General features: G+C 72.8%; 43 protein-coding genes (1 of these 43 running past the window's edge). 16 read left to right on the plus strand and 27 right to left on the minus strand.

The window, feature by feature from the left end; genetic code table 11:
- Nucleotides 1–71: 71 nt before the first annotated feature.
- The 6 genes from sucD to ACIBG6_RS20940 form a co-directional block, all read right to left on the minus strand.
- On the minus strand, nt 72–956 hold the full coding sequence (gene sucD, locus ACIBG6_RS20915) for a succinate--CoA ligase subunit alpha (RefSeq protein WP_056552175.1): 885 nt from the start codon (nt 954–956) through the stop codon (nt 72–74).
- Between the two features lie 19 nt (nt 957–975).
- Nucleotides 976–2154, minus strand: coding sequence for an ADP-forming succinate--CoA ligase subunit beta (sucC, locus tag ACIBG6_RS20920; RefSeq protein ID WP_399224088.1), 1179 nt, complete (start codon nt 2152–2154; stop codon nt 976–978).
- A gap of 515 nt (nt 2155–2669) precedes the next feature.
- Nucleotides 2670–3851, minus strand: a complete 1182-nt coding sequence (locus ACIBG6_RS20925) for a VWA domain-containing protein (RefSeq protein WP_399224089.1) — start codon at nt 3849–3851, stop codon at nt 2670–2672.
- Nucleotides 3848–6214 (minus strand): DUF5682 family protein, encoded by a 2367-nt coding sequence (locus ACIBG6_RS20930; RefSeq protein WP_399224090.1) that lies wholly within the window; start codon nt 6212–6214, stop codon nt 3848–3850. The genes ACIBG6_RS20925 and ACIBG6_RS20930 overlap by 4 nt, the downstream gene beginning before the upstream one ends.
- Complete coding sequence (locus ACIBG6_RS20935) at nt 6211–7392, minus strand: AAA family ATPase (RefSeq protein WP_399224091.1); 1182 nt, start codon at nt 7390–7392, stop codon at nt 6211–6213. Before ACIBG6_RS20935 ends, ACIBG6_RS20930 begins: the two co-directional genes overlap by 4 nt.
- A gap of 156 nt (nt 7393–7548) precedes the next feature.
- Nucleotides 7549–7962 carry a hypothetical protein gene (locus ACIBG6_RS20940; protein ID WP_399224092.1) on the minus strand — a complete coding sequence of 138 codons (414 nt, stop codon included), beginning with the start codon at nt 7960–7962 and terminating at the stop codon, nt 7549–7551.
- A 128-nt stretch (nt 7963–8090) separates the two neighbouring features.
- On the opposite strand from ACIBG6_RS20940, the gene ACIBG6_RS20945 reads away from it, so the two are divergent.
- Both ACIBG6_RS20945 and ACIBG6_RS20950 read left to right on the plus strand, forming a co-directional pair.
- Nucleotides 8091–9437, plus strand: coding sequence for an SWIM zinc finger family protein (locus ACIBG6_RS20945; protein WP_399224093.1), 1347 nt, complete (start codon nt 8091–8093; stop codon nt 9435–9437).
- A 580-nt stretch (nt 9438–10017) separates the two neighbouring features.
- Entirely contained in the window at nt 10018–11556 is a 1539-nt protein-coding gene (locus ACIBG6_RS20950) for a DUF5691 domain-containing protein (RefSeq protein ID WP_399224514.1), read from the plus strand.
- An 88-nt stretch (nt 11557–11644) separates the two neighbouring features.
- Here the strand turns inward: ACIBG6_RS20950 and ACIBG6_RS20955 are convergent, their stop codons facing one another.
- Nucleotides 11645–12052 carry a cobalamin B12-binding domain-containing protein gene (locus tag ACIBG6_RS20955; RefSeq protein ID WP_399224094.1) on the minus strand — a complete coding sequence of 136 codons (408 nt, stop codon included), beginning with the start codon at nt 12050–12052 and terminating at the stop codon, nt 11645–11647.
- 301 nt (nt 12053–12353) lie between these two features.
- Here ACIBG6_RS20955 and ACIBG6_RS20960 point away from each other — a divergent pair, with 301 nt between their 5' ends.
- Both ACIBG6_RS20960 and ACIBG6_RS20965 read left to right on the plus strand, forming a co-directional pair.
- On the plus strand, nt 12354–13181 hold the full coding sequence (locus ACIBG6_RS20960; RefSeq protein WP_399224095.1) for an esterase/lipase family protein: 828 nt from the start codon (nt 12354–12356) through the stop codon (nt 13179–13181).
- 229 nt (nt 13182–13410) lie between these two features.
- Nucleotides 13411–15021, plus strand: a complete 1611-nt coding sequence (locus ACIBG6_RS20965) for a peptidoglycan DD-metalloendopeptidase family protein (RefSeq protein ID WP_399224096.1) — start codon at nt 13411–13413, stop codon at nt 15019–15021.
- Between the two features lie 63 nt (nt 15022–15084).
- On the opposite strand, the gene pcrA is transcribed toward ACIBG6_RS20965, so the two are convergent.
- Together pcrA and ACIBG6_RS20975 are read right to left on the minus strand one after the other, a co-directional pair.
- Nucleotides 15085–17529, minus strand: a complete 2445-nt coding sequence (gene pcrA, locus ACIBG6_RS20970) for a DNA helicase PcrA (protein WP_399224097.1) — start codon at nt 17527–17529, stop codon at nt 15085–15087.
- Nucleotides 17530–17608: 79 nt separating this feature from the next.
- Complete coding sequence (locus tag ACIBG6_RS20975) at nt 17609–17962, minus strand: hypothetical protein (protein ID WP_399224098.1); 354 nt, start codon at nt 17960–17962, stop codon at nt 17609–17611.
- 345 nt (nt 17963–18307) lie between these two features.
- Between ACIBG6_RS20975 and ACIBG6_RS20980 the strand changes: the two genes are divergently transcribed.
- The gene (locus tag ACIBG6_RS20980) at nt 18308–19447 is read left to right on the plus strand and encodes an NlpC/P60 family protein (RefSeq protein ID WP_399224099.1); all 1140 of its coding nucleotides are present in this window, start codon (nt 18308–18310) and stop codon (nt 19445–19447) included.
- 43 nt (nt 19448–19490) lie between these two features.
- Here ACIBG6_RS20980 and ACIBG6_RS20985 read toward each other — a convergent pair whose 3' ends face one another.
- Nucleotides 19491–20213, minus strand: a complete 723-nt coding sequence (locus tag ACIBG6_RS20985) for a LuxR C-terminal-related transcriptional regulator (RefSeq protein WP_399224100.1) — start codon at nt 20211–20213, stop codon at nt 19491–19493.
- Complete coding sequence (locus ACIBG6_RS20990; RefSeq protein ID WP_399224101.1) at nt 20210–21475, minus strand: PspC domain-containing protein; 1266 nt, start codon at nt 21473–21475, stop codon at nt 20210–20212. Before ACIBG6_RS20990 ends, ACIBG6_RS20985 begins: the two co-directional genes overlap by 4 nt.
- Nucleotides 21476–21631: 156 nt before the next feature.
- Here ACIBG6_RS20990 and ACIBG6_RS20995 point away from each other — a divergent pair, with 156 nt between their 5' ends.
- Nucleotides 21632–22972 (plus strand): PspC domain-containing protein, encoded by a 1341-nt coding sequence (locus ACIBG6_RS20995; protein WP_399224102.1) that lies wholly within the window; start codon nt 21632–21634, stop codon nt 22970–22972.
- Between the two features lie 156 nt (nt 22973–23128).
- Here the strand turns inward: ACIBG6_RS20995 and ACIBG6_RS21000 are convergent, their stop codons facing one another.
- The 4 genes from ACIBG6_RS21000 to guaA form a co-directional block, all read right to left on the minus strand.
- Nucleotides 23129–23734: a DoxX family protein gene (locus tag ACIBG6_RS21000; protein ID WP_399224103.1), complete on the minus strand. Its 606-nt coding sequence runs from the start codon at nt 23732–23734 to the stop codon at nt 23129–23131.
- Between the two features lie 91 nt (nt 23735–23825).
- Nucleotides 23826–25058 carry a hypothetical protein gene (locus tag ACIBG6_RS21005; RefSeq protein WP_399224104.1) on the minus strand — a complete coding sequence of 411 codons (1233 nt, stop codon included), beginning with the start codon at nt 25056–25058 and terminating at the stop codon, nt 23826–23828.
- Nucleotides 25059–25255: 197 nt separating this feature from the next.
- Nucleotides 25256–26044 carry a class II aldolase/adducin family protein gene (locus ACIBG6_RS21010; RefSeq protein WP_399224105.1) on the minus strand — a complete coding sequence of 263 codons (789 nt, stop codon included), beginning with the start codon at nt 26042–26044 and terminating at the stop codon, nt 25256–25258.
- Between the two features lie 111 nt (nt 26045–26155).
- The gene (gene guaA, locus ACIBG6_RS21015) at nt 26156–27757 is read right to left on the minus strand and encodes a glutamine-hydrolyzing GMP synthase (protein WP_329621651.1); all 1602 of its coding nucleotides are present in this window, start codon (nt 27755–27757) and stop codon (nt 26156–26158) included.
- Nucleotides 27758–28085: 328 nt separating this feature from the next.
- Between guaA and ACIBG6_RS21020 the strand changes: the two genes are divergently transcribed.
- Nucleotides 28086–28379, plus strand: coding sequence for a chorismate mutase (locus tag ACIBG6_RS21020; RefSeq protein WP_317598495.1), 294 nt, complete (start codon nt 28086–28088; stop codon nt 28377–28379).
- Between the two features lie 588 nt (nt 28380–28967).
- Here the strand turns inward: ACIBG6_RS21020 and ACIBG6_RS21025 are convergent.
- The 6 genes from ACIBG6_RS21025 to ACIBG6_RS21050 all read right to left on the minus strand — a co-directional run bounded on the left by ACIBG6_RS21025 (nt 28968) and on the right by ACIBG6_RS21050 (nt 42212).
- Nucleotides 28968–30797, minus strand: a complete 1830-nt coding sequence (locus ACIBG6_RS21025; RefSeq protein WP_399224106.1) for a GMC family oxidoreductase N-terminal domain-containing protein — start codon at nt 30795–30797, stop codon at nt 28968–28970.
- A 38-nt stretch (nt 30798–30835) separates the two neighbouring features.
- A complete protein-coding gene (locus ACIBG6_RS21030) occupies nt 30836–32500 on the minus strand; it encodes a succinic semialdehyde dehydrogenase (RefSeq protein WP_399224107.1) in 1665 nt (554 codons plus the stop codon).
- A 179-nt stretch (nt 32501–32679) separates the two neighbouring features.
- Nucleotides 32680–34443, minus strand: a complete 1764-nt coding sequence (locus ACIBG6_RS21035) for a serine/threonine-protein kinase (RefSeq protein WP_399224108.1) — start codon at nt 34441–34443, stop codon at nt 32680–32682.
- A gap of 192 nt (nt 34444–34635) precedes the next feature.
- Complete coding sequence (locus ACIBG6_RS21040; protein ID WP_399224109.1) at nt 34636–37719, minus strand: protein kinase; 3084 nt, start codon at nt 37717–37719, stop codon at nt 34636–34638.
- A 148-nt stretch (nt 37720–37867) separates the two neighbouring features.
- The gene (locus ACIBG6_RS21045) at nt 37868–40300 is read right to left on the minus strand and encodes a serine/threonine-protein kinase (RefSeq protein ID WP_399224110.1); all 2433 of its coding nucleotides are present in this window, start codon (nt 40298–40300) and stop codon (nt 37868–37870) included.
- 205 nt (nt 40301–40505) lie between these two features.
- Entirely contained in the window at nt 40506–42212 is a 1707-nt protein-coding gene (locus ACIBG6_RS21050; protein WP_399224111.1) for a glycerol-3-phosphate dehydrogenase/oxidase, read from the minus strand.
- A 234-nt stretch (nt 42213–42446) separates the two neighbouring features.
- Here ACIBG6_RS21050 and ACIBG6_RS21055 point away from each other — a divergent pair, with 234 nt between their 5' ends.
- Together ACIBG6_RS21055 and ACIBG6_RS21060 are read left to right on the plus strand one after the other, a co-directional pair.
- Complete coding sequence (locus ACIBG6_RS21055) at nt 42447–43688, plus strand: nucleotide sugar dehydrogenase (RefSeq protein WP_329621658.1); 1242 nt, start codon at nt 42447–42449, stop codon at nt 43686–43688.
- Between the two features lie 109 nt (nt 43689–43797).
- On the plus strand, nt 43798–44295 hold the full coding sequence (locus ACIBG6_RS21060; protein ID WP_399224112.1) for a hypothetical protein: 498 nt from the start codon (nt 43798–43800) through the stop codon (nt 44293–44295).
- A 69-nt stretch (nt 44296–44364) separates the two neighbouring features.
- On the opposite strand, the gene ACIBG6_RS21065 is transcribed toward ACIBG6_RS21060, so the two are convergent.
- From ACIBG6_RS21065 to ACIBG6_RS21080, 4 genes are all read right to left on the minus strand, one after another.
- On the minus strand, nt 44365–45489 hold the full coding sequence (locus tag ACIBG6_RS21065; protein WP_317598487.1) for a GuaB3 family IMP dehydrogenase-related protein: 1125 nt from the start codon (nt 45487–45489) through the stop codon (nt 44365–44367).
- 106 nt (nt 45490–45595) lie between these two features.
- Nucleotides 45596–47098 carry an IMP dehydrogenase gene (guaB, locus tag ACIBG6_RS21070; protein ID WP_399224113.1) on the minus strand — a complete coding sequence of 501 codons (1503 nt, stop codon included), beginning with the start codon at nt 47096–47098 and terminating at the stop codon, nt 45596–45598.
- A 179-nt stretch (nt 47099–47277) separates the two neighbouring features.
- The gene (locus ACIBG6_RS21075) at nt 47278–47880 is read right to left on the minus strand and encodes a sigma-70 family RNA polymerase sigma factor (protein ID WP_399224114.1); all 603 of its coding nucleotides are present in this window, start codon (nt 47878–47880) and stop codon (nt 47278–47280) included.
- 243 nt (nt 47881–48123) lie between these two features.
- Complete coding sequence (locus ACIBG6_RS21080) at nt 48124–48735, minus strand: response regulator transcription factor (protein ID WP_003948568.1); 612 nt, start codon at nt 48733–48735, stop codon at nt 48124–48126.
- 433 nt (nt 48736–49168) lie between these two features.
- On the opposite strand from ACIBG6_RS21080, the gene ACIBG6_RS21085 reads away from it, so the two are divergent.
- On the plus strand, nt 49169–49549 hold the full coding sequence (locus ACIBG6_RS21085) for a WhiB family transcriptional regulator (RefSeq protein WP_399224115.1): 381 nt from the start codon (nt 49169–49171) through the stop codon (nt 49547–49549).
- An 80-nt stretch (nt 49550–49629) separates the two neighbouring features.
- Here ACIBG6_RS21085 and ACIBG6_RS21090 read toward each other — a convergent pair whose 3' ends face one another.
- Nucleotides 49630–50523, minus strand: a complete 894-nt coding sequence (locus tag ACIBG6_RS21090) for a LysR family transcriptional regulator (protein ID WP_317598484.1) — start codon at nt 50521–50523, stop codon at nt 49630–49632.
- A 91-nt stretch (nt 50524–50614) separates the two neighbouring features.
- Between ACIBG6_RS21090 and ACIBG6_RS21095 the strand changes: the two genes are divergently transcribed.
- Both ACIBG6_RS21095 and ACIBG6_RS21100 read left to right on the plus strand, forming a co-directional pair.
- Nucleotides 50615–51301, plus strand: coding sequence for an MOSC domain-containing protein (locus ACIBG6_RS21095; protein WP_399224116.1), 687 nt, complete (start codon nt 50615–50617; stop codon nt 51299–51301).
- A gap of 28 nt (nt 51302–51329) precedes the next feature.
- Nucleotides 51330–52103, plus strand: a complete 774-nt coding sequence (locus tag ACIBG6_RS21100; RefSeq protein WP_399224117.1) for an SDR family NAD(P)-dependent oxidoreductase — start codon at nt 51330–51332, stop codon at nt 52101–52103.
- Here ACIBG6_RS21100 and ACIBG6_RS21105 read toward each other — a convergent pair.
- On the minus strand, nt 52096–53907 hold the full coding sequence (locus tag ACIBG6_RS21105; protein ID WP_399224118.1) for a DUF2264 domain-containing protein: 1812 nt from the start codon (nt 53905–53907) through the stop codon (nt 52096–52098). The two genes, ACIBG6_RS21100 and ACIBG6_RS21105, sit on opposite strands and share 8 nt — an antisense overlap.
- 175 nt (nt 53908–54082) lie before the next feature.
- Here ACIBG6_RS21105 and ACIBG6_RS21110 point away from each other — a divergent pair, with 175 nt between their 5' ends.
- From ACIBG6_RS21110 to ACIBG6_RS21125, 4 genes are all read left to right on the plus strand, one after another.
- Nucleotides 54083–55198 (plus strand): substrate-binding domain-containing protein, encoded by a 1116-nt coding sequence (locus tag ACIBG6_RS21110; RefSeq protein ID WP_399224119.1) that lies wholly within the window; start codon nt 54083–54085, stop codon nt 55196–55198.
- 102 nt (nt 55199–55300) lie between these two features.
- Nucleotides 55301–56617: an ABC transporter substrate-binding protein gene (locus ACIBG6_RS21115; RefSeq protein WP_399224120.1), complete on the plus strand. Its 1317-nt coding sequence runs from the start codon at nt 55301–55303 to the stop codon at nt 56615–56617.
- 4 nt (nt 56618–56621) lie between these two features.
- A complete protein-coding gene (locus tag ACIBG6_RS21120) occupies nt 56622–57533 on the plus strand; it encodes a carbohydrate ABC transporter permease (protein WP_399224121.1) in 912 nt (303 codons plus the stop codon).
- Nucleotides 57530–57671 carry the beginning of a carbohydrate ABC transporter permease gene (locus ACIBG6_RS21125; protein ID WP_399224122.1) on the plus strand. Its footprint extends 722 nt past the window's final position, so the window shows 142 of its 864 coding nt (coding positions 1–142); it begins with the start codon at nt 57530–57532; its stop codon lies off the right edge, out of view. Before ACIBG6_RS21120 ends, ACIBG6_RS21125 begins: the two co-directional genes overlap by 4 nt.

Below are 57671 nucleotides of genomic sequence, written 5' to 3' on the forward strand. Positions count from 1 at the left end.
CCGGTTTCCCGGGAGGGGCGGGGCCCACTCGCGTACTGCTACTGCTACTGCTGGTGCTCCTGCGGCTGGTGTCAGCCCGCGAGGATGGCGCGCGCCAGCTTGGCCGTCTCGGTCGGCGTCTTGCCGACCTTGACGCCCGCGGCCTCAAGGGCCTCCTTCTTCGCCTGGGCGGTGCCGGAGGAGCCGGAGACGATGGCGCCGGCGTGGCCCATGGTCTTGCCCTCGGGCGCGGTGAAGCCCGCGACGTAGCCGACGACCGGCTTGGTGACGTTGGCCTTGATGAAGTCGGCCGCACGCTCCTCGGCGTCGCCGCCGATCTCACCGATCATGACGATCAGGTCGGTGTCGGGGTCCGCCTCGAACGCCGCGAGGGCGTCGATGTGCGTGGTGCCGATGACCGGGTCGCCACCGATGCCGACGGCGGACGAGAAGCCGATGTCACGGAGCTCGTACATCATCTGGTACGTCAGCGTGCCGGACTTCGAGACGAGGCCGATGCGGCCCGGCTTCGTGATGTCGCCCGGGATGATGCCGGCGTTCGACTGGCCCGGGGTGATGAGACCGGGGCAGTTCGGGCCGATGATGCGGGTCTTGTTGCCCTTCGACTGCGCGTACGCCCAGAAGGCGGCGGAGTCGTGGACGGCGATGCCCTCGGTGATGACGACGGCCAGCGGGATCTCGGCGTCGATCGCCTCGACCACGGCGGCCTTCGCGAAGGCCGGCGGGACGAAGAGGACGGAGACGTTGGCGCCGGTCTCCTTCATCGCCTCGGCGACGGAGCCGAAGACCGGGACCTCGGTGCCGTCGAAGTCGACGGTCGTGCCGGCCTTGCGCGGGTTCACGCCACCGACGATGTTGGTGCCGTCACCCAGCATGAGCTTGGTGTGCTTCATGCCCGTGGCACCGGTCATGCCCTGGACGATGACCTTGCTGTCCTTGGTCAGGAAGATAGCCATGGTGTTCTGACCTCGTCCCTTACTTCGCAGCCGCGAGCTCGGCGGCCTTGTCGGCCGCGCCGTCCATGGTGTCCACGCGCTGCACGAGCGGGTGGTTCGCGTCCGACAGGATCTTGCGACCCAGCTCCGCGTTGTTGCCGTCGAGGCGCACGACGAGCGGCTTGGTGACCTCTTCGCCCTTGGAGGCGAGGAGCTCCAGGGCCTGGACGATGCCGTTGGCGACCTCGTCACAGGCGGTGATGCCACCGAAGACGTTGACGAACACGGACTTGACGTCCGGGTCGCCCAGGATGATCTCCAGGCCGTTCGCCATGACCTCGGCGGAGGCGCCGCCACCGATGTCGAGGAAGTTGGCCGGCTTCACGCCGCCGTGGTTCTCACCGGCGTACGCGACGACGTCCAGGGTCGACATGACCAGACCGGCACCGTTACCGATGATGCCGACCTCGCCCTCGAGCTTGACGTAGTTGAGGCCCTTGGCCTTGGCGGCAGCCTCGAGCGGGTTGGCTGCGGCCTTGTCCTCGAGCGCCTCGTGGCCGGGCTGACGGAAGTCGGCGTTCTCGTCGAGAGACACCTTGCCGTCCAGGGCCAGAATGCGGCCGTCCTTGGTCTTCACCAGCGGGTTGACCTCGACGAGGAGCGCGTCCTCGGCGACGAAGGTGTCCCACAGGGTCACCATGGCCTCGGCGACACCCTCGGCCACGTCGGCCGGGAACTTCGCCTGGGCCACGATCTCGCGGGCCTTGACGATGTCCACGCCCTCGACGGCGTTGACCGGGACCTTCGCGAGGGCCTCGGGGGTCTTCTCCGCGACCTCCTCGATGTCCATGCCGCCCTGCACCGAGGCCATGGCCAGGAAGGTGCGGTTGGTGCGGTCGAGGAGGTACGAGACGTAGTACTCCGCCTCGATCTCCGGGGACAGCTCGGCGATCATCACCTTGTGGACCGTGTGGCCCTTGATGTCCATCCCGAGGATGTCCGTCGCGCGGGCGACGGCCTCGTCCGGGTCGCCGGCCAGCTTGACGCCGCCGGCCTTGCCGCGGCCACCGACCTTCACCTGGGCCTTGACGACGGACTTGCCGCCGAGGCGCTCGGTCGCGGCGCGCGCGGCCTCAGGCGTGTCGATGACTTCACCGGCCAGCACCGGTACTCCGTGCTTGGCGAAGAGATCCCTCGCCTGGTACTCGAACAGGTCCACGCGCGTCCGTCCCTTTTCTGATGATCGCGGTTCGTTGTCTGCGTGGGCGTGCCGCGAAGGGCAACGTGACTGCGCTGTCACAAGGGAGGCGTACACGGTGACCGTGGACGCGGCATGTCCGTCTCGCAGGTTATCCCCGAGGGACGTAGGTCCCTAAATCGCAGGTCACAACGGAGCGGTGATACGGGTCACAGAATGTAGGGGGGCAGGGGCGGTCCGTAGGGGTTGCGGAGCGGAGGCATGTGCCCCTCGCGGCAGGCGGGGACTGGGCTCCGGGCCCCTCACGGCGCGCCGGAGCGTGAAGTGAGGGGGTCTCGGAGCCTGGTGTGATATGAGCCTCAGTCACCCCCGGAGCACCCGTGCGAGTGGTCCCGGGGCTGCGGATTCCGCACCTGCCGGACGGCTCGGCGGCACTGCGTCCGGACGACTCTGCGGCGCTCGTCCGGACAGCTGGGCGGCGCTGCGTCCGGACAGCTCGGCGGAGCTCCGTCCGGACAGCTCGGCCGCGCTCCGGCTCAGGCGGTCGGTATCGGCAGCGGGCGCTTCTCCAGCGCGGCGGCCATGATCTCCGGGAACAGGTCGGGGGTGCAGGCGAAGGCCGGGACGCCGAGCGCGGCGAGCCCCGCCGCGTGGTCGCGGTCGTACGCGGGGGCGCCCTCGTCGGAGAGGGCCAGCAGCGCCACGAACTGGACGCCCGAGGCCTTCATCGCCGCGACCCGCTTCAGCATCTCGTCGCGGATGCCCCCCTCGTACAGATCGCTGATGAAGACGACGACCGTGTCGGCGGGGCGGCCGATCCTCGCCTGGCAGTAGGCGAGGGCGCGGTTGATGTCGGTGCCGCCGCCGAGCCGGGTGCCGAAGAGGACGTCGACGGGGTCGTCGAGCCGGTCGGTCAGGTCGACGACGGCCGTGTCGAAGACGACGAGCCGGGTGGCGATCGACCGCATGGAGGCCAGCACCGCTCCGAAGACCGAGGCGTAGACGACGGAGGCGGCCATCGAGCCGGACTGGTCGATGCAGAGCACCACCTCCTTCCGCACCGCCTGGGACGCGCGCCCGTGGCCGATCAGCCGGTCCGGGACGACGGTGCGGTACTCGGGCAGGTAGTTCTTGAGGTTGGCGCGGATCGTGCGGTCCCAGTCGATGTCCCGGTGCCGGGGGCGGCTGATCCGGGCCGAGCGGTCGAGGGCGCCGGTGAGCGTGGCGCGGGTGCGGGTGGCGAGGCGCTTCTCCAGGTCGTCGACGACTTTCCGCACGACGGCCCGCGCGGTCTCCCTGGTGGTCTCCGGCATGGCCTTGTTCAGGGAGAGCAGGGTGCCGACGAGATGCACGTCGGCCTCGACGGCCTCCAGCATCTCCGGCTCCAGGAGGAGCGTGGAGAGGCCGAGGCGGTCGATCGCGTCGCGCTGCATGACCTGGACGACGGAGCTGGGGAAGTACGTCCGGATGTCGCCGAGCCAGCGGGCGACGGAGGGCGCGGAGGCGCCGAGGCCGCCCGAGCGGTCCCCGCCCTTGCCGTCGGCCCGGGCCTCGCGGCCGTAGAGCTCGGCGAGGGCGCGGTCCATGGCGGCGTCGGTGCCGGTGAGCGTGCGGCCGGTGCCCTCGGCGTCCCCGCCGCCGAGGACCAGCCGCCAGCGGCGCAGCCGCTCGTCGTCCGCCGTGCCGTCGGTGCCGCCGCTCATGGCGTGGCCTCTCATGTCGTGGCCTCCGTACCGAGGATGAGGTGGAGGAGGGGCAGGACGCCGTCCGCCCGTTCCCGGTCGAGGTCGGCGGCGAAGCCGGGTACGCCGCCGGGCGTCGCGCGGCCCGGCCCGTCGGGGCGCGGGCCGCGCGCGACGAGCTCGCCGAGGGTGCGGCGGACGCCCGGCTCGTATCCGGAGAAGGTGCGGCGCAGCAGCGGCAGGACGTCGGTGAAGGCCGTCTCCGGTACGGAGGTGAGCCAGGTGTCGATCAGGCCGAGCAGCCGCTCGTCGTGGACGAGGAGCAGCCCGCCGCCGGAGGCCCCGCCGGCGAAGCCCTCGATCCAGGCGGCGGCGTCCTGCGGCGGGGCGCCGGGCGAGAGGGCGCGGCTCATGAGCGGGGCGGCCTCGTCCTCGGCGATCCGTCCCTCGTCGAGGAGGAGCCGGGCGGCCCGGCCGCGCAGGATGCCGGGCACGCGGTCGCGTCCGGCCAGCCGGTGCAGGACGCCCGCCCAGCGGTCGGCGGGACGTGCGGTGTCCGGCAGCAGGCCGAGTGCCTGGTGGACGTCGTCGATCCGGTCGCGCATGGCGGTGGCCGCGTCGGCGTCGAGTCCGGCGCAGGCGGGCGGCAGGCCGACGCAGATCCGCTCGGCGAGCCCGGCGGCGACCTCGGCGAGAGCGGCCGTGTCGGTGCCCCGGACGTCGCCGTAGCGCAGGGAGCGGGCCAGGGCCGGGAGGGCCTGGGCGAGGTGGGTGACGTCGGTGTCGAGCGCGGCCCGGTCGGCGAGGGCCCGCATCACGACGGGCAGGGCGTCGGCGAGGCCGGCGAGGAGGCACTGCTCGGCGAGGGCGGTGATGTCGGCGAGGGCGGTCGCGGCCAGGGCCCGGGACTCCGCCTTGGCGGTGGCGGCGGCCTCGACGGTGGTGCCCCAGACTCCGGCCTCGGCCACCTGGACGTGCAGCTCGGGCTCCCAGCCCAGCCGCCAGGTCTCGCGGAAGGTGCCGGTGCCGGCCCGTCCGGCGGCCGGGGTGCCCCAGCCGACGCCGAGCAGCCGCAGCCGGTGCAGGAGTCGGCTGCGGGCGCCGTCCGTGTCCTTGCGGAGGTCGAGGTCGAGCTCGCGCTCCTGCGCCTCCGGCTTGAGCCGCAGGGAGCGCTGGAGGCGGCTCAGGTCGCGCTGGAGGGGTACGGCGGGGGCGCCGGCCGGGACCTCGCCGAGGACGTCGCCGACGACGAGGCGGTCGCGGACGAGGTCGAGCGGCACGTCGGAGCCCTCGCACAGGACGGCGCGGACGGCGTCCGTCGTCTCGTCGAGGCCGGGGGCGGGCCGGCCGCGCAGGGCGGCGAGGGTGTCGGCGAGGCGGACGGCCTCGATGACGTGGGCGGTGGAGACGAGGTGGTCCTCCGCCCTGAGGAGCCCGGCGACCTTGGTCATCCAGCGCTCGACGGGCCGGTCGGGGGCGGTGAAGAGGTGGCCGTACCAGCCGGGCGCCTCGATGCCCGCGCCGTAGCCGGAGCGCCGGGCGAGCCTGCGGTGGGTCCAGGGGACCCAGGTGAGCTCGGTCTTCACCTTGGGCAGGCCCTTGAGGAGGGCGCGGTCGGCGGCGACGGTGGTCTTCCGGGTGAGGGCCGGGACGTGCCAGGCGCCGCAGACGACGGCGACCTGGTCGCCGAAGTCCTTGCGGGCGGCGCGCAGCTGGAGCCGCATGTACGCCTCGCGGACCAGGTCGCGGGGGTGGCCCCCGTGTCCGTACGCCTCGCGCAGGGCGCCCATGGCCTCGGCGAGGGCCTCGAACGGGGCGAGGGGGTCGTCCTCGCCGCGCAGTTCGACGACGTCCTCCCACCACTGCTCGGCGTCGTCGTGCCCGGCGGTCCTGGCGAGCTCGGCGAGGGGGTCGATACGGAGCCCGCCGCCGTCGGCCGGGGCGCCGCCGGCCTCCCCGCCGCCGTCGGCCCCTTCTCCGTCGGACCAGGTGGGGTCTGCGGTGGCGAGGGTGTGGGCGGCGGGCAGGTCGACGAACCGGACGGCGGCGCCCCGGTCGAGGGCCCAGCGGATCGCGACCCACTCGGGCGAGAACTCGGCCATCGGCCAGAACGCGGCCCGCCCGGGGTCGTCCACGGCGTGGGCGAGCAGGGCGACGGGGGGCCGCATGGACTCGTCCCCGGCGAGGGCGACGAGGGCATCGGCCTCGGCGGGTCCTTCGACGAGCACGACGGCGGGCTTCTCCGCGTCCAGCGCGGCCCGCACGGCGCGGGCCGAGCCGGGCCCGTGGTGCCGGACCCCGAGCAGCAGGGGCCGGCCGCGCCTCCCGCCGCCCCCGGCCTGGACCCCGCTCCGGCCGGGGACGGGGGCCGGTGCCGGTGCCGTGGCGGCGGGTGTCATGCGCTCACCTCGCGGCAGGCGCGGTAGAAGTCCTTCCAGCCGTCTCTCTCCCTGACCACCGTCTCCAGGTACTCCTGCCAGACGACCCGGTCGGCCGCCGGGTCGCGGACGACCGCGCCGAGGATGCCGGCGGCGATGTCCCCGGGGCGCAGGACGCCGTCGCCGAAGTGGGCGGCGAGCGCGAGGCCGCCCGTGACGACGGAGATGGCCTCGGCCGTGGAGAGCGTCCCCGAGGGGGACTTGACCTTCGTCCGCCCGTCGGTGGTGACTCCGTCCCGCAGCTCGCGGAAGACGGTGACGACGCGGCGGATCTCGGCCGCCCCGGCCGGCACGTCCGGCAGTGCGAGGGAGCGTCCGATCTGCTCGACGCGCCGGGCGACGATGTCGACCTCGGCCTCGGGTGTCGCGGGCAGCGGCAGCACGACGGTGTTGAAGCGGCGGCGCAGCGCGCTGGACAGTTCGTTGACGCCCCGGTCGCGGTCGTTGGCCGTGGCGATGAGGTTGAAGCCGGGGACGGCCTGCACCTCCTCGCCGAGCTCCGGGACCGGCAGGGTCTTCTCGGACAGGATCGTGATGAGGCTGTCCTGCACGTCGGCGGGGATGCGGGTGAGCTCCTCGACCCGGGCGGTCATGCCCCGAGCCATCGCCCGCATCACGGGGCTCGGCACGAGTGCGTCGCGGCTGGGGCCGTGGGCGAGGAGCCGCGCGTAGTTCCAGCCGTACCGGACGGCTTCCTCGGGCGTGCCCGCGGTGCCCTGGACGAGGAGTGTGGAGTCGCCGCTGACGGCGGCGGCCAGATGCTCGGAGACCCAGGTCTTGGCGGTGCCGGGCACGCCGAGCAGCAGGAGCGCCCGGTCGGTGGCCAGCGTGGTGACGGCGACCTCGACGATGCGGCGCGGTCCGACGTACTTGGGCGTGATCACCGTCCCGTCGGGGAGCGTGCCGCCGAGGAGATAGGTGGCGACGGCCCAGGGCGAGAGGCGCCAGCGGGCGGGCCGCGGCCGGTCGTCGGCGGCGGCGAGTGCGGTGAGTTCGTCGGCGAAGGCGTGCTCGGCGTGCGGCCTCAGGGCCTCGGTGGTGGCCTGGGCGGTGGCGTCGGTGGTGGCCTCGGGCAGGCCCGGTCCGGTGTCCGTCTCGACACCGGAACCGGGCTGCGCGACAGTTTCGGACACGGTCATGGATCCCCCTCCAGATCGCTCGACCTGTTGTGCGATCCACCGTGCACCATCCCACTGACAATCGGCGGTCACCGCTGGTCAGGGGCCCTGCCGGGAGGGCGTGGTGAGGGAGGGTCAGTCCGCGATCTGGGAGCGTCGGCCCACGATCGGGGAGGGTCAGCCCACGACCGGGGAGACGGCGACGCAGCCGCCCGCCATCGCCTGCTCGCCCTTGGACTCCTTGATGACCTTGCCCTGGTAGATGACCTTGCAGGTGAGGCTCGCGGGGTCGAGCGAGACCGGCATGACGGCCGGCGGCATGATGCCGTGCAGCTTCACGGTCTTCTTCCACGGCGTGGTCGGCTTCTTCTCCGACTCGACCTTCGGCGCCATGGCGCTGCCGTCACCGGCGTGGAACTCGATGGTCTCGACGCTCTTGCCGCCGACCTCGTACGTGACCTCGTAGGACTCGGTGACGGTCTTGTCGACCTGGTCGACGGCCTTCTCCGCGGCCTCCGAGCAGGCCCCGAGGCCGAGGGCGAGCCCGGCGGCGGCGAGGGCCGAGACGGCGGTACGGACGGTGCGCTTCATGAGGGGGTCCCCCTGGACGGGTGGTGCTGATCTTGGGTCACGCGCAGAGAACCTTAAAGAAAGAGTAAAGTCAAATCCCTCTCGGGAGGCCAGGGGCGTTGTCAGTGGCGGCGTCTACGGTCGGTGACATGAATGCCATGGGGGTGCGCTGGACGGCTGATCAGGTGCTGGCACTGGCTCCTGACGAGGCCTCACTCAGAGCGGGGAGCGAGCTGGGCACGGCCGGGCCGTGGTCGGGCACGGGCCGCGGCGAGGGAGCCGTCTGGGGTGTGTGCGGGGGCAGCGGCGGCCGGACGTACGAGACGGTCGTCGACCTCACGGGGCCCGCGTACACCTGCGGTTGCCCCAGTCGGAAGTTCCCGTGCAAGCACGCGCTGGGACTGCTGCTGCTCCAGGCGTCCGACGGTGCGGCGGTGGCGGACGGCGCCCCGCCGGAGTGGGCGGCACCGTGGCTCGCGAAGCGCCGGGGCGGCGCCGGGAGCCCGGCCCGGCCGGCCGGGACCGGCGCCTCCAAGGCCCCGGCGGATCCCGAGGCCGCGCGCCGCAGGGCCGAGCGCAGGGCGGCCCGGATCACCGCGGGCGCGCAGGAGTTGGAGCAGCGGCTCGCCGACCTGCTGCGCGGCGGCCTGGCCACGGCCGAGCAGACCGGGTACGGCCTGTGGGAGGAGACCGCGGCCCGCATGGTCGACGCCCAGGCTCCGGGGCTCGCGGGCCGGGTCAGGGAGCTGGGCGCGATACCGGGTTCGGGTCCCGGCTGGCCCGTGCGCCTCCTGGAGGAGTGCGCGCTGACCCACCTCCTCGACCGGGCCTGGCTCGCCGCCGACCGGCTGCCGGCCGACTTCGCCACGACCGTGCGGACGCGGGTCGGCCTCACCGCCCCGGCCGACGGCGTCCCGGTGCGCGACCACTGGCTCGTCCTCGCGCAGTACGACACGGCCGACGCCCGGCTGACCACCCGGCGCGTCTGGCTGCACGGCGCCACGACCGGACGGACGGCGTTCCTCCTCTCCTTCGGCGCGGCCGGCCGGGCCCCCGGCCTCGCGCTGCCCGTGGGCGCGCTCCTCGACGGCGAGCTGACCCCGCACGCGGGCACCGGCCGGCTGCGCGCGGAGCCCGGCGAGCAATTCGTCCCGGTCGACGCGCCCGCCTCCCCGCCGCCGGGCGGTCCGGTGGGCGAGGCCCTCGACGCGTACGGACGCGCGCTGCGCGAGGACCCGTGGCTGGACTCCTGGCCCGTGACCCTGCGCCAGGTCGTCCCGGCACGAGCGGAGTACGGCTGGCAGCTCGCCGACGCGGACGGCCGCGAGGCCCTGCCGCTGACGCCCGCCGCGCAGAACCGGCCAGGACTCTGGCGCCTCGTCGCCCTCTCCGGCGGCGCTCCCGTCACCGTCTTCGGCGAGTGCGGCCACCGGGGATTCAGCCCGCTCGCCGCCTGGTCGCCGGAGGCACCCGCCGAGACGGTCCCCCTGATATGACGGCCCGCCACCTCCCCCGACCGCACGGAGGACCCCGATGACCACGCGCGCGACCACGCCCACCTCCTACGCCGCAGGCTCCGACGGTGCCGGTGACGGGGACGCCGACGACAGCTCCCGCGTCTGGGAGGAGCTCGTCACCTCCGCCCTCCTCGGCACGGACCGACGCCCGCCGCCGGTCCTCGCGGGGGCGACGGGCGCGGGCGTGACGGGCCCGGGTGCCACAGGCCCGGGTACGACAGGCCATGGCGGGACGGGGCCGGGCGTGATGGGCCCGGATGTCACGGGTCCAGGCGTCACGGGCCCGGGCGGCACGGGCCCGGGCGGCACGGGCCCGGGCGGCACGGGCCCGGGCGTCACAGGGCCGAGCGTCACAGGGCCGAGCGTCACAGGGCCGAGCGTCACGGGCCCGGGTGCCACGGGCCCGAGCGTCACAGGGCCGGGCGTCACGGGGCCGGGCGTGACAGGCCCGGGCGTCACAGGGCCGAGCGTCACGGGCCCGGGCATCACGGGCCCGAGCGTCACGGGCCCGAGCGTCACGGGCCCGAGCGTCACGGGGCCGGGCGTGACAGGCCCGGGCATGACGGGCTCGGGTCTGACCCGTGCCGATCTGCCGGGGGCGCTGCTCGACGCCGCCGCGCTGCACACCGTACGGCGTAGGGCGGGGCTGCGCCCCGGTCCCGCCGTGCCACCGCCCGACCCCGCGCCGGACGATCCGCGCCGGACGCTGCCCGAGGCGGCCCGGCGGCGGCTCGACCAGCTCCTCGCCGGGCGGGCCGCGCCGTCGCGCGCCGCCGGGCGGCGCGGGGCCGCCCCCGACCTCACCGAACTGCTGCCCCAGTGGCTGACCCTCGCCAACGAGCGCGGGTACAAGGCCCCGCCCGCCGCTCTGCCCGCCCTGCTCGACGCGGCCAGGGCCCGCACCGACCTGCGGCCCCAGGCCCTCCGGCTCGCCGGACCGCGCGGCCTGTGGCTGGCCGGCCTCAACCCCGAGTGGCGGTTCGCGCTGCGGGGTACGGGCGCGGCCGGCCGGCTCCCTTCCGCCGGGGACACCGAGGGCGTCAGGGCCCTGTGGGACGAGGGCCTGTTCGCCGAGCGGGTCGCGCTGCTGGCCGCCGTACGGACCGGGGACCCGGCGGCCGGTCTCGCGCTCCTGGCGTCCACCTGGGCCGCCGAGCGGGCGGAGGACCGGCTGATGTTCCTGGACTCGCTGCGGACCGGACTCTCCGACGCGGACGAGGAGTTCCTGGAGGCGGCCCTCGCCGACCGCAGTCGCAACGTCCGCGCCACCGCCGCCGAGCTGCTCTCCGCCCTGCCCGCCTCGGCGTTCGCGGGCCGGATGGCCGGCAGGGCCGCCACCTGCGTCGGCCTCGACCGGACGGCTGAGTCCCCCACGATCTCGGTCGAGGCCCCGCACGAGTGCGACGCGGCGATGCAGCGCGACGGTGTCGTGCCGAACCCGCCGGCGGGACGGGGCGAGCGTTCCTGGTGGCTGGGCCAGCTCGTCGAGGCCGCCCCGCTCGCCTGCTGGCCCGTCCGGTTCGGCGGACGGACCCCGGAGGAGATCGTGGCGCTGCCGGTCGCCGACGACTGGCAGGGCGAGCTGCACGCCGCCTGGTGCCGGGCGGCCGTACGGCAGCGGGACGCGTCCTGGTCGCGCGCGCTGCTCGGCTCCCCCGCGATCCCGCCCGCGACGGGCCCCGGGACCTCCTCGCTCGCCGAGCGCGCGCAGCTCCTGGCGACGCTCCCGGCGGACGAACGGGCGCGCTGGGTCGCCGCCTTCGTCGCCGCCCACGGCCTGTCGGAGGCGTTCCAGCTGCTCGGCGTGTGCGCCGTGCCCTGGGCCGAGCCGCTGGGCGCCGCCGTGATCGACGCCCTCGACATCGCCCGGGACGCGGGCAGTTACCCATGGAGTTTCAGCGGGGTGATGGGCCTCGCGGAGCGCTGTCTCGCGCCGGAGGCGGCGCGGCATCTGGACTCCCTGACGGCCCTGCCCGACGACGAGGAGGACACCGCGCCCGGCGCGGGCGGCTACTGGTCCGAGGCGTTCCAGCGGCTGGTCTCCACGCTCCGGCTTCGCGCGGCGATGCGCGCCGAGCTCACCCATGCCCCTGCCTGAAGGGGCGGCACCACGGCGAAGGGCCCTCCCCGAAGGGAGGGCCCTGGCACGAGCGAGGCGCGCGCGGACGTCGGACCGGTCAGACCGGTCAGACCGCCACGCGGACGTTCGCGTTCACCCAGTCGACGATGGACGCGGTCGTCGCGCCCGGCGTGAAGATCTCCGCCACGCCCTTCTCCTTCAGCGGTGCGATGTCCGCGTCCGGGATGATGCCGCCGCCGAAGACCTTGATGTCCTCCGCGTCACGGTCCTTGAGCAGCTCCAGGACCTTCACGAAGAGCGTGTTGTGCGCGCCCGAGAGGATGGAGAGACCGATCGCGTCGGCGTCCTCCTGGATCGCGGTGTCGACGATCTGCTCGGGCGTCTGGTGGAGACCGGTGTAGATGACCTCCATACCGGCATCGCGCAGCGCCCGCGCGATCACCTTGGCCCCGCGATCGTGGCCGTCGAGACCCGGCTTGGCGACCACCACGCGGATCGGACCGGTCACACCCATCACTGCCTCCACATGCGACCCCCGCGCTTGATTGCCGGGGAGGTGAACGAACGTTATCGCCAGCATCCCGCAAGCGGCCGTTTCACGGTGGCGAGCGAGGGGGAAATCACACGTGGGACATGTTCGCTCTGCGCCGTTCCCCGCTTCGGGCCCTCCTCCTGGGCCCACCAGCCGCAAGCGGGGCCCGGCGCAAGGGAGCCGCGACGAGGTCGCCGTACCTCCGTGCCGCCGTCCGTGCGGCGCGGGGGTGCGGCGTACCTCCGTATCGTCCGGCCCCCGCGTGCCGCTCGGGAGGTCGGCGATGGAGCTCTCCAAGGTCACCGCCCTGATGAAGGCCACCGCCTTGGAGTTCGCGATCCTCACCGGGCATCTCGTCCTCTACCCCTCCGGGATCGTGGCCGAGCGCCTCTCCCCCACCACTCGCACGAGCGATCCCGCCGCCGGTCCCGACACTGATCCGCACGCGACGATCACTCCGGGTATGCGCCCGGTCGTCCTGTTGCACGGCTTCGTCGACAACCGCTCGGTCTTCGTCCTGCTGCGCCGCGCCCTCACCCGGCACGGCCGTGACTGCGTCGAGTCGCTCAACTACTCGCCGCTCACGTGCGACCTGCGGAGCGCCGCCGAGCTGCTCGGGCGGCGGGTGGACGAGATCCGCGCCCGCACGGGACACGCCGAGGTCGACATCGTCGGACACAGCCTGGGCGGGCTCATCGCCCGCTATTACGTCCAGCACCTGGGCGGTGACACCCGGGTGCGCACCCTGGTCATGCTCGGTACGCCGCACTCCGGCACGACCGTGGCGCCGCTCGCCGACGCGCATCCGCTGGTGCGGCAGATGCGCCCCGATTCAGCGGTCCTGCGGGAGCTGGCAGGCCCGGCGCCCGGTTGCCGTACCCGGTTCGTCAGTTTCTGGAGCGATCTCGACCAGGTGATGGTGCCGGTCGAGACCGCGCGCCTCGACCATCCCGACCTCCTCGTGCACAACGTCCGCGTCAGCGGCATCGGCCATCTCGCGCTGCCCGTCCATCCGACGGTGGCCGCCGGGGTGCTCGACGCCCTGGACGCCGGCGGACCGGTGGCTCGGGGCGCTCACGGAGGGGAACCGGGCGCCGCCTCCGTCGCCTGACGTCGTCCCGCCACACCCCGTTCTTCGAACGTTCCTCGAACACAAGGCCAAAGCTCTCTCCACGAGCTGGCGAAACACGGCCGATTGCCCGTTTCCTGCGGGGCCAAACCCCTCCGAAGATTGTCGGTTGCGCATACCGCCGGGTACAGTCGCGCCACTGCTTCCCCCGGGGCACCCCTCATCGGGACCGCCCCGGAATGGTCCTGCTGCCGAGGCGAGAGAGACGTTGGTGAACGACCAGCACCCCCACGCCGGGTACGTCGGAGACGACGCCCACACCACAGGCAGCTTCGCCGTCGACCCGCTGTTCGGCGCCTACCCCGAGGGTCAGGCCGACCACAGCGGCCAGTGGGACTTCGGCCAGTACGGGATGACCGGTCAGTACGACACCACGGGTCAGCAGCCGCAGTACGACACGACGGGCCAGTGGGACACCACGGGCCAGTGGCAGGCCACCGACCAGTACGGATACGGAAGCGCCGCCACGCACACGCAGTACGACACAGCCGGCCAGTACGACACGTCCGGCCAGTACGACACGACGGGTCAGCAGCAGTACGACACCACCGGGCAGTGGGACGCCTCCGCCTGGACCGACGCCCAGCAGACCGGCCAGTACGAGACCGTCCACGCCGCGTACGCCGCCCAGGGCACTGGGGGCACCTCCCATGCCGAAGGCTATGGGGGAGGGTACGAGGCCTACGACGCCACTGGCCAGTGGGCGGCCCCCGCCTTCGCGACCGAGACCGGCGCCTACGACGCCACCGCCTGGAACCAGGCGGCCCCCGAGGCCGAGCTGCTCGTCCCCCAGCAGTACACCCCGCAGGCGGAGCACACCGCCGAGTTCGCGTTCGACCTCGCCCATGAGCAGCAGGAAGCGCCGGCCGAGTACACCTACGCCGACGACCTCGTGGACGCCGGCGAGGACACCGGCCACGAGGACAGCGTCCACGAAGCCGTCCACGACGCCGCCGAGGACTTCGCCTACGACGAGCCCGTCGCCGAGACCGCCGCCGAACCCGCCGCCGAGCTCCGTACGGAGACCCCGCTCGCGGGCCGCCCCGTGCGCCGCGGCTCGGGCAGCAGCCGCGGCCGCCGCCGTACGCCCGCCAAACGGTCCGCCCTGCTGACCGTCGCCGTCCCCTCCGCCTGTGTCATGGGCGTCGCCGGCATCGCCGCCGCCTCCGTCAGCGGGCTCACCAACCCCACCACCGACGGCGGCAAGAAGGACAACACCGCCCTCGCCGCGGCCGACCCCGGCTCCGTCAAGCAGGTCGCCGCCAACAGCGCGCTCGACACCCAGCTCGCCGCGCTCAGCGAGGACGCCCGCGACTTCGGCGACCGCGCGAGCCGCACCCAGGAGCGCATCGACCTCAAGGCCCGCCAGGCGGCCGAGAAGAAGAAGCGCGAGGAGGAAGCGGCCCGCAAGGAGGCGCTCCGCCCCAAGTACATGCTGCCGGTGGAGCTCCACCGGCTCAGCGCGCGCTTCGGCCAGTCCGGCGTCAACTGGATGTCCGTACACACCGGCATCGACTTCCCCGTCCAGACCGGCACGCCCGTGATGGCCGCCACGGACGGCACCGTCCGCACCCAGCTGAACAGCGCCTACGGCAACATGGTGATCGTGACCGCCCCCGACGGCACGGAGACCTGGTACTGCCACCTCAGCAGCGCCAAGATCCGCTACGGCCAGGTCAAGGCCGGCGACGTCATCGCGTACTCCGGCGACACCGGCAACTCCACCGGCCCGCACCTCCACTTCGAGGTCCGGCCGGGCGGCGGTTACGCCATCGACCCGCTGGCCTGGCTGCGCAGCCACGGGCTCGACCCGACCAGCTGACCTTCACTCCGCGTGTGCGAGAGGGCCCCGGCCGAAGCCGGGGCCCTCTCGCATGCGCACGCGCTACAGCTTCTCGACCGGCGCGTACCGCAGGAGCAGCCGCTTCGGCTTCTCGTCGCCGAAGTCGATCGTCGCCTGGGCGTCCGCGCCGACCCCCGTCACCGCCGTCACCGTGCCCAGACCGAACTGGTCGTGCGTGACGCGGTCACCGATCTGGAGGGAGATCACCGGCTTCTCGCCGGCGCGCCGGGTGGCGAAGCCCGAGGGGCCGGAGCGCGCACGGGACGCGGAGAGCGAGGAGGTGATGCCCGAGGTCGGCCCGGCGGGCTTCGCCATCGGACCGGTCCGCTTCCACTCCAGGTACGCGGGCGGGATCTCCTCCAGGAAGCGCGACGCCGGGTTGTACGAGGGCTGGCCCCAGGCGCTGCGCATCGACGAGCGCGTGAGGTAGAGCCGCTCGCGGGCGCGCGTGATGCCGACGTACGCGAGGCGCCGCTCCTCCTCCAGCTCCTTCGCCTGCCCGAGGGCGCGCATGTGCGGGAAGACGCCGTCCTCCATGCCGGTGAGGAACACCACCGGGAACTCGAGGCCCTTGGCGGTGTGCAGCGTCATCAGCGTGATGACGCCCCTGCCCTCCTCGTCCTCGTCCGGGATCTGGTCGGAGTCGGCGACGAGGGCGACCTTCTCCAGGAACTCGGCGAGGGTCGCGGGCTCCTCGCCGCGCTCCTGCTCGAACTCGAGGGCGACGGCGGCGAGTTCCTGGAGGTTCTCGATCCGGGTCTCGTCCTGCGGGTCGGTCGAGGCCTGGAGCTCGGCCAGGTAGCCCGTGCGCTCCAGGACGGCCTCCAGGACGACGGCGGGGCCGGCGCCCGACTCGACGACGGTCCGCAGCTCGTCCATCAGCGCGTTGAAGCGCTTCACGGCGTTCGCCGAGCGGGCGGCCATGCCGTACGCCTCGTCGACCCGCTTGAGGGCCTGCGGGAAGGTGATCTTCTCCCGCAGGGAGAGGGCGTCGATCATCGCCTCGGCACGCTCGCCGATGCCCCGCTTCGGCACGTTGAGGATGCGGCGCATCGGGACGTTGTCCTCGGGGTTGGCGAGGACGCGGAGGTACGCGAGGACGTCCCGGACCTCCTTGCGCTCGTAGAAGCGCACGCCGCCGACGACCTTGTAGGGCAGTCCGACGCGGATGAAGATCTCTTCGAAGACACGGGACTGGGCGTTGGTCCGGTAGAAGACGGCGACGTCGCCTGCCTTGGCCTCGCCGGTGTCCGTGAGCCGGTCGATCTCGTCGGCGACGAACTGCGCCTCGTCGTGCTCGGTGTCGGCGACGTAGCCGGTGATCTGCGCGCCCGCGCCCGCGTTCGTCCAGAGGTTCTTGGGGCGGCGGGACTCGTTGCGCTCGATGACCGCGTTCGCCGCGGAGAGGATCGTCTGCGTGGAGCGGTAGTTCTGCTCCAGGAGGATCGTCGTCGCGTCCGGGTAGTCCTCCTCGAACTGGAGGATGTTGCGGATGGTCGCGCCGCGGAAGGCGTAGATCGACTGGTCGGCGTCGCCGACGACGCAGAGCTCGGCCGGGCCGAGGTCCTCGTAGCCCGTGCCGACGAGCTCCCGTACGAGGGTGTACTGGGCGTGGTTGGTGTCCTGGTACTCGTCGACGAGGACGTGGCGGAAGCGGCGGCGGTAGTGCTCGGCGACGTCGGGGAACGCCTGGAGCAGGTGGACCGTCGTCATGATGATGTCGTCGAAGTCCAGGGCGTTGGCCTCGCGCAGCCGCGCCTGGTACATCCGGTACGCCTCGGCGAGCGTCTTCTCGAAGCCGTCGACGGCCTGGTCGGCGAAGGACTCCTCGTCGATCAGCTCGTTCTTGAGGTTCGAGATCTTGGCGCTGAAGGACTTCGGCGGGAACTTCTTCGGGTCGAGGTCCAGGTCGCGGCAGACCAGCGACATCAGCCGCTTGGAGTCGGCGGCGTCGTAGATCGAGAAGGAGGACGTGAAGCCGAGGCGCTTCGACTCGCGGCGCAGGATGCGCACGCACGCGCTGTGGAAGGTCATGACCCACATGGCGTTGGCGCGCGGGCCGACGAGCTGCTCGACGCGCTCCTTCATCTCGCCGGCGGCCTTGTTGGTGAAGGTGATCGCCAGTATCTGGCCGGGGTGGACGTGCCGCGTGCCCAGGAGGTGGGCGATGCGGTGGGTCAGCACCCGGGTCTTGCCGGAGCCGGCTCCGGCGACGATGAGCAGCGGGGTGTCGGTGTGGACGACGGCGGCGCGCTGCTCCGAGTTCAGCCCGTCCAGGAGCGCGGCCGGGTCCACGACGGGGCGCGCCGCGCCGTCGCGGTAGTACGCGTCCCGGGGTGGGGGCGCGTCGAAGTGCTCCCCGAAGAGGTCGTGCGGGACCTGCTCGGGGACCGGGGCGCCGTGCTCGTCGTCCTCGGGCGGGGGCGCGGCCTCCCCCGTGGAGTTCTGGAGGCCGGCCAGGAAGCTGTCGTCAAAGAGGCTGCTCATCGCCTCACGAGTCTAGGACGCCCCACCGACATCCGGGGCCGCCTTCGGGACGGCCTTCGTCACGCTCCCGGGAAACGGGTCACACCCAGAGGGTCGCGATGAAGATGTTCGCCGTGGTGAGGGCGCCGACCGCGGCGAAGAGGCCCTTGTCGACCTTCTCCTCGTCGCGCTTGACGTAGACGATTCCGAGGATCACGACGAGCACGGCCAGCTTGATGCCGATCTTGATGTTGTTCACGGTCTGGTCGTCGGCCTGGTTGAGGCCGACGAGGGCGACGCCCGTGATCAGCATGACCAGCGCACCGTGCAGCATCGCCGGGGTGAATCGGGCCGTACCGGCGCCCATCGCCTTCATCTGGGTGAGGAATCCGCCCAGGAGGGAGGCGATACCGATGATGTGCAGGGCGACGAAGACATTGATGAGTACGTCCATGGGCGGAGCCTAACCAGGGCCCTAGCACCGCTCTCCGGCCGGGTCCACCGCCTCCGGTGCTTCGGTCGGTCGTCTGCCGCAATGTCTCCCGGCCCGTCGCCCCGGACGAAAGAGATCGATCCATGTCCATCACCTGACGCCAATAGCGATCAAGTCACTGCCGGGGCGTGACCCCGAGGTTTAGCGTCCTCCAGCAGGTGGCCGGCTCCCACCACCGCCGGTCACCCGGCGGCTGCCGGTCATCCCCGCCAGGAAAACCCGGCGGCGGTCCGTCTCCCCTGTGCGGCCCGCCGTCGGCCCGGCGGGCACCGTTCCCCCGCAGGGAAGAGGATGTGACCCGCCCTCGTGGCAGCGCACCGAAAACCCAGGCAGTCCCCGCTCGGTGGTCCGGCGGTCCGCACGGCCGCCACCCTCGCCCTCGCCTCCGCGGCGACCGCGACGCTCTTCGAGGGGTCCGGGCACGCGGACCCCCGCCTCACCACCGCCCAGGTCAAGGCGAAGGTCGACCGGCTCTACCACGAGGCCGAGGTCGCGACGGAGAAGTACAACGGGGCGAAGGAACGGGCCGACGCGTCCCGCGCGGCGTTCGACCGGCTGCGCGACGAGGCCGCCCGCAGGGCCGAGCGGCTCAACACCGCCCGGGACGGGCTCGGGGCCATGGCCACCGCGCAGTACCGCTCCGGCGGCCTCGACCCCGCCGTGCGGCTCGCCCTCACGTCCGACCCCGACGAGTACCTGGAGCGGGCCGCGCTCGCGGAGAAGGCCGCGGACCGGCAGGCGACGGCCGTCACCGCCGTGCGGCGCGAGCTCGGCGCGCTCCGACAGCTCCGCGACGAGTCCGCGGGACGGCTGACCGCACTGCGCGGCCACGAGGAGGAGCTGCGGCGGCAGAAGGCCGTCGTCCTCGGCAAGCTGGAGGCGGCCCGGACCCTGCTCGCCCGGCTGACCGCGGAGGAGCGCGCCCGGTACGACGCCGCCGTCGCGGCCCGGGACAGCGCCCGCGCCCCGGAGGGCAGCGGCAGCGGCGGTACGCGTACGGACGGCGGTACGGCCACGGGCGCCGCGGCCGACGCCTCGGCGGCGGCGCGCGCCGATCGCTCCTCGGTCGGCGAGCGCGGCCCCGTGACCACCCCGAACACCCGGGCCGCCGAGGCGATCTCCTTCGCCCGCGCGCAGCTCGGCAAGCCGTACGTGTGGGGGGCGACGGGTCCGTCCGCGTACGACTGCTCCGGGCTGACCCAGGCGGCCTGGCGCGCGGCCGGCGTCTCCCTGCCGCGCACCACGTACACCCAGATCAACGCCGGACAGCGCGTCTCCCGCTCCCAGCTCGCCCCCGGTGACCTGGTCTTCTTCTACTCGGGGATCAGCCATGTCGGGCTCTACATCGGCGGCGGCCAGATGATCCACGCCCCCCGCCCCGGCGCCCCGGTGCGGGTAGCCCCGATCGACGAGATGCCCTTCGCCGGAGCGACCCGCGTGGGATGACCCGGCTGGGGTGACCGGGTGGAGCGGCCCGGCTGGGGGTCGCTCAGACCAGGCGGCGGGCGGTGGCCCAGCGGGTCAGCTCGTGGCGGTTGGAGAGCTGGAGCTTCCGCAGCACCGCCGAGACGTGCGACTCGACCGTCTTCACCGAGATGTAGAGCTGCTTGGCGATCTCCTTGTACGCGTAGCCGCGGGCGATCAGCCGCAGCACCTCGCGCTCCCGCTGCGTAAGCCGGTCCAGGTCCTCGTCCACGGGCGGGGCGTCCGTCGACGCGAAGGCGTCGAGGACGAACCCGGCCAGGCGGGGCGAGAAGACGGCGTCGCCCTCCTGGACACGGAAGATCGAGTCGACCAGGTCGGTACCGGTGATCGTCTTCGTGACGTAGCCGCGCGCACCGCCCCGGATCACCCCGATCACGTCCTCGGCCGCGTCCGAGACGGACAGCGCCAGGAAACGGACCGGGTCCTCGGAGGCCACCATCAGGCTCGCGCAGCGGCGCAGCACCTCGACGCCGCCACCGCCCGGCAGGTGCACGTCGAGAAGGACGACCTCGGGCCGGGTCGCGGTGATGACCGTGACCGCCTGGTCGACGTCGGCGGCCTCGCCCACCACCTCGACTCCGGTGACCTCGGTCCGGCCGATCTCCGCCTGCACGCCCGTACGGAACATGCGGTGGTCGTCGACGAGCACGACCCGCACCCGGCGTTCCGTACCCGGCGCCGTCGCCGCCGCCTCGGCCCCGGTCGCTGCCCCGGTCTCGTCGCTCATCCGTCCGCCCTCTCCATCTCAAGCTCCACTTCGGTGCCCCCGCCCGGCACGGACCGCAAGCGGGCCGAACCGCCGTTGCGCTGCATACGGCCGATGATCGATTCTCGTACGCCCATCCGATCCTCGGGTACCGCGTCCAGGTCGAAGCCCGGACCGCGGTCCCGCACCGAGACGAAGACCATGCGGCCCTCCACCTCGGCGAAAACCTGCACCGCCCCGCCCTCGCCACCGTACTTGGCGGCGTTCACCATCGCCTCGCGCGCGGCCTGCATCTGTGCGGTCAGTTTCTCGTCGAGGGGGCAGTCGCCGACGACGACCACCTCCAGCGGGACTCCGTGCTTGTCCTCGACCTCCGCCGCGGCCTTCTTCACCGCTTCCGCGAGGGTTGTGGGCTCCTCCTCGTCCCGGCCGGTGCCCTCGGGCTTGTAGAGCCAGTTCCGCAGCTCCCGCTCCTGCGCGCGGGCGAGCCGGCGCACCTCCCCCGCGTCGTCGGCGTTGCGCTGGATCAGTGTGAGGGTGTGGAGCACCGAGTCGTGGACGTGGGCCGCGACCTCGGCGCGCTCCTGCGCACGGATGCGCATGGTCCGCTCCTCGGTGAGGTCCTGCGACATCCGGACCAGCCAGGGGCCCGCGAGCAGGGCTATCCCGGTGAGGACCGCGACGGCGGCGGTGAAGGCCGTCCCGAGCTGGGCGACGGAGCCGCGGACCACCACGAAGACCGCGAGGCCGGTGCCCACGAGGGCGACGCCGACGAGTCCGCGCGCGAGCTGGAGGGTCCGTCTGTGCCGGCCGGCCTCGGTCCAGCTGGCCCGGCGGGCGTTGTCCGCCTGGCGCCAGACGAGGACGACGCCGACGCAGATGAGGAGGATGGGCCAGACGTACCGTCCGTACTCGTTGTCGATGCTGAGGTTCCCGACGAGGATCGCGCCGCCTATCGCGAGCGCGATCAGGGCGAAGACCTGTCCGCGGTCGGGCTTGCGCAGCCGCCGGCGACCGTCCGGGGTGATCTCGAAGACGGGTCGGGGAGCGGCCCGGCCACCGACACCGAGCGGGACGACGATCCAGAAGACCGCGTAGAGCAGGCCTCCGAGCCCGTCGGTGAAGAAGAGGACCGTGAACAGCGCGCGCACCCAGACGACCGGGAGTCCGAGGTGGCCCGCGAGGCCGCGTGCGACACCGCCGAGCCACCGCCCGTCGGCGCTCCGGTAGAGCCTGCGCACGGGTGGTTCGTCGGTCTCGGTGACACGAGCGGCTGCGGACATGCACCGATCGTCACACGTTCGGCCCGCCCCGGACATCAGGGTCCGCCCTGAGATCGCCCCTGGTAACGCCTCAGGGGCGAGGCCCCTCCGAATATCAGGGTCGGGCCAGGGTCGGTCCCGGTGCCGCTGCGGTTCACGGGCCGTCACCATGGACGCATGACGAGTTCGAAGCCTTCGACCCACGAGGCCCCGCCGCCGGCGGAGGCCGATGCCTCCCTGCCTCTGCAGCGTTCGCGGAGCGGCAAGCTCGTCGGCGGAGTCTGTGCCGGCCTCGGCCGGCACTTCGACCTCGACCCGGTGATCTTCCGGATCACGGTCGGCGTGCTGTCCGTGACAGGCGGCGTCGGCCTGATCTTCTACGGCTTCGCGTGGCTGCTCGTTCCGCTCGCGGGCGAGGAGGAGAACGAGGGACGCGGACTGCTGACGGGCCGGGTCACCGGCGCCGCCCTGTCTGCCATATTCATGGCGCTGATCGGCTGCGGGATCTTCCTGTCGATGCTGCGCAGCGGGTCGATGCTGGGCTTCACGATGCTGCTGTCGCTCGCGGTGTGCGGCGCGGCGGTCTGGTCGCGGCGCCGGGCCGTAGGCGGCGAGGCGGAGAGCCGGATCGAGACGGCGGCCGCCCAGATGGTCGCCGAGGCGCCTCCCGAGACCATGGCTCCGCCCCGCGTCGAGTACCAGTCCTGGTGGAAGGGCCCGATCGTCAAGGACGGATCGACGGGCAGGGTGGCGCTCGGCTACCTCTGGGGACCGCACGGCATCGTCGACGAGGACGGCAAGGTCGACGGCGAGGTGCCGAGACCCGGAAGCCAGTGGGGGCCGGATCCCTCCCGCGCCGACCGGCCGGCTCCGTCCATCCGGCGGAGCCCCCTCTCCATCGCCGGTCCCGTCCAGCTGCTCGCGATGCTCGCGGCCGCCCTCGGCACCGCCCTCACCTGGGAGTCCGAGCCGCTGGGCAGGAGCCTGGCGACAGGCCTCGTCGCCGCCCTCGCGGTGTTCGGCCTGGGCCTCGTCATCAGCAGCTTCCTCGGTCGCACCGGATTCGGGACGGTCTTCCTCACCATCCTCACGGCCTGCCTGCTCGCCGGGGCGGTGGCCCTGCCCGACCGGATCACCACGGACTGGGCCCGCGAGACCTGGAAGCCGGCCTCCGTCGCCGCGGTGCAGCCGTCCTACGAGCTGGGCACCGGCGCGGGCCTGCTCGACCTGTCGGCACTGCCGGTCCCCGCGGGCACGACCGTCGCCACCCGGGCCGAGGTGGGCGCCGGACAGCTCAAGGTGGTCGTCCCGAAGGACGTGGTCGTGAAGCTCCACGCCGAGGTGGGGCTCGGCGATGTCCAGCTTCCCGGACAGCCCGCGGAAGACATCGACATCGCCCCGGACCAGGTCGAGACGCGCACGATCGCCCCGCCGGCCGGGACCGCCCCGGCAGGCACGCTGGACCTCTCGCTCGAGGTCGGCATCGGACAGGTGGAGGTCACCCGTGCTGCTTCATGAGTTCCGCCCCGGCCGGCTGCTCGTCGGCCTCACCGCCCTCGCTCTGGCCGCCTTGTACGCGGGCGAGATCACCGGAGCCTGGACGACCCCGTGGTACGCGGTGATCCCGGTGCTCTGCGGCGGACTGGGCACGGCCGCCCTGGTGACCTGGGTCGCCTATCGAATACGGCGCCGTCGATCGGCGAGGAACCTGTCCGCCGACAGCTCGGAGGCCCCGGCCAGCAGCAGCGGAAGCCAAGCCATCAGATAGGCGAGGTCGTTGCCGAGGTAGTACGGGCTCACCTGCCAGCTCACGGTCAGCCAGAGGCTCAGGGAGATCAGCACGCCGCCGAGCGCCGCCACGCGGGCGTAGAGGCCGAGCAGGGTCCCGATCCCGACGGCGAGCTCTCCGAAGGCGATGGCGTACCCGAAGCCGGCGGGGTTCTTGAGGGCGAGGTCGACGAGGGCGGGGATCGCCGAGCTGTCCCGCACGCCGCGCATCGTCTCGCCGATGGAGCCGCTGCCCTCGGCCGCGAAGAAGGCGGAGTCGGTGAGCTTGTCGAGCGCGGCGTAGACGAACGTGACCCCGAGGAAGAGCCGGAGCGGAAGGAGGGCGTAGCGGGAGGCGACGGCCTTCCACCGGTCGAAGGTGACCTGCCATCGGGCGAAGGTGGCCTTCCACCGGGCGCGGCCGGTTCGGCCCTGGCCGCCGGGAGCGCTCGGACCGCCGGTCCCGCCCGGGTCGCCTGTCGCGTCGTTCGTCCGGTCCGCTCGTCCCGTCATCGTCGGTCACCTCTCCACGCCCCGTACGACTGTTCGCGGAACGATTCTCCTCGGACCCGCGCCCGAGGGACACGTGGAGAGGGCCGGACGCTCAGTCGACGACGTCGATCGTGACCCGATTGGTCTCGATGCCCGCCGCCGTCACGACCGAGACCTCCACCCTGCCGGGCTCCACGTCCGCGGGGAGGGGGACGGTGAGGGCCGCGTCCGTCGGGTTGGCGAAGCCGCCCGGGACCGGGACCAGGGGGACGTGGGCGTGGACGGCGCCGATGCGCACGACCAGCCGGGTCAGCGGGTCGGGGGCTGCGGCGCCCGGCGGGACGAAGCCGCAGCCGCGGATCTCGATGTCGTCGCCCGTCCGGATCGGGGCGTCGAGGTCGCCCGCCTCCCGGGAGCGGACGACGGAGTGGATCGTGGGGCGGACGCCCTCGGTGCACTTGGTGGCGAGGTGCCAGGCCGCGGAGACGGCCAGGAGCAGCACGAGCGACCAGGGCACTTCGGGAAGCCGGGCGGGGTCGCGGGCGAGGCCGACGGCCGTCAGGGCCAGGACGGCACAGGAGACGAGGAGGTACTGGACGTCGGCGAGGCCGGCCCGGCCGCTGTCGTCGCAGAGCAGGTCGGCGGCGCGCGGACGGTCGGCGCGGACCTTCTGGAGGCGGCCGGCCGCGATCCGGACGGAGACGACGAGACGGGCGGTGACGGTGACCGCCGACACGAGGGCGAAGGCGGTGAGCAGGCCGGCTGCCCTCGACAGGCCGAAGGCGGCCGGGCCCGGCCGGAGGAAGGCCAGGAAGAGGAGGGTGAAGCCGAGGAGGAGCAGCCAGGCGGCGGCGACGGCCCGGGTGGTGGAGAGCCGGTTGTCCTCGCCGATCAGGGGGGCGAGGAGACCGCCGCGTGTCCGGTGGGCGTGGGCGGCGGCGCTGAGCAGGACGGCGAAGACGAGGGCGGTGCACAGGCCGGCCGTGCGGGCGCCGGTCCAGCCGTCGCCGATCGCGGTGAGGGCCTGGCCGAGCAGCAGGGCGAGGACGGCGCCCCAGACGGCGCCGATGCCCCCGCTGCGTACACGGTCGAGCCAGGCCGTCCCGGCCTCGCGGCCGCGGACGGCCACGGCGCGGGCGGACTGGGCCAGCTCGTCGGAGACCCACTGGCGGGCGGCGACCGGCGAGTGGGCGACGGCCGCGGGGACGCCGTGCCCGGCGGCCAGCTCGTCCCGCCGGGCGAGGAAGGCGGCGACCGCGCGCCGGTGGCCGGCCTTCCCGCAGTGGGCGCAGCCGGCGCAGGCCGTCGCGTGTTCGCCGTACTGTCTCGCCTCTTGAACCGCCACGGTGCTCACTTCCCGAGCTCACTTCACGACCCGTTCCGTTGCGTCCCGGTGCGCTCCGATGCGTTCCGAACGGTCAACCAGCCGTTGATTCCCCGGAATTGTGTCGCACCGGTGGCTCCCGGAGCTGCCGTGTGCGCCCCGCCGGAGAGTGATTGCCGCGCCATCTCATTGACGTACAGAAGGGTGAAGCGATGGTGTTACGACAGGAGTTCGGGCTCCGCTCGGCTGATCCTGCGCCAGAGCGGCTGGTAGTTGATCCAGCCGACGAGGTCGCTGCCGAGCTGTTCGCGGGTGGCGACGGCGTCCCGGTGGTCGATCGGCACCGGCTTCCCGGCCGCCCGCGCGGCCAGTTGGACCTGGGCGCAGCGTTCCATGGCGATGAACCACCAGGCCGCCGCGTCGACGGAGGAGCCGACGGTGAGCAGCCCGTGGTTGCGCAGCACGATCGCCTTGAACGAGCCGAGGGCGAGGGCGATCCGGCGGCCTTCCTCGGCGTCGACGGTGACGCCGGTGTACGCGTCATAGAGGGCGTGGTCCTGGTAGAAGGCGCACGCCTCCTGGGTGAGCGGGTCGAGGAGTTCGCCGAGCGCGGCGAGCGCCCGCCCGTGGAGGGAGTGGGTGTGGGCGACGGCGACGACGTCGGGCCGGGCCCGGTGGACCTGGGCGTGGACGGTGAAGGCCGCCTGGTTCACGTGCTGGCCGCCGCGGACGACCTGCCCGTCGCCGTTGACGAGGACGAGGTCGCTCGCGGTGAGGTCCTCGAAGGGCGCCCCGAAGGGGTTCACCCAGTAGCAGTCGGGGAACTCCGGGTCGCGGGCGCTGATGTGGCCCGAGACGCCCTCCTCGTATCCGAGCCGCCCGAAGAGCCGGAGCGCGCCCGCGAGCCGCTGCCTGCGGTGGGTGCGTTCCTCCTCGGCCGTCGCGTGGACGGGCGGCATGGCGAAGTGGAGCCGGTCGACGGGGACGGGGTCGGGTATCACGCTCATGCGCCGGAAGGTAACGCCCGGCCGGGCAACTCACCAGAGTCCGGACGTGAACACGACGAAGCCGCCGCCCCGGAGTACCGGGGCGGCGGCTTCAGGCACCTGCGGGAGGGACTACTCCCACTCGATGGTGCCCGGGGGCTTGCTCGTGACGTCGAGGACGACGCGGTTCACGTCGGCGACCTCGTTGGTGATGCGGGTCGAGATCTTGGCGAGCACCTCGTAGGGCAGGCGCGACCAGTCGGCCGTCATCGCGTCCTCGGAGGAGACGGGGCGCAGCACGATCGGGTGACCGTAGGTGCGGCCGTCGCCCTGGACGCCCACGGAGCGGACGTCGGCGAGCAGGACGACCGGGCACTGCCAGATCTCGCGGTCGAGACCGGCCGCGGTGAGCTCCTCGCGGGCGATGGCGTCTGCCTCGCGCAGCAGGTCCAGGCGCTCCTTGGTGACCTCGCCGACGATGCGGATGCCGAGGCCGGGGCCGGGGAAGGGCTGGCGCTGGACGATCTCCTCGGGCAGGCCGAGCTCCTGGCCGACCATGCGGACCTCGTCCTTGAAGAGCTGGCGCAGCGGCTCGACGAGCTCGAACTCCAGGTCCTCGGGGAGGCCGCCCACGTTGTGGTGGGACTTGATGTTGGCCGTGCCGGTGCCGCCGCCGGACTCGACGATGTCCGGGTAGAGCGTGCCCTGGACGAGGAACGCGACGTCCTCGCCGGTGCCCGCCGACTCGGCGACGATCTCGGCCTGCGCCTGCTCGAAGACGCGGATGAACTCACGGCCGATGATCTTGCGCTTGGTCTCCGGGTCGGAGACGCCGGCGAGGGCGGTGAGGAAGCGCTCCTGCGCGTCGACGACCTTCAGATTGACGCCGGTGGAGGCGACGAAGTCCTTCTCGACCTGCTCGGTCTCGCCCTTGCGCATGAGGCCGTGGTCGACGTAGACGCAGGTGAGCTGCGAGCCGATGGCCTTCTGCACGAGCGCGGCGGCCACGGCGGAGTCGACGCCGCCGGAGAGACCGCAGACGGCGCGCTTGTTGCCGACCTGGGCGCGGATGGCCGCGACCTGCTCGTCGATGACGTTGCCGGTGGTCCACGACGGCTCGATGCCGGCGCCGCGGTAGAGGAAGTGCTCCAGGATCTGCTGGCCGTGCGTGGAGTGCAGCACCTCGGGGTGGTACTGGACGCCGTACAGCTTCTTCTCGTCGTTCTCGAAGGCGGCGACCGGCACGACGTCCGTGGACGCGGTGACGGAGAAGCCCTCGGGGGCGGCGGAGCAGGCGTCGCCGTGCGACATCCACACGGACTGCTCGACCGGGGTGCCCTCGAAGAGGGTCGAGCCGGCCTTGGAGACGTGCAGCTCGGTACGGCCGTACTCGCGGGCGCCGGTGTTGTCGACGGTGCCACCGAGGGTCGTCGCCATCAGCTGGAAGCCGTAGCACATACCGAAGACGGGGACGCCCGCCTCGAAGATCGCGCGGTCGAGGCGGGGGGCGCCTTCCGCGTACACGGAGGACGGGCCGCCGGAGAGGATGATCGCCTTCGGGTTCTTGGCCAGCATCTCGGCCACCGGCATGGTGGACGGGACGATCTCGCTGTAGACCCGGGCCTCACGGACGCGGCGGGCGATGAGCTGGGCGTACTGGGCGCCGAAGTCGACAACGAGGACTACGTCCGGGTTGGAGACGTCGGGCGCGGCAGCGGGGGTCGCTGATGACACTACGGCGGCCTTCCGGCGGTAGGTGGGGTCCCCCGAAGGGGGGTGCTCTTTGTCGATTCTACCGGCGCGCCGGTCGGACTTTTCGTCTCACCATCCGAACCCGGGTTGGCCCGGGGTCCGCGGCGGGGTCCATACTGTCGCCATGCGCAAGCTCCCGACCTTCGTCTTTACCTATGGCACCGGCCCGTCCGGCTGCCATGGTCGTGCTGCTTGAGCAACTGACAAGCGACTTCCCAGGCGCCCCGGGCCGACAAGGCCCGGGGCGTTCTGTCGTTTCCGGGCCGTGTCGCCCCGGGGCTCCGCACCCGACACCCCGAGGAGCCCCACCATGACGACGAACACCGCCATCACCGAGAAGACCGGCGCGCGCACCGACGAGGCCGCGGCGCTGATCGGTGGCGCCCGCGACCGCATCGACTCCCTCGACGACCGGATCATCGGCCTCATCCAGGAACGGATGGCCGTCTCGGCCGTCATCCAGGAGGCGCGGATCTCGTCCGGGGGCCGCCGGGTGAACCTGGCGCGCGAGATGGAGGTCCTCGGTCACTTCCGTGACGCGCTGGGCAAGCCCGGCACGGCCCTCGCGATGACCATGCTGGAGCTGTGCCGGGGCCGCATCTGAGCGAGGGTCGCAGGCGGGCGAGGGCCCGGATCTGAGTTCGGGCCCGCTCTCACCCGTACGGCGCGTGACCGGCCGCGACCCGGCTTCGTTGGTCCGGGTGTCCGTGCCAGCCAGGGGCGGGCCCGCAAGAAACCACGCGTGGCTTCGCTGGGGCGTGTGGCGTACCTCCGGTGCGCCGTGGGACCTCGCACCAGCGCGTGTGGCCGGGCAGCAGGGGACAGCAGCCCGGTCACCTGGAAAGGGCGGTCGGCCCCGGGGACGCCCGGGGCCGATCGCAACCGGCTCAGAACGAAATCCCGAACCCCGTCCCCCTCTCCTCCCCCTTCTCCGTTTCTCCCCGCGCGGCGCAACCCCCCGGTGCCGACGCCAAGGGCCCCGTGCCGCGACCGGAATCGCGGCACGGGGCCCTTTCCTGCGTACCCGGCACCCTCGCACCTCCGGCGTGACGCGCGTCACACGAAGATCCTGCGCAACCGCTACAACCAATCCCGTCGGTCGCGGGTCATCTATGCAGCATCACCAAAAGCAGGAAAGGCGCTGCACTCGGAGGGGGGTGCAGCGCCTTTTCTCATTCCTGCTGCGACAGGCTCATGCCTGGCGCTCCGGTTCCTTCCTCGGCGGGACCGCGGGGATGCCCAGGAACGGCAGCCGCAGGGCGCCGAAGGCCTCGGCCGGGACCGCCGGGGACTTCGGCTCGACCGCAGCCAGCCGTACGTACGCCTCCCCCTGCCGCGGCCGCGGGTCCTCCTCACCCTTGTTCGGCCAGAACGACATCGCCCGCTCCGCCTGCGCCGTGATCGTCAGGGACGGGTTGACGCCGAGGTTCGCGGAGACCGCCGCCCCGTCGACGACGGAGATCCCGGGGTGGCCGAAGAGCCGGTGGTACGGGTCGATGACACCGGACCCGGCGTCGGCTCCGATCGGGCAGCCGCCCAGGAAGTGGGCGGTGAGCGGGGTGCCCATCAGCTCGCCGACGTTGGAGCCGGGGAAGCCGTTGATCTCCTCGGCGAGGAGGGTGGCGGCCCGGGTCGCCTCCTCGATCTGGACCGGGTTCGGCGCCCCGTGCCCCTGGCGGGCCGTGAGCAGGCCCTTCCCGAGGCCGCCGGGCTTGCGGTAGGTCGTCAGGGAGTTGTCGAGGGACTGCATGACCAGACCGATGATGGTCCGCTCCGACCAGTGCCAGTTGGAGAGCGAGCGGGCGGCGAGCGTCGGGTGCCTGAGCAGGTTCAGGAACCAGTTCCGCACCCGGTGGGCCCCGTAGGGCACCTGGAGGACGGTGAGGCCGCCCATGGAGTTGGAGCCCTTGCCGTACCGGACCGGCTCGATGTGCGTGTTCGCGTCGGGGTGGATCGAGGAGGTGATGGCGACGCCCTTGGTGAAGTCGGCCTTCTCCTTGCCGTGCTTCTTGCGGTAGCGCCGGTCGGTGGTCTGCGCGCCGACCAGACCCTCGGAGTTGGTACGGGTGAGCTCGCCGAGCCGGTGCGAGATCCGGGGCAGCAGGCCGCCGTCCTTCATCCGGTGCAGCAGGGTCTGCGTGCCGTACGTGCCGGCCGCGATCACCACCCGGCGGGCGCGGAAGGTCCGGCCCTTGCCCTTCTTCCGGTTGTCGGTGGGGAGGGTCTGCACCGCGTAGCCGCCCCGCGAGTCCTCGGTGACGGTGACGACCGTGGTCATGGGGTGGACGGTGGCGCCCGCCTTCTCGGCGAGGTGGAGGTAGTTCTCGTTGAGGGTGTTCTTGGCGCCGTGGCGGCAGCCCGTCATGCACTCGCCGCACTCGGTGCAGGCACGCCGGGCCGGGCCCGCGCCGCCGAAGTACGGGTCGGCGACCTCCGCGCCCGGCTTCGCCTTCGCCGTACCGTCGGCATCGTCCCCGTCTCCGAAGAAGACGCCGACCGGCGCCATGTGGAACGTGTCGCCGATCCCCATCGCCTGCGCGGCCGCCTTGAGGTGCACGTCGGAGGGCGTCGTCGTCGGGTTGAGCCGGACGCCGAGCATCCGCTGTGCCTGGTCGTAGTACGGCCGCAGCTCGTCCTGCCAGTCGGTGATGTCCTTCCACTGCGGGTCGTCGAAGAACGGCTTGGGCGGTACGTAGAGGGTGTTGGCGTAGTTGAGGGAGCCGCCGCCCACGCCGGCGCCCGCGAGCACCATCACGTTGCCCAGCAGGTGGATGCGCTGGATGCCGTAGAGGCCGAGGGCCGGGGCCCACAGGAAGTTCTTCACGTCCCAGGAGTTCTTCGGCAGGGTCGCGCGGGTGAAGCGGCGCCCGGCCTCCAGGACGCCGACCCGGTAGCCCTTCTCGGTGAGCCGGAGGGCGGTGACCGAACCGCCGAAGCCGGAGCCGACGACGAGGACGTCGTAGTCGTACGCGTCGTCCGTCCCGCTCGCTTCCTGATTCTGGGCAGGGGGTACCGCGGTCATGGCTCTCCTCGTACGAAAAGGTGTGAAAGGAAAGGGCGTCAGCGCAGGCGCAGGGCCTTCATCGCCTTCAGGGACAGGCTCATCACCGCGGCGTACTTCTCGTCGTCCATGCCGAAGGAGGGCGCGAGCGGCATCAGCCGCTGCTGGGCGACGGTCTGGGCCTCGGTGTACTTGAGGATGCCCTCCGAGCCGTGGCGGCGGCCGAGACCGGAGTCCTTCATGCCGCCCATCGGGGACTGCACGCTGCCGTAGGCGGGCGCGTACCCCTCGTTGATGTTGACGGTGCCGGTGCGCAGCCGGGCCGCGACGGCGTGGCCGCGGCGCGAGTCCTTGGTCCACACGGAGGAGTTGAGGCCGTACGGCGTGCCGTTGGCGAGGTCGATGACCTCGTCCTCGTCCGTGAAGCGGTAGATCGAGACGACCGGGCCGAAGGTCTCCTCGGAGCAGACGGCCATCGGGGCCTCGACGCCGTCGAGGATGGTCGGCTCGTAGAAGAGGGGGCCGATGTCGGGGCGGGCGACACCGCCGGCGACGAGCGTGGCGCCCTTGGCGACGGCCTCCTCGACGTGCTTCCTGACCGTCTCCAGCTGCCGGTCGCCGACGAGGGAGCCCATGTCGGCCCCGTACGCGAGGGAGCTGCCGAGCCGCATGGCCTTGGTGCGGGCGGCGAAGCGGTCGAGGAAGGCGTCGGCGATCGACTCGTGCACGTACAGCCGCTCGATGGAGATGCAGAGCTGCCCGGCGGAGGAGAAGCAGGCGCGGACGGCTCCGGCGGCGGCCTTCTCGATGTCGGCGTCCTTCAGGACGAGCATCGCGTTCTTGCCGCCGAGTTCGAGGGAGACGCCGACGAGCCGGGCCGCGGCGCCCTGGGCGACCTCGCGGCCGGTGCGGGTGGAGCCGGTGAACGAGACGTAGTCGGCGTGCTTGACGACCTCGGGGCCGACGACCGGGCCCTCGCCCAGGACGACCTGGAAGACCTCGGCGGGCAGCCCGGCCTCGATGAGCAGGTCACGGGCCCACAGCGCGGTGAGCGCCGTCTCGGTGTCGGGCTTCATGACGACCGCGTTGCCCGAGACGAAGGCGGGGAGCGCGTCGCCGACGGAGAGCTCCAGCGGGTAGTTCCAGGGTGCGATCTGGCCGACGACCCCGCGCGGCTGGCGCAGCTCGGTGACCTTGGTGAGGGTCGGTACGACTCCGGTGTGGCGCTTGGCACGCAGGTACGAGGCGGCCTTGCGGCCGTAGTGGCGGGCGGCGACGGACACCGCCTGGACCTCCTCGTGGGCGTGCAGGCGCGCCTTGCCCGTCTCCAGCTGGATGAGGTCGAGGACCTCGGACTGCCGCTGGAGGACGAGGTCGTGGAAGCGGAGGAGGACGGCGGCGCGGACCTTGACCGGGGTGGCGGCCCAGGCCGGCTGGGCGGCGCGGGCGCGCGCGAAGGCCTCGGCGACGTCCTCGGGGGTGGACTCGGGGAGCTCCGCCAGCCTCTCCCCGGTGAAGGGGGTGTGGTTGGCGGTCCGGCCCGAGCCGACGACGCCACGGGTGAGCCGGGCGACCACCTCGGGCGTCACGACGTCGGCGGCGGTGCGCACGCCGGCGGGCGCGGGCGCGACCGGGTTGGTCGCGCCGGCGGGCGCGGCCGCTCCGCCCTGCGCGGCGGGGGCTTCGGGAACCGAGAGGGCGGCGGGGGCCTGCGAGTCCGTCATGAGGGCGAGCGTAGGCGGCGATCCGCCCTTTGGGTACCCGTCGGTAACGCGTTTTCACCGGGTACACACATCGCGCCAGCGATCACTGGCACATAAGCCCTGATCAGGGGCTTACGGCTGACGGAGGCCTGAGGAGGAGATTTTTCCGGCCCCCTTCGCCCGTCTGTTCGGCCGCCCGTTCAGTCGCCCGGCGGCCGCCAGTGCTGGAGCATGATGTCGAACTGCTCGCGGGTGGTCTCCCAGCTCGACTGCGGCGAGGACATGTACAGGGCGTACTCCGTGCCGTCGTCCTCGTAGTACATGAGGTCGATCGCGTGCCGCGGCCCGGGGAAGTCCTTCCGCTCGGTCCAGGTGAACTCCCACTGACAGGACTTGACCTGGTCGCGGTAGGTGACCTGGCCGAGCTTGACCCGGGTGTAGTCCATCCGCTTCTGCAGGACGCGCTCCAGGTCGAGGGCGTGCATGTACGGGTTCTCGAAGTCCGGGCTCCGGTCGATGCTGATCCGGATGCGGTGATTGCCGTTGTCCGGGGTGTAGTCGATCTGGTCGCCCTCCTTCTGCCGCTTCCAGCCGTCCGGTACGAGCAGACTGAAGCCCGCCGGGTCGTGGACGCGGTGCCAGCCGGCCGGAATGTCGTTCTCGGTGCCCTGGGTGGCGGTGGAGGGGCCGGGACCGGTCGCCGTGGTCCGTCCGCCGCCGTTGCTGTCGCCGTCCCGGTCGCCGCCCGCGTAGTTCATGGCGGCGAAGACGGCGCCGCCCGCGACGAGACCGGCGAGCAGGGCCGCGAGGACGACGGTGCGCCAGCGACCTCGCCCCGAGGACGCGGGGGCGGAGGTGGAGGCGGAAGGCACCACGGTGGGGGGTGACTGCGAGCCCTGGGACGGCTGCGGCGCCTGGGGCTCGTCGGCCGGGTGGGGCCACTGTGCCGTGGACGTCCGCGGCCCACCGGCCCGACGCGCCGTGGCGTCCGTACCCGCAGTACCGGCCGTACCCGCCGTGCCCGCCGTGCTTCCGGTGGCGATCGAATCGGCCCCGTCCGCCGCGCCCGAGGTCAGGTCGTCCCGCGCCACGCGCTGGGTCGGCACGTACGCCTGCGCCGTCTGCGGCGTCCGTCCCTCCATCGCGTCGAGCAGCATCCGCTCGGCCTCGTCCGCACGCGGCCGGTGCTCCGGCTCCTTGCGCAGCAGCGCCACGATGACCGGCGCGAGCGGCCCGGCCTTCTCCGGGTACGGCGGCTCCTCGGTCACCACGGCCTGCATCGTGCTGATCGGAGAGGTCCGGCGGAACGGCGAGGTCCCCTCCACCGCCGTGTACAGCGTGGCCCCGAGGGACCAGAGGTCGGAGGCGGGACCGGGATCGCCGCCCCGTACCCGCTCGGGCGCCAGATAGTCGATGGACCCGACGATCTCCCCGGTCCGCGTGATCGTCGAGTCGCCCTCGATCGCCGCGATCCCGAAGTCGGTGATCAGGACGCGCCCGTCCCGCGCCAGCAGGACGTTGCCCGGCTTGACGTCCCGGTGCAGCACCCCGGCCGCGTGCGCGGCCCGCAGCGCGCCGAGGACGTGCAGCCCGACCCTGGCCGCCTCGCGGGGCTCGATCGCGCCCGTCTCCTTGGTGGCGTCGGCGAGCGAGGGCCCGTCGACGTACTGCATCACGATCCACGGACGGCTGTCGTGCTCCAGGACGTCGTGGACGGTGACCACGCCCGGGTGGGTGATCCGCGCGGCGGCCCGCGCTTCCTTCTGCGTCCGCGCGTGCAGCACGAGCCGGTCGGCCTCCGCCACGAACCGGCCCGCCGTCAGCTCCTTCACCGCGACCACGCGGTGCAGCACCTCGTCGTGCGCGCGCCAGACCTTGCCCATACCGCCGCGGCCGATGCACTCGCCGAGCCGGTAGCGACCCGCGAGCAACAACCCCGCCCCTGTGCTCTGAGAATGTTCCACTTGCCCCCGCCCGTTCCTTCGGATGCCAGGTTACGGAGGGGGGCGGGGGGTGCGGAACCTCGGGGCTGTCATAGGAACAGCACTGTGACCGGGGGACGGTGACGCCCCGATGGACGGCCCGGCCGGTGGCCCTGCGTCGGTCGGCCAGTGGGCCTGCGTCGGCCCGGCCGGTGGCCCGGCGTCCTCTCCGGCTCAGCGTCCCGGGCGGAAGGCCTTCGTGGCCTCGTCGTAGATCTCGGAGACCTTGTCGCTCTCGCCCTTCGGGCCGATGACCACCACGACGTGGTACCGCCCGCCGTCGATCAGTGCGAGGTTCCGGACGGAGACCTGGCGCCCGGTGCCGTCCAGCCACCAGTAACTGCCCGTGGCCGTCGCCGTCGTGCCGATGTCGACCCGGCGGGACGAATCCGTACCCGACCAACTGGACACGCGCAGCGGCTCCAGCTCGCGCTCCTTGTTGTTCTGGTACTCCAAGGGGTCGGATCCGTGGTCGGCGACCGTGTCCCTGCCCGGGACGACGATCATCGTGAAGTCGCCGCCCGTGTAGCGCACTTGCCCGGCGTCGTTGATCGGGCTGCGCCGCCAGCCGTTCGGGACCCCGATCCGGAAGCCCTCCGGGTCCTGGCGCAGGGTGTACCCGGCGGCGAGGGCGGGCGCCGACGGATCGGCCGCGGGCGGGGTCGTGGACGGCTTGGCGGACGGCTTGGCAGACGGCTTGGCGGACGGCTTGGAGGAAGGATCGGCCGACGGGGCGCTCGTGGGTGCCGTGCCGGGCGCGGTGGTACGCGGGGAGCCGCCGGCCGACGGAGCGCCCGCGCCCGGTTCCTCCCCCTCGCCCGGCAGGAAGAACACGGCGTACGCCACGGCCCCGCCGAGCAGGAGCAGGACGAGGAGCAGCAGCGTACGGCCGAGGGAGCGCGGCGAACCCTCGCCCCGGGAAGGGCTCCGGGGCGTTCGGGGGGCACGGGGCGCACGGGGGGCCCGGGACGCGCGCTGCGGGATCTCCTCCTGGAACTCCACCCCCGCGTCGACGTATTCGCCCTGGTGGACGACCTCGGGCGCGGCCTCGTGAAGGGCCGCCGCGCGCGGCTCGGGGCGGGGGTCCTTGCCCCGCTTGTGACGGTGACGGCCCGCACCCGCACCCTTGCGGCGCCGGCGCACCAGCTCGCCGCGGCGGCGCACGATCGGCAGGCGTGTCTCGTCGAAGGACGGCAGCGGTACGGCTCCGAAGCCTGCCTCGGGCTCCGGCGCCGACCGCACGAGGGAGCGCAGCCAGCCGCGGAGCTCCTCGAAGTCGGGGCGCTCGGTGGGGTCCTGGCGGAGCAGGGACTCCACGACCGGGCGCAGCGGCCCGCACTCCTCGGCGAAGGCGGGCGGCTCGGCGCAGACCAGCTGGACGAGCTCGGCGGCGCTGTCCTCCGGGTAGGGGGCGTGGCCCTGGACGGCCCGGTAGAGGAGCGCGCCGAGCGCCCACAGGTCGGTGGCGGGGCCGATGGGCGGGGCGAGGCGCCAGTTCTCGTGGACGGGGCCGGCCTGCTCGGGCGCCCAGCGCTCGGTGACCGCGCCGACGACGGCGATCCGGGTCTGGCGGGCCCGCTCGGCGTCGAGGCGCGTGGTGGGGCCGCGGTGGGCCTGGGCGGGTACGGCGACGTGGCCCCCGGTCCCGGGCGGCCCGGCGGCGCCGGCGGGGACCGGGAGGTGGGCGGGGTCGGGGGTCGCGGCGGTGTACCCGGCGGGCAGCGCCGGGCGGCCCGAGCCCGGCAGTACGGGGCCTCGGCCGGGTCCCGAGCCGCCGGCGGGGATCGGTCCGGAGCCGTCGCGCGCGGCGTGCGGGCCGTCGCTCCAGTTGCCGGCAAGGTGCACGCGCGGTGGAGGACCGGCCTGCGGGCCGCCGTACGCCGTATCGCCGCCGTCGTCCTCGTCGTCGTCCTCGTCGTCGTCCGCCGCCTGCGACCACCACTGCGGCTCGGGCGCGCCGGACGCGGGCACCGGGGCAGGAGGCGGCGGGGGCGCGGGGGCCGGGATGGGTGGAGTGGACGGCTCCGCCGGCGCGGGGCGCTGGCCGGGGAGCGCGCCCGTCTCGCCGAGCCGCGCCGCGGCACGCGCCCCCGCGCGGTACGCGGCGATGGCTCCGGCCCGTGCGGCCCGCACGTCGGCGGTGGGCGGCGGGGCGACGGCCGGGGGCTCCGCCCCGGTCCGGGTCTCGGGCACGGACCTCGCCCCCGCGCCGTACGGGTCGGCCCCGTAGGACTCCCGACCGTACGCACCGGCACCGGGGTCGGCCACGCCGCCGCTGCTCTCGCCACCGTCCTGGTCGGACCCGTACTCGTCGGCGCCGTAGCCGTAGGCGGCCTCGCCGAGAAGCTCATCGTCCGAGTCCGGCCCGTACGAGACCTCCTCGAACTCCGCGAACTCCTCGCCCTCCTCCGCCTCCTCCTCATCCGTGTCGGTCTCGGACTCGAACTCGGTCTCGGACTCGGTCTCGGTCTCGATCTCCTCGTAGACCTCGGCCTCGTACAGGTCGGAGCTGTACACCTCGGCGAACTCGGGCTCGGGCGCGAGCGGGAAGTCGGGCTCGAACTCCCTGGACGCGAACCCGGACCCCGTCCCGGCCGTCGTCCCCGCCCCGAACCTCGCCCCGAACTCCCCCTCGTCGTCCGTCTCCGGCACGGGCGCGTAGCCGCACAAGGCCTCTTCCGCGGCGCCCACGGCGAGGCCGGTGAGGACCACCCGCCCGTCGTCGCAGACGAGCACGGTCCGGGCGGTGATGTTCCGGTGGACCCAGCCGTGGGCATGGAGCGCGCGCAGGGCCGTGAGGACGTCGGCGCCGATCTCGGCCGCCCGGTACGGGTTCAGGGGTTGCTCGGCGAGGAGCGCGGCCAGCGGCCTGGCCGCCACGACCTCGCTCACTATCCACAGCGAACCGGCCTCCGCGAAGACGTCGAAGACCTGGTCGAGGAGGGGATGGTCGGGAATCTGCGCGGCGGCCTGGGCCGCCTCGATCGCCCGGCGCACGACGGGCTCGGCCGGCCGGCGGGTAGCCCGCCCGGCGCTCCCGTAGGACTGCGCGGAACCGTCCGCGCCGTCGAGCACCTCGGCGTCCACGAACTCCGGCAGGGGCACCTGGCGGACCAGGACCTCCTGCCCGCTGTACGTGTCGAAGGCGCGCGTCTCGGCGAAGTCGTACGCGTCCGCGCCCGGACCCGTCTCCGCGCCGGTCGGCGGCAGCGGCAGGCGGTAGCGGTCCGCCAGCACCCTTCCCGCGTAGTCGTCCACGACGCCTCCCCACGCGCGCACGCTGTCCCCCGTGGACCCGCGGATCCGTCGGATCACGCGAGTCCGTCAATTCCGGTCCGGCACCGTGCAGTTAGCGGCAATTGTCGGCTGCGTACGGTCCACGAACTCTCACGATACGTGGCGCCGGTCAGTCCTTGGGGCTGAACGTGGCGAACGCCGTATCCCGCAGCGTCCGGCACTCCGCGCCGTTCCACTCGTCCGCCTTGCAGGTGATCATGATGGAGTAGCCGTGCTTGTCGTCCACCTTGAAGCCTCGGTTGAGCACGCGGACGGTCATGCCCTTCTGTGTGCGCGTGAACTCCCAGTCGGCGACGGTCGGGTAGCCCTTGTAGGACACCTGCTTGATACCGATGTGCTGGTAGTCCTGGCTGGTGACGGCCACGCCGGCCTTGGCCAGCTCCCAGGCGCTCTGCGCGTTGTCCTTCGGGCTGTCGTTGAAGTCGACCTGGACGCGCGGGAAACCGCCGCTCTCGCTGAATATCACGCCGAGGTCGTATCCCGGTATCGAGCTGGGCTTGTAGGTGCCGGGCAGCGCCATGGAGAAGTGGAGCCGCTCGTTGGTGACGAGGGCGTACCCGGCGGGCAGCTGCGCGCCGGGTACGCCGCTGGGCTTGCCGGACGGCTTGGTACCGCCCTGCCCGGTCGTCGTCCCGACCGTCGTTCCGGTCGTCGTTCCGGTCGTCGTCCCGGTGGTCGTCCCCGTCGTGCCCGCGTCGCCCGTCGATCCGTTGGAGCCGCTGCCCCCGGGCTGTGCGCCGCCCTGCTGGCCGGGGCCGCCGGGCGTCTGCCCCTTGCCGCCGGAGCCTTCGGAGCCGCCGGACCCGTCGGCGCCGCCGCCGGACGCGCCGGCCGAGGCCGTCGTGCCGCCGGTCCCCTGGCCCTGCTTGTCCTTGTCGTCGCCACCGGTGAGGGAGACCGTCAGGATCGTGCCGAGCAGCGCGAGGACGGCGACCGCGGCGATGATCACCAGCGTGCGGCGCGGTACGACGTCGGTCAGCGGCGCTCGGGCCGGAGCCTGCCTGCCGCCACCCTGCAACGGCTCGGCCGCCCTCGGCCTCGGCGGCTTCGGCCTCGCCTTCGGCTCGGCCTTCGCGGAGGCCGCCGCGTTGCGCACGGACTTCAGCGCGCCCCGTACCCGGTCGGCGGCGACGGCCGTGTCGGGCGTCCTGTCCCGGTCGGCGGCCGGACCCACCGGAGCCCGGTCGGGGCGCGGCGGAAGCAGGATGGCCCGGGTGACCTCGGGAGAGACCTCCGGCGCCGCGACGGGCGCGTCGAGCACGGCCCGCAGCAGGACCCGCGCGCGGGCGTCGTCGAGGCGCTGGGCCGGGTCCTTGGCGAGCAGGCCGTAGATGACCTGCTCCAGCTCGGGTCCCGCGTTCTTCGGCGGGTCGACCGGCTCGGTCATCACCGCCGTGAGGGTGGCGATGGCGGAGCCCTTGTCGTAGGGCGGGCTGCCCTCGACCGCCGCGTACAGGAGGCCGCCCAGCGACCACAGGTCGGCGGCCGGTCCGGGCTTGTGACCGCGGGCGCGCTCCGGCGAGATGTAGGAGGGGGCGCCGACGAGCATGCCGGTGGAGGTGATCGAGGGGTCGCCCTCGACCTGGGCGATGCCGAAGTCGGTCAGGACGACCCGGCCGTCATCGGCGATCAGCACGTTCGACGGCTTCACGTCACGGTGGAGGATGCCCTCGCGGTGCGCGGAGCGCAGGACGTCGAGGATGGCGAGCCCGACCTCGGCGGCGCGGCGGGGCGTGAGCACACCGTCCTCGCGCACGGCGTCGGCGAGGGACTTGCCCTCGATGAGCTCCATGACGATCCACGGACGGTCGTCCTCGTCGACGACGTCGTACACGGTCACGGCGCCGTTGTTACGGATCCGGGCGATGGCCTTGGCCTCGCGCAGGGTCCGGGTGATGAGGCGTCGCTTCTCGTCGTCGTCGATGCTGGTGGGGAAGCGGAGCTCCTTGACGGCGACGGTGCGGCCCAGGGTCTCGTCGACCGCGCGCCACACGGTGCCCATGCCGCCGCGTCCGAGGACCACGCCGAGCCGGTAGCGGCCGGCGAGCAGCCTGCCCTCGGTCACGGGGTCCTTGCGGAACCGGTCGGCGCCGAAGCCGCCGGAGCCGCCGGAACCACTCCCGGCAGCCGAGCGGCCGGAACCGCTCCCCCGCTCGGCGCGGCCGGTCTCGCCGTCGCCGTCGCCGGCGCCGAAGCCGGCCCTGCCGGTCGACGGCTCGGTGCCGCGCAGCCGGCCCGTCGCGCCGGAGGGTTCGTCGGACACCGCGTCACCCTTCGGGTCGACAGCGCCCTCGGCGCCATCCGAGCCCTCGGCTCGGATGGCGCCCTCGGCACGCTCCGCGTCGTCCACGTCATCCACGTAGGCCGCGGCGTCCGCGTCCTCCGCAACGTCCGTGACCTGCGCGTCCTTCATGTCCCGCGGGTCCCGCTCCGCCGCGCGCGCGGCCGGGACCGCCCCTCGGTCGCCGTCGGCCGCGGCCCCCGCGGCGGCGTCCCGCCGGGGGTCCTTCGCCGTGTCCCGCGACTGCTCCGCCTCCGACATGCGTCCCCTCTGCGATCCCTGATCTCCGCCGCGTCTGCCGCTTCCCGCGTGATGCGGTAACCCGCCCTGGAAGAGAGGCCATTGTCCCTCACCTCGGGACGGGTGCCGCCCCCGGGTCCGTACTCCGGGATGACGACGCCCGTCGGCACCCCCCAGGTTCCCACCGGATTCCGGACGACACGGACGTCCTGGCCGGAACGGGCCGTCAGATCGGCACGATGTCCGGCGCCCCGAGCCGTGCGGCGTCCGCCGTCAGGTCGTCCGGCTGCCGCTGCGACTCGCGTTCCGCCTCGACCCGCTTCTCGTAGTGCTCGACCTCCTTGTCGATCTGGTGGGCGTCCCAGCCCAGGACGGGCGCCATCAGCTCCGCGCACTCGCGGGCGCTGCGCGTGCCCCGGTCGAAGGTCTCGATGGAGATCCTGGTCCGCCGGGTGAGGACGTCGTCGAGGTGGCGCGCGCCCTCGTGCGAGGCGGCGTAGACGATCTCGGCGCGCAGGTAGTCGTCGGCCGCGGCGAGCGGTTCCCCGAGTCCGGGGTCCTCGGCGATCAGGTCGAGGATCTGCTCCGTCAGGGAGCCGTACCGGTTGAGAAGATGCTCGACCCGGACGACGTGCAGCCCGGTCCTGGCCGCCGTTCTGGCGCGCGCGTTCCACAGGGCCCGGTAGCCCTCGGCGCCGAGGAGCGGGATGTCCTCGGTGACGCAGGCGGCCACGCGCTGGTCGAGGCCGTGGACCGCCGCGTCGACAGCGTCCTTGGCCATGACGCGGTACGTCGTGTACTTGCCGCCGGCCACCACGACCAGGCCGGGGACCGGGTGGGCGACGGTGTGCTCGCGCGAGAGCTTGCTCGTGGCGTCCGACTCGCCCGCGAGCAGGGGCCGCAGGCCCGCGTAGACGCCCTGGACGTCGTCCCGGGTGAGCGGGGTCGCGAGCACGGTGTTCACATGCTCCAGGAGGTAGTCGATGTCGGCGCTGGACGCGGCCGGGTGGGCCTTGTCGAGGTCCCAGTCGGTGTCGGTGGTGCCGACGATCCAGTGCCGGCCCCAGGGGATGACGAACAGCACGGACTTCTCGGTGCGGAGGATGAGTCCGGTGGTCGAGTGGATGCGGTCCTTGGGCACGACCAGGTGGATGCCCTTCGAGGCGCGGACGTGGAACTGGCCGCGCTCGGCGATGAGGGCCTGGGTGTCGTCCGTCCACACCCCGGTGGCGTTGACGATCTGCTGGGCCCGGATCTCGTACGAGCCGCCCGACTCGACGTCCTGCACGCGCGCGCCGACGACCCGCTCGCCCTCGCGCAGGAAGCCGACGACGCGGGCCCGGCTGGCGGCCTTGGCACCGTACGCGGCGGCCGTGCGCACGAGTGTGGTGACGAAGCGCGCGTCGTCCATCTGGGCGTCGTAGTACTGGAGGGCGCCGACGAGGGCGTCCTTCTTGAGGCAGGGCGCGACCCGCAGCGCGTTCCGCCGGGAGAGGTGGCGGTGCGCGGGCAGGCCCCGGCCGTGGCCGGAGGAGAGGGACATCGCGTCGTACAGCGCGACGCCCGAGCCCGCGTAGAACCGCTCCCAGCCCTTGTGCTGGAGCGGGTAGAGGAAGGGAACGGGCTTCACCAGGTGGGGTGCGAGCCGCTCCAGGAGCAGACCGCGCTCCTTGAGGGCCTCCCGCACCAGCGCGAAGTCCAGCATCTCCAGGTAGCGCAGGCCGCCGTGGATGAGCTTGCTGGACCTGCTCGACGTGCCCGACGCCCAGTCACGGGCCTCGACGATGCCGGTGGAGAGTCCTCTCGTGACGGCGTCGAGGGCGGTGCCCGCGCCGACCACTCCGGCGCCGACGACCAGCACGTCCAGCTCTCGCTCCGCCATGGCCGTGAGCGCCTCGGTGCGCTCGGCCGGTCCCAGTGTCGCTGTCCTCACGGTTGAGCCTCCCGTCGTTCCCCGAGCCGTCCCGGTTCCGATTCTGGCCCGCTCCGGTGACTTCAGCCACCGCCTCGCCGCCACCCTGTGGATAACACTCGGCGACCTTCGGCCTCACAATGCCGCATATCGGTCATATTTACGCCTAGTCTGACATTGCGTTCGCCCCGTTCTGTCCACCGGGGTTGCGCGTCGCGTCCCCTCCGGCTACTGGGAAGGACGGCCCACCCCCCCATGCCCGCTGATCTCGCCGTCATCGGCCTCGGCCACCACGGACTCCCCCTCGCCCAGGCCGCCACCGCCGCAGGCATCGACACCATCGGCTACGACACCGATCCCCGTCCCGTCGCCGAACTCGCCGCCGGCCGGTCCCCGGTCGACGGCTCGCTCACCGCGCCGGAGATCCGCCGGATGCTCGCGGGCGGCTTCCGGCCCACCACGAACACCGCCGAACTCGGCCGCGTCCGCACCGCCGTCCTCTGCGCACCGACCCCCCTCGGCCCCGACCGCACCCTCGACCTCACCGCCGTCACCGACGCGGCCCGCGCCCTCGCCGCCCGGCTGCGCCCCCACACCACCGTCCTCCTGGAGTCCCCCGTCCCGCCGGGCACCACCGAGGGCCCCCTCCGCGAGATCCTCGAAGCGGGCTCGGGGCTCCGCGCCGGACGCGACTTCCACCTCGCGTACTCCCCCGGCCGCCTCGACCCCGGCAACCGCACCCACGGCTTCGCCGGCACCCCGAAGGTCATCGGCGGCCTCACCCCGGCCTGTACGGAGTCCGCCGCCGCCTTCTACGGCCGGCTCACGGACAAGGTGGTACGCGCGCGTGGCCCGCGCGAAGCGGAGACGGTCAAGCTCCTGGAGACCAACTTCCGGCACGTCAACATCGCCCTCGTCAACGAGATGGCGGTCCTCTGCCACGAACTCGGCGTCGACCTCTGGGACGTCATCCGCTGCGCCGAGACCAAGCCCTTCGGCTTCCAGGCCTTCCGCCCGGGCCCCGGCGTCGGTGGCCACGGCGTCTCCGTCGACACCATCGGCGCCCACCGCCCGCTCCGCCTCGTGGAACTCGCCGGCCAGGTCAACGAACGCATGCCCCAGTACGTCGTCCAGCGCGCCGCCGCCCTCCTCAACGAGCACGGCAAGTCGGCCCGCGGAGCCCGGATCCTGCTGCTCGGGATCACGTACAAACCCGATCTCCCGGACCGTCAGGGCTCCCCCGCCGACGAGATCGCCCGCCGCCTCATGGACCTGGGCGCGGCCGTCAGCTACCACGACCCCCACGTCCCCGACTGGCGCGTCCGCGAACTCCCCGTCCCCCGCGCGGACTCCCTCTACGAGGCCGCGGCCCACGCGGATCTGACGGTGCTGCTCCAGCACCACCGCACCTACGACCTCCAGGGCCTCTCGGTGAAGGCCCAGCTCCTCCTCGACACCCGCGGCGCCACCCCGGGAGGCGCGGCCCACCGCCTCTGACCCGCGCACCGCACGCGTAACCCCTGTGGCGACGTCACAGGAGGCTGCTAATCTCCGGGACCTCCTGTGCGCACACCCGTGCGTCACCGTCCCTGGGGGGATCCACAGCATGAGCCAGCCCGTTCCGCCGCCGCCGTCCGGTAACCCGTTCGCCAACGGCCCGGCGCCCGAGCCGTACCCGATGGCACCGCCGCCCGCCCCCGTCCGTGACAACGTGGGGCTCGGCCTGGTGGCCGCCCTCGTCGCGGGTCTCGTCGCCGGCGGGGTGTACGGAGCCGTCATGGGCGGCATCGAGCGGGAGATCGGCTGGGCCGCCATCGGTGTCGGCTTCCTCGTCGGCTTCGCCGCCGGCAAGGTCGGCGGCCGCAACCCCGTCCTGCCGGTCGCCAGCGCGGTCCTGTCCCTCGGCGCCGTCTACCTCGGCCAGCTCGTGGGCATCGCGGTCCTGGTCGGCAAGCAGCTGAACGTCTCCGCCACGGACGTGTTCCTGGAGGAGTTCGGGCTGCTGACGGAGGCCTGGAGCGAGGGCAAGGACGCCATGACGTTCCTGTTCATCGCCCTCGCCGCCTTCGCCGCGTTCTCGGCGGCCAAGAAGGCCGCCCGATAGGCCACGCGACACACGGCGAGGGGCCCCGCACCACCCGGTGCGGGGCCCCTCGTCACGTACAGGACTGCGTCAGCGCTTGTGCTGCGCGTCCGCGACGGTGACCTCGACGCGCTGGAACTCCTTGAGCTCCGTGTAGCCCGTCGTCGCCATCGCCCGGCGCAGGGCGCCGAAGAAGTTCATCGAGCCGTCCGGGATGTGCGACGGGCCCGCGAGGATCTCCTCGGTGGTGCCGACGATGCCCAGGTCGACCAGCTTGCCGCGCGGAACGTCCTCGTGGACGGCCTCCATGCCCCAGTGGTGGCCCTTGCCGGGCGCGTCCGTGGCGCGGGCCAGCGGGGAGCCGATCATGACGGAGTCCGCGCCACAGGCGATCGCCTTCGGCAGGTCGCCCGACCAGCCGACACCGCCGTCGGCGATGACGTGCACGTACCGGCCGCCGGACTCGTCCATGTAGTCGCGGCGGGCCGCGGCCACGTCGGCGACCGCGGTCGCCATCGGGACCTGGATGCCCAGCACGTTGCGCGTGGTGTGCGCCGCGCCGCCGCCGAAGCCGACGAGGACACCCGCCGCGCCGGTGCGCATCAGGTGCAGGGCCGCGGTGTACGTGGCGCAGCCGCCGACGATGACCGGGACGTCCAGCTCGTAGATGAACTGCTTCAGGTTCAGCGGCTCGGACGCGCCCGAGACGTGCTCGGCGGAGACCGTCGTGCCGCGGATGACGAAGATGTCCACGCCGGCGTCGACGACGGCCTTGGAGAACTGCGCGGTGCGCTGCGGGGAGAGCGCGGCGGCGGTGACGACACCGGAGTCGCGCACCTCCTTGATGCGCTGCCCGATCAGCTCCTCCTTGATGGGGGCGGAGTAGATCTCCTGCAGACGGCGGGTCGCGGTCGCCTCGTCCAGCTCGGCGATCTCGTCGAGCAGCGGCTGCGGGTCCTCGTACCGGGTCCAGAGCCCTTCGAGGTTGAGGACGCCGAGGCCGCCCAGCTCGCCGATGCGGATGGCGGTCTGCGGCGACACGACCGAGTCCATGGGAGCGGCCAGGAACGGCAGCTCGAAGCGGTAGGCGTCGATCTGCCAGGCGATCGAGACCTCCTTCGGGTCCCGGGTGCGCCGGCTCGGGACGACGGCGATGTCGTCGAACGCGTACGCCCTGCGGCCGCGCTTGCCGCGCCCGATCTCGATCTCAGTCACGATGTGTGGCCTTTCCCTCTACGTCTGCGCCTACCAGTATCCCCGACACAAGCGTGAGGGGCGGTCCCGGCCACATGCCGGAACCGCCCCCACGCGTCGCGCTGTGTTACTTCCTGCTGTAGTTCGGCGCCTCGACCGTCATCTGGATGTCGTGCGGGTGGCTCTCCTTGAGGCCCGCGGACGTGATCCGGACGAAGCGGCCCTTGGTCTCCATCTCCTCGATGGTGGCCGCGCCCACATAGCCCATGGTCTGGCGGAGACCGCCGACGAGCTGGTGCAGGACGTTGGCCAGGGGGCCGCGGTAGGGCACCTGGCCCTCGATGCCCTCGGGCACGAGCTTGTCGTCCGAGGCGACCTCGGCCTGGAAATAGCGGTCCTTCGAGTACGACCGGCCCTGGCCGCGGGACTGCATCGCGCCGAGCGAGCCCATGCCGCGGTACGACTTGAACTGCTTGCCGTTGATGAACTGCAGCTCGCCCGGGGACTCCTCGCACCCGGCGAGCAGGCTGCCCAGCATGACCGTGTCGGCACCGGCGGCGAGCGCCTTGCCGATGTCGCCGGAGTACTGCAGACCGCCGTCGCCGATGACCGGGACGCCGGCCGCGCGGGCGGCGAGCGCCGCCTCGTAGATGGCGGTGACCTGCGGGACGCCGATGCCGGCGACCACACGGGTGGTGCAGATGGAGCCGGGGCCCACGCCGACCTTGACGCCGTCGACACCGGCGTCGATCAGGGCCTGCGCGCCGTCACGCGTCGCGACGTTGCCGCCGATGACGTCGACGCCGACGCTGGACTTGATCTTCGCCATCCAGTTCAGGGCGTTGCTGTTGTGGCCGTGGGACGTGTCGACGATCAGGAAGTCGACGCCCGCGGCGGCCAGGCCCTGCGCGCGCTCCAGCGCCTCGGGGCTGGCACCGACGGCCGCGCCGACGAGCAGCCGGCCTTCGGCGTCCTTGGCCGCGTGCGGGTACTTCTCGGCCTTGACGAAGTCCTTGACCGTGATGAGGCCCTTGAGGATGCCGGAGTCGTCGACGAGCGGCAGCTTCTCGATCTTGTGGCGGCGCAGCAGCTCCATGGCGTCCACGCCGGAGATGCCGACCTTGCCCGTGACCAGCGGCATCGGGGTCATGACCTCGCGCACCTGGCGGCTGCGGTCCGACTCGAAGGCCATGTCGCGGTTGGTGACGATGCCGAGCAGCTTGCCCGCCGGGTCGGTCACCGGGACGCCGCTGATGCGGAACTTGGCGCACAGCGCGTCGGCCTCGGCCAGCGTCGCGTCCGGGTGCACGGTGATCGGGTCGGTCACCATGCCGGACTCGGAGCGCTTCACGAGGTCGACCTGGTTGACCTGGTCCTCGATCGACAGATTGCGGTGCAGGACGCCCACGCCGCCCTGCCGCGCCATGGCGATGGCCATGCGGGACTCGGTGACCTTGTCCATCGCCGCCGACAGCAGCGGGATGTTCACACGGACGTTGCGGGAGATGCGGGACGAGGTGTCGACCGCGTTCGGGAGGACCTCGGACGCGCCCGGCAGCAGCAGCACGTCGTCGTAGGTCAGCCCGAGTGTCGCGAATTTCTCGGGCACTCCGTCGACGTTTGCAGTCATGACACCTTCCCCAAATGGCCTTGATCGGTGCGGATGTCCATGCTAACGGGCCGAAGCCGTGTCTCATTCCACGATCAAGATCAGCCACAAGCTTTGGACGTTCGTACGTGTACGAAAGGGCCGATAGGCCCCGGCAACACTTACTGCCCGGCGTAACAGCTACCGCTCGGCGTAACCAGCTACTGCTCGGCCAGCGCGCGGAGCCTGCTGAGCGCGCGGTGCTGCGCGACCCGGACGGCTCCGGGGGACATGCCGAGCATCTGCCCGGTCTCCTCGGCGGTCAGCCCGACGGCGACCCGCAGCACGAGCAGCTCGCGCTGGTTCTCCGGGAGGTTGGCGAGGAGCTTCTTGGCCCACTCGGCGTCGGAGCTGAGCAGCGCGCGCTCCTCGGGACCGAGGGAGTCGTCGGGCCGCTCCGGCATCTCGTCGGAGGGCACGGCCGTGGACCCCGGGTGCCGCATGGCGGCCCGCTGGAGGTCGGCGACCTTGTGTCCGGCGATGGCGAAGACGAAGGCCTCGAAGGGCCTGCCCGTGTCCTTGTAGCGCGGCAGGGCCATGAGGACGGCGACGCAGACCTCCTGGGCCAGGTCCTCCACGAAGTGGCGGGCGTCCCCCGGCAGCCGGTTCAGGCGGGCCCGGCAGTACCGCAGGGCGAGCGGGTGCACACGCGCCAGAAGGTCGTGCGTGGCCTGCGCGTCGCCTTCGACCGCGCGGCGTACGAGCGCGCCGATCTCCCCCTGCCCGGCAGGCATGGGGGAACCCACGGTCTCGTCGTCGCGCATCGCTCCATGGTGCCCCGACGCTTCTGCGTTCGCGGCACCGCGTCCGTAGTTGTGCACCGAAGCGTTATGAGCAGGTGCGCCGGAACTCATCTCCCGCGCCCTCCCCTCCCGCTCGACCGACTCGTCCCCGAGGAACTCCACATCTCAAGGATGCGTCATTCCGCGGGGAAGTGACACAAGCCCACCCCGTCCACCCCACGACGGACGCGGATGCGGACGGGGAAATGGCCGGTGACCTGCGACTCAGCGCACCAGGCCCCAGCGGAAACCCAGCGCGACGGCATGCGCCCGGTCGGAGGCGCCCAGCTTCTTGAAGAGACGCCGGGCGTGCGTCTTGACGGTGTCCTCGGAGAGGAAGAGCTCGCGCCCGATCTCCGCGTTGGACCGGCCGTGGCTCATGCCCTCGAGGACCTGGATCTCGCGCGCGGTGAGCGTGGGCGCGGCGCCCATCTCGGCCGAACGGAGCCGGCGCGGGGCGAGCCGCCAGGTCGGGTCGGCGAGCGCCTGGGTGACGGTGGCCCGCAGTTCGGCGCGCGAGGCGTCCTTGTGCAGATAGCCACGGGCACCCGCGGCGACCGCGAGCGCGACGCCGTCGAGGTCCTCGGCGACCGTGAGCATGATGATGCGGGCGCCGGGGTCCGCGGAGAGCAGCCTGCGGACGGTCTCCACGCCACCCAGACCGGGCATGCGTACGTCCATCAGAATGAGGTCCGAGCGATCCGCGCCCCAGCGGCGGAGGACTTCCTCGCCGTTGGCCGCGGTGGTCACACGCTCGACGCCGGGCACGGTCGCGACCGCGCGGCGAAGCGCCTCTCGGGCAAGCGGGGAGTCATCGCAGACGAGGACGGATGTCATGACTGACCTCCGTGGCTCTCGCAGCTGTTGCGCGTCACCTTGAGCCTCCAGGGCTGGTACGTATCGTCACCTGTGCGATTGACGCTCTCGGACACCTGCCCGATCGCTTGTTCCTTCAACCGCCTCCGCACACTCAACGACGGTCACTCGAAAGAGTTACGGGTCGGACGGCAGCCATCGGCACTCTACGTGAGGAGCCGTAAGCGGAGGAGAGCGACGCGGCCCTTCTGCCCTTCATCGAAAGCTATGCCCCATTTAGCGGGTTTTCTTCCCTTTTCGCAGTGTCTGTGGCTAGATTCGCAATGAGTCATATTTACATCTACTTCGACAGTAGTTGTACTACCCCGAGTCGTCGGGGCCCGAGGAGCCCCGGTCGATCAGCCATCCACCCGCCCACCTATCCGTTCGACACGGTTTCAAGGGGACTAGCGCAATGGCAGATTTCTCCCGCCTTCCCGGACCCAACGCCGATCTGTGGGACTGGCAACTCCTCGCGGCCTGCCGCGGGGTGGACAGCTCCCTGTTCTTCCACCCCGAGGGAGAGCGCGGCGCGGCACGGAGTGCGCGCGAGAACTCGGCGAAAGAGGTCTGCATGCGGTGCCCGGTACGCGCGGAGTGCGCGGCACACGCACTCGCCGTGCGGGAGCCCTACGGCGTCTGGGGCGGCCTCACCGAGGACGAACGCGAAGAGCTCATGGGACGCGCCCGGAACCGCCTCATGACGGCGGCCCCGACGGCCGCACCCGTCACCTCCGTGACATCCATGACGGCATCGGCGGCGGCTGCGGGCCGCCCGATCGTGGAGCGCATGTGAAGGAACGTTTCCTCAGCGCAAGCTGAGCCTGAGTCAGTGACACACGAGCCAGTCGCGCCCACGCGCGCGTGGCGTAGTGCTTACGCGCGCGTGGCGGCGCGGGTCAGCTCGGCGAGCGTGGCCGCGACGGCCGGGACCTGAGCCAGGTCCGGCAGGGTCAGGGCGACGATCTCCCGCTCCACGGCGGGCTCCACGGTCACGGTCCGAGCGCCCTTGGGCCGTACGGACTCGATGGCGAGCTCAGGCAGGACGGCGACGCCGAGACCCGCGCCGACCAGGCCCACCACGGCCGGGTAGTCGTCGGTGGCGAAGTCGATGCGGGGGGTGAAGCCCGCCTCCTCGCAGACGTCCACGAGCTGTCGGCGGCAGCGCGGGCAGCCCGCGATCCAGGACTCGTCGGCGAGCTCGGCGATGCCGACCGACTCGGCCTCGGCGAGCCGGTGCCCCTCGGGCACCAGGCCCACGAGCCGGTCGGCGAGCAGCGGGCGGACGACGAGGTCGTCCCACTCGGCCTGCCCCACCCCGTACCGGAAGGCGAGGGCCACGTCGCAGTCGCCCTCCCGGAGCATCTCGATCGAGCGCGGAGGTTCCGCCTCGACGAGGGAGACCCGGGTGCCGGGATGCGCGGCGCGCAGGGCGGCGAGCGCGGTGGGGACGAGGGTGGAGCTGCCGCTGGGGAAGGAGACCAGGCGGACGCGGCCGGCCCGGAGTCCGGCGATGGCGGCGACCTCCTCCTCGGCGGCCGTGAGCCCCGCGAGGATGCCGGAGGCGTGGCGGACCAGGACCTCGCCGGCCTGGGTGAGGCGCATCTCGCGGCCCGTACGGATCAGCAGCGGGGTGCCGGCGGAGCTTTCGAGCGCCTTCATCTGCTGGCTGACGGCGGGCTGGGTGCAGCCGAGTTCGCGCGCGGCGGCCGAGAAGGAGCCGGTGGCGGCGACGGCGCGCAGGACGCGGAGATGGCGTGCCTCGATCATGCGGCCAAGCATAAGCGAATCTTGGGCGAAGCGGCGAATTCATAGACGATCCTTTGAGGGCTATCAAGGGATATCCCCGTAAAGTGCCCGCATGACCTTGTTGAGCGTGAACGCGGGCCGTGCCAGGGCGGCGGACTACACGGACGCCGCGTCGGGGCTGACGGCCATCGACAAGCGACCCGTCGACGGGCCCGTCCGGATCGAGGCCCCCGGGCCGCCCGGTGTCGGAAGGAGCGGGGTGGCCGGGGACACGGTCTGCGACCTGCGGTTCCATGGCGGCGACGACCGGGCCGCGTACGCCTTCGCGCGCGAGGACATGGACCTGTGGGAGCGGGAGCTCGGCCGCGCGCTGGCCAACGGCTCCTTCGGCGAGAACCTCACGACCCGCGGCCTCGACGTGAACGGGGCCCTGATCGGGGAGCGGTGGCGGATCGGCGAGGACGTCGTCCTCGAAGTGACCGGCAGCCGCATCCCGTGCCGGACCTTCGCGGGCTTCGTGGAGGAGAAGGGCTGGGTCAAGCGGTTCACGCAGTCGGCGGCCGGACCCGGCGCGCTGCTGCGGGTGATCGTGCCGGGCGAGGTGCGGGCGGGCGACCCGATCACGGTCGTGCACCGGCCGGACCACGACGTCACCGTCGCGCTCCTGCACCGCGCGGCGACCGTCGAACGGACGCTGCTGCCCGGCACCTTGGCGGCCGCGGCGTGGATGGAGTCGGGGCTGCTCGCGCTCGCGCGTCAGTACGCGGAGAAGTACGGCCGGACGGACGGCGGGGCGTAGCCGCCGGGCGGGGCACTAACGTGCCGGTATGACGACTGCACTGATTACGGGGGCCACCGCGGGCATCGGGGCCGCCTTCGCACGCAGGCTGGCGGCGGACGGTCACGACGTCGTGCTGGTGGCCCGGGACGTGAAGCGGCTCCGGGAGCAGGCCACCGAACTGCACGACCGGCACGGCATCGAGGCCGAGGTCCTCTCGGCGGACCTGGCCGAGGAGAAGGGCATCGCCGCCGTCGAGGCGCGGCTCTCGGACCCGAAGCAGCCGGTCGACATGCTCGTGAACAACGCCGGCTTCGGCAACAAGGGCCGCTTCCTGGAAGTGTCCATGGCCGACGAGTTGAAGATGCTCACCGTGCACTGCGAGGCGGTGCTGCGGCTGACCTCGGCCGCCGCCGCCTCGATGAAGGACCGCGGCCGCGGCTCGGTGGTGAACGTCGCCTCGGTGGCGGCCTTCGTGCCTCGCGGGACGTACGGGGCGTCGAAGGCCTGGGTCGTGCAGTTCACCCAGGGCGCGGCGCGGGACCTCGCGGGCAGTGGGGTGCGGCTGATGGCGCTCTGCCCCGGCTTCGTCAGGACCGAGTTCCACGAGCGGGCCGGGATGGGGACGGACAACATCCCAGGCTGGATGTGGCTCGACGCGGACAAGCTGGTGACGGCGGCGCTCGGGGACCTGGAGCGGGGGAAGACGCTGTCGATCCCCGACCCCCGCTACAAGGCCCTGATGGGTGTGGTGAAGCTGGCGCCGCGCGGGCTGCTCGGCGGGGTCTCCTCCAAGGCGGGCCGCAAGTACGGCCCTAAGTGACCTTGAGGTCCAGTCGACCGGTGGCGCCGTCCTTCCAGGTCACGTGGAGGGTGTGGCCGGTGACCCGGACGTTCGCGAGGGCGGTGACGGGTGCCGGGTCCGGTTCGGCGGTGAGCGAGGCGAGGGCGACGAAGAGGGCGGCCGGGCCGGTCGTCGTGCCGTGGAGGGCGAGCGTGCGGGTCCCGGGGCCCTGAAGGGTTTCCCCGGTGGGGAGTTCGGCGGCCGGTGCGTCCTCCGGGTAGCCGTGGACCGGGTGGAGCTCGGCGCGCGGCCCGCCGGGAGTGGTGGCCCAGCCCGTCTGCCGTACGGGCGTCCCCTCCGGGGCGCCGAGCACGAGGTGCGCGCGGACCTCGGCACGGCCGTGGGCGAGGGTCGCGGAGAGGACCCGGACGCCGGGCAGCGGACGGTGCACGGAGGCAGCCCAGTCGGGTCCCGTACCGGCCGGGGCGGCGGGGCCGCGGGTGGTGGCCCCGCCGTCCTCCGTCAGCAGGGCGAAGTGGTTGTCCGCCGGGGCCGGCCCGGTGCTGGGGCCGGTGCGGGTGGAGTAGGCGTGCCGGGCGTAGCCGGGGTCGTCCGCGCCGGGGTCGGCGCTGTGGACGTGGTTGCTGCCGTGGTTGTGGAGGCGTACGAGCCCGTCGGCGGCGGTCGTCTGGACGAGCAGCCCGGCCGGGGCGAAGGGGCGGACGGTGTCGGCCCGTTCCGCGGGCAGGGTTTCCTCGGGGTCGGTCCAGGCGGGGTGGTCGGCGGGCAGGAGGAGGCCGAGGAAACCCTTGGACGCCCAGTAGGGGGAGCCGGGTCCCGAGTACTCCTGGACCAGGGGCGCGTGCGGGCCGTGCCAGCCGAGGGTGAGCAGCCCGCGCTCGTCGGTGGCGCCCCGGTCGAGGAAGTACCGCAGGGAGCCGGAGGCGAGGCGGCGGGTCGCGCCGGGGGTGAGCGGGGTGTGGCCGGTGAGGGCGCCGAGCCAGGGGGCGGCGGCCGCGGCGAAGCGGTAGATCAGGGAGCGCCCGTACGGCACGGGGGCGCCGTTCGCGTCGAAGAGGTGGACGTAGTCGTCGAGGTGGCGGCGCAGCCGGGGCCCGTACCGGTCGAGGAGGTCCCGGTCTCCGGCGAGGTGGGCGTGGAGGACGGGGTAGAAGTGCAGGGCCCAGGCGTTGTAGTGGTCGAAGGCGCGGTTGTCGCCGTCGCTGTACCAGCCGTCGCCGAGGTACCAGTCCTCGACGCGGGCCAGGGAGCGGTCGATGGTGGCGGCGGCCCGGTCGGTCTCGGCGCCGGCGTCCTGGAGGAAACCGGCGACGGTGAGGCCGAAGAGCCACCAGTTGTTGTCGACGGGGGACGGTCCGAGGGCGGGGCGGAGCCAGTCGACGACGCGGTGGCGGGTGCGGTCGTCGAGGCGGTCCCAGAGCCAGGGGCGGGTGAGGCGGAGGCCGAGCGCGACCGAGGCGGATTCGACGACCGCCTGGCGGGTGTCGGCCATCAGGGGCCAGGAGTCGGGGTCGCCGGTACCGGGTCGCGCCGTCCCGGCGGCGAGTCCGTCCGCGTACCGGTCGAGGTGCCCGTGCGGGTCGTCCCCCTGGGCGCCCGCGACGCGGAGGGCCGCGAGGAGGAAGGTGCGGGCCCAGCCCTCCAGGCCGTCGGAGCGGGCGCCGGACCAGCTGGGGCGGGGGCCGGGGAGACCGACGAGGCCGCCGCGGGGGGAGGCGTACGGGCGTACGGCGAGGAGCAGCCGGTCGGCCGTGGCCTCCCAGTGGGCACGGGTCCAGCCGGTGTACGGGCTGAGCTCACGGTTCTCGGGCGGCGTGGGCATGATGCTCCCTGAGGGCTCCCTGGGTGACGTCTGCGTCGCCCGGAATCCTGAACAGGCTTCGATCGAACGTCAAGGGAATCAGAGCGAATGATCGAAACTCCCGTCGTTCGATCATTCGTGGACTAGAGTCGAGAGATCTGGTCCAGGGACCACCACTGCGAGGGGGAACCGCACCGTGCGCGAGAGTGCCGCCGAACGACACGACCGACTGCTGGCCCTGGTCCGCGAGCGCGGCACCGCCCGGGTCGCCGAACTGGCCGAGCGGCTCGGGGTCTCCCCCGTCACCGCCCGCCGGGACGTCGAGGCGCTGGCCGGGCAGGGGCTGCTCGACCGGGTGCACGGCCAGGTGTCGTGGCCCCGGGGGCAGGGCGACCCGGGCGCGGGACGGCCCGGCGAGGGCCTGGTCCTCGGCCTGCTCGCCCCCTCCGCCACGTACTACTTCGCCGAGGTCATCCGGGGTGCGCACGAGGCGGCGGCGCGCGCCGGCGCCCGGCTGGTGCTGCGCGTGTCGGACTACCGGCCCGAGGAGGACCGCGCCCGCACGGAGGGCCTGCTCGCGGCGGGCGCCGAGGGCGTCCTCGTCGCACCCGGCTGGCGCGGGCCCGAGGACCGGCTCGCGTACGGGGACTGGCTGGCCGAACTGCCCGTACCGGCCGTGCTCCTGGAGCGCAGGGCGGAGCCCGGCAGCCCGCTCGACGGCCTGGACCGGGTCGTCTCCGACCACGGCCACGGCGTCCTCCTCGCCCTGCGCCACCTGATCGGACTCGGCCACTCGACGCCGCTGCTCGTGGCCCGCGGCGACTCCCCGACCGCGCTCGCGGTGCGTGCCGGGTACGCCGAGGCGCTGGGGACGCTCGGCCTGAAGGAGCCCCGGCCGGTCATCGAGTCCGTACCGGCCGAGGCGGATCCGGAGGGCTTCGAGCGGGCCGTGCGGGCGCTGTACGAGGCGGTCCGCTCGGGTCTGGCGGGCGCGGCGCTCGTCCACAACGACGTCGACGCGATCGAGATCGTGCAGCGCCTGGCCGAGCTGGGCGTACGGGTACCGCAGGACCTGGCCCTGATCGCGTACGACGACGAGGTCGCGGCGCTCGCCGACACCCCGCTGACGGCGGTCGCCCCGCCCAAGCGGCAGGTCGGGCGGTACGCCGCCGAGCTGCTCGTGGAGCGGCTCACCGAGGGCGCGGCGGGTGCCGCGGGGTCCGGCGAGGAGGCGGCGCGGCGGCACCTGAGCCTGTTGCCGCGGCTGCGGGTGCGGGAGTCGTGCGGGGCGCACAGCATCCGATCGATCTGATCTTTTTTCGATCAATCAATCTTTCGCTCTTGACTTCGGTCATGAACGGTCACAGGATCACGGCCACAACCTCCCAGCCGCCCCGCCTTCAGGAGCCGTGCCGTGACCCGTACTTGGAGCAGAACGTCCCGTGTCATAGCCGGCACCGCCACCGCCCTGGCCGTTCTCACGGCCTGCGGCGGCGGCGGTGACGACACCGCGAACAAGCCGAACGAGCCCGTCACCCTCACCTTCTGGGGGTGGGCCAAGGGCTCCAAGGACGTCGTGGACGCCTTCAACGCCTCCCACACCGACGTCCAGGTGACGTTCGAGGAGATCCCCTCCGGCACCGCCGGCGGCTACGCCAAGATCTCCAACGCCGTGAAGGCGGGCAACGCCCCCGACCTCGTCTCCATCGAGTACTCCTCGCTCCCCGAGTTCGTGAGCTCCGGCGCGCTCCAGGACATCGGCGGCGAGTTCACCGAGGCCGACCGCGCGAAGCTCCTCCCGCAGACCGTCGAACTCACCACCCTCGGCGGCAAGTCGTGGGCCGTCCCCTTCGACGCCGCCCCGCAGGCCTTCTTCTACCGCAAGGACCTGTTCGCGAAGTACAAGGTCCAGGCCCCCACCACCTGGGACGAGTTCAGGAAGGCCGCCGAGCAGGTCAAGAAGGCCGACGCCAAGGCCCGTATCGCGACGTTCTTCCCCGACGACCCGACCACCTTCGAGGCGATGGCCTGGCAGGCCGGCGCCCAGTGGTTCAAGGCGGAGAACGACACCTGGAAGATCGACACCACCGACCCGGCCACCACCAAGGTCGCCGCCTACTGGCAAGGCCTCCTCGACGCCGGCCTCGTCCACAAGAACGCCTCCTTCAGCCCCGAGTGGACCGGCTCCCTCAAGAACGGCACCACCATCGGCTACCTCGGCGCCTCCTGGGGCGCCGGCGTCCTCAAGGGCACCCTGCCCGAGCAGAACGGCACGTGGGCCGTGGCGCCCATGCCCAGCTGGGACGGCAAGCCCGCCAGCGGCATGCTCGGCGGGACCTCCTTCGCCGTGACCAAGGACAGCAAGCAGAAGGCGGCGGCCGTCGCCTTCGCCGAGTGGATGTCCACCACCGAGGCCGGCGTGAAGGCCCGCATCGCCTCCGGCACCTCCTCCGCCTTCCCCGCCGCCGCGGCCCTGCGCCCGGTCGCCAAGAAGGCCTTCGACGCGAGCTACTACGGCGGCCAGGACATCTACGCCCTCTTCGAGGCCTCCGGCGCCTCCATCAACCCGAACTGGGCGTGGGGCCCGACCACCGGCACCACCAACACCACGATCAAGGACCACTTCGGCAAGATCACCCAGGGCGGCCCGACCGTCGCGGAGGCCGTCAAGGCCGGGCACGACGCCACCGTCGCCGAACTCTCCAAGCGCGGCCTGAAGGTCGAGGGCTGACCGCGTGAAGGCCCGCACCCGCGCCGCCGCGATCCTGCTGACCCCGTTCTTCCTGCTGTTCACCGCGGTGATGGTGGTGCCGATCGGCTACGCGGTCTGGCTCAGCCTCTTCACCGAGCAGCAGTCCGGACTGGGCTTCGGCGGCGCCGAGACCGTCTTCTCCGGCCTCGACAACTACACGGCGGCGCTGGGTGACCGGGCCTTCCGCGAGGGCTTCGGCGTCCTGCTCGGCTACTGCCTGCTCTACATCCCGCTGCTGCTCGTCGGAGCCCTCGGCCTCGCCCTCCTCCTCGACTCGGCACTCGCCCGCGCCCGCCGCTTCTTCCAGCTCGCGCTCTTCCTGCCGCACGCCGTCCCCGGCATCATCGCCGCCCTGATCTGGGTCTACCTCTACACACCCCAGCTCAGCCCGGTCGTGAAGGCCATGGAGGCGGGAGGCATCGGCTTCGACTTCTTCTCCCCCGAAGGCGCGCTGCCCTCCGTCGTCAACATCGCCCTGTGGGAGTGGCTCGGCTACAACATGGTCATCTTCTACGCGGCCCTCCAGGCCATCGACCGCTCCGTCCTCGAAGCGGCCACCGTCGACGGGGCGGGCGCCTGGCGCATCGCCTTCTCCATCAAGGTCCCGCTGGTCAAGGCCTCGCTCGCGATGGTCGCCCTCTTCACGATCATCGGCTCCCTCCAGCTCTTCACCGAGCCGCTGATCCTCAACAAGGGCACCGGCTCCGCCGTCACCTCCACCTGGACGCCGAACATGTACGCCTACACCGCGGCCTTCGACCGCAACGACTACGGGCTCGCGGCGGCCGCCTCGGTCCTCCTCGCCCTGACGGCCGCGCTGCTCTCCTTCGCGGTGACGCGCCTGACGGGCCGCCGGAAGGCCGGTACCGCGCGGAAGGCGAGGGCGGCGGCATGAGCAACCCCGACAAGCCCCGTACGAGCTCCGCCTGGCTCTCCAAGACCGCCGTCAACGGCGCGCTCGTCCTCGCCGTCGTCTACATGCTCTTCCCCCTGGTGTGGCTGCTGACCGCCGCCACCAAGGACGCCGGAGGCC

This window comes from Streptomyces sp. NPDC050842 (assembly GCF_044456565.1).
Classification (GTDB): domain Bacteria; phylum Actinomycetota; class Actinomycetes; order Streptomycetales; family Streptomycetaceae; genus Streptomyces.

Coding starts and splice junctions, on each gene's coding strand:
- sucD (WP_056552175.1), bottom strand. CDS start 956: ATGGCTATCTTCCTGACCAAGGACAGCAAGGTCATCGTCCAGGGCATG.
- ACIBG6_RS20925 (WP_399224089.1), bottom strand. CDS start 3,851: ATGAGAGGCCACGCCATGAGCGGCGGCACCGACGGCACGGCGGACGAC.
- ACIBG6_RS20930 (WP_399224090.1), bottom strand. CDS start 6,214: ATGACACCCGCCGCCACGGCACCGGCACCGGCCCCCGTCCCCGGCCGG.
- ACIBG6_RS20935 (WP_399224091.1), bottom strand. CDS start 7,392: ATGACCGTGTCCGAAACTGTCGCGCAGCCCGGTTCCGGTGTCGAGACG.
- ACIBG6_RS20940 (WP_399224092.1), bottom strand. CDS start 7,962: ATGAAGCGCACCGTCCGTACCGCCGTCTCGGCCCTCGCCGCCGCCGGG.
- ACIBG6_RS20945 (WP_399224093.1), top strand. CDS start 8,091: ATGAATGCCATGGGGGTGCGCTGGACGGCTGATCAGGTGCTGGCACTG.
- ACIBG6_RS20950 (WP_399224514.1), top strand. CDS start 10,018: ATGACGGGCTCGGGTCTGACCCGTGCCGATCTGCCGGGGGCGCTGCTC.
- ACIBG6_RS20955 (WP_399224094.1), bottom strand. CDS start 12,052: ATGGGTGTGACCGGTCCGATCCGCGTGGTGGTCGCCAAGCCGGGTCTC.
- ACIBG6_RS20960 (WP_399224095.1), top strand. CDS start 12,354: ATGGAGCTCTCCAAGGTCACCGCCCTGATGAAGGCCACCGCCTTGGAG.
- pcrA (WP_399224097.1), bottom strand. CDS start 17,529: ATGAGCAGCCTCTTTGACGACAGCTTCCTGGCCGGCCTCCAGAACTCC.
- ACIBG6_RS20975 (WP_399224098.1), bottom strand. CDS start 17,962: ATGGACGTACTCATCAATGTCTTCGTCGCCCTGCACATCATCGGTATC.
- ACIBG6_RS20985 (WP_399224100.1), bottom strand. CDS start 20,213: ATGAGCGACGAGACCGGGGCAGCGACCGGGGCCGAGGCGGCGGCGACG.
- ACIBG6_RS20990 (WP_399224101.1), bottom strand. CDS start 21,475: ATGTCCGCAGCCGCTCGTGTCACCGAGACCGACGAACCACCCGTGCGC.
- ACIBG6_RS20995 (WP_399224102.1), top strand. CDS start 21,632: ATGACGAGTTCGAAGCCTTCGACCCACGAGGCCCCGCCGCCGGCGGAG.
- ACIBG6_RS21000 (WP_399224103.1), bottom strand. CDS start 23,734: ATGACGGGACGAGCGGACCGGACGAACGACGCGACAGGCGACCCGGGC.
- ACIBG6_RS21010 (WP_399224105.1), bottom strand. CDS start 26,044: ATGAGCGTGATACCCGACCCCGTCCCCGTCGACCGGCTCCACTTCGCC.
- ACIBG6_RS21020 (WP_317598495.1), top strand. CDS start 28,086: ATGACGACGAACACCGCCATCACCGAGAAGACCGGCGCGCGCACCGAC.
- ACIBG6_RS21025 (WP_399224106.1), bottom strand. CDS start 30,797: ATGACCGCGGTACCCCCTGCCCAGAATCAGGAAGCGAGCGGGACGGAC.
- ACIBG6_RS21030 (WP_399224107.1), bottom strand. CDS start 32,500: ATGACGGACTCGCAGGCCCCCGCCGCCCTCTCGGTTCCCGAAGCCCCC.
- ACIBG6_RS21045 (WP_399224110.1), bottom strand. CDS start 40,300: ATGTCGGAGGCGGAGCAGTCGCGGGACACGGCGAAGGACCCCCGGCGG.
- ACIBG6_RS21055 (WP_329621658.1), top strand. CDS start 42,447: ATGCCCGCTGATCTCGCCGTCATCGGCCTCGGCCACCACGGACTCCCC.
- ACIBG6_RS21060 (WP_399224112.1), top strand. CDS start 43,798: ATGAGCCAGCCCGTTCCGCCGCCGCCGTCCGGTAACCCGTTCGCCAAC.
- guaB (WP_399224113.1), bottom strand. CDS start 47,098: ATGACTGCAAACGTCGACGGAGTGCCCGAGAAATTCGCGACACTCGGG.
- ACIBG6_RS21075 (WP_399224114.1), bottom strand. CDS start 47,880: ATGCGCGACGACGAGACCGTGGGTTCCCCCATGCCTGCCGGGCAGGGG.
- ACIBG6_RS21080 (WP_003948568.1), bottom strand. CDS start 48,735: ATGACATCCGTCCTCGTCTGCGATGACTCCCCGCTTGCCCGAGAGGCG.
- ACIBG6_RS21085 (WP_399224115.1), top strand. CDS start 49,169: ATGGCAGATTTCTCCCGCCTTCCCGGACCCAACGCCGATCTGTGGGAC.
- ACIBG6_RS21090 (WP_317598484.1), bottom strand. CDS start 50,523: ATGATCGAGGCACGCCATCTCCGCGTCCTGCGCGCCGTCGCCGCCACC.
- ACIBG6_RS21095 (WP_399224116.1), top strand. CDS start 50,615: ATGACCTTGTTGAGCGTGAACGCGGGCCGTGCCAGGGCGGCGGACTAC.
- ACIBG6_RS21100 (WP_399224117.1), top strand. CDS start 51,330: ATGACGACTGCACTGATTACGGGGGCCACCGCGGGCATCGGGGCCGCC.
- ACIBG6_RS21105 (WP_399224118.1), bottom strand. CDS start 53,907: ATGCCCACGCCGCCCGAGAACCGTGAGCTCAGCCCGTACACCGGCTGG.